This is a genomic window from Bartonella sp. B1098, from assembly GCF_944896145.1.
Classification (GTDB): Bacteria; Pseudomonadota; Alphaproteobacteria; order Rhizobiales; family Rhizobiaceae; genus Bartonella.
On record NZ_CALYLP010000002.1, the window covers coordinates 57672 to 115342 of the forward strand.

Here is a 57671-nt window from a genome sequence, read left to right on the forward strand (position 1 = left end):
AGCTTTGTCTGCATCTGCAGCCAAAAGAACTTCAGGACGAGAACCGTGACCAACAAAACCTCTCACATCCAATGTATCGCGAATTTTTTCAATTAACCTGGTTTCAATATCAATAACAGTAACATCGTGATTTTCAGCAGCAAGACGCTCTGCTATTCCATAACCAACCTGTCCTGCACCGCAAATAATAACACGCATTGTTTTAAGAAACTCCAAGTGCTTTTAGCTTACGGTGTAAAGCTGAACGCTCCATGCCTATAAATTCAGCAGTACGCGATATGTTTCCACCCAAACGCCCAATCTGCGCCACTAAATATCTCTTTTCAAACAATTCTCGTGCTTCACGCAATGGTAAATCCATTATACTTTCATCAGAATCCATTTGAAGACGTGGCAAAGGATCACTCACTTCACTAGGAAGAAAATCCACTGTTATAGGACCATCACCATCCCGCACAAGAATAAGAAGACGCTCAATATTATTGCGTAATTGCCGTACATTACCCGGCCAAGCATGTGTTTGCAAAATAGCGATCACATCATCACTGATTTCACGTGGCTTAATTCCAACCTGCTGTGATATTGTTTTTACAAAATAATGCACAAGTTCTGGAATATCTTCACGACGGGCTGAAAGAGGTGGAACAGTGATAGGAACAACAGAAAGGCGGTGGAAAAGATCTTCTCTAAAGCGCCCGTCAGAAATGAGATTTTCAAGATTTTGCGCTGTTGAAGAAATGATACGAACATCCACCTTAACACGTTTTGTACCACCAACTCTCTCAAATGTCTGCCCCGTTAACACCCGTAGAATCTTACCTTGAGTTTCACGCGGCATATCAGCAATTTCATCAAGATAGAGTATCCCACCATGGGCTTCCTCTAAAGCACCGATCTTGCGCTCTCTTCCCTCCATTTCGCTGCCAAACAACTCTATTTCCATTCTGTCCGGCGTAATCGTTGCTGCATTTATTGTAACAAATGGCCCATTCGAACGTGTTGAGAGCGCATGAATCGTTCGGGCAACTGTCTCTTTTCCCGCCCCTGAAGGACCTGTTATCATGATGCGACTATTGGTTGGCGCTACTTTTTCTATGATGTGACGCAAATTTCTTATAACGGTTGATTTTCCCAGCAGCTCCAATGTCTCATTTGAACGTTTTCGCAATTCTGAAAGCTCACGTTTTAAATTTGAGTTTTCAAGTGTTCTTTCTGCAACCAATACAAGTCTATCAGCTTTAAAAGGTTTTTCAATGAAATCATAGGCCCCACGCTTTATAGCTGAAACAGCAGTCTCAATATTACCATGACCAGAGATCATAACCACCGGAAGAGCTGGATATTGTGTTTTAATTTCATCAAGCAGTGCTAAACCATCAAGGCGACTCCCCTGTAACCAAATATCTAAAAAAATGAGCTTTGGAATACGTTCACTAATTTGAGCTAAGGCTTCATCAGAGTTACAAGCAATACGCGTTTCATAACCTTCATCATCTAAAATACCAGCAACAAGCTCACGAATATCTGCTTCATCATCAACAATCAAGATATCTGATACCATACTATTCCCCTATCTTATGATTTATGGCTTGTATAATACTACCCTGCTTCCCCCCATCTGAGGGAAATATCAAACGGATCATCGCACCACGACCTTCATAAAAACTCTCCGGTGCATCATGGAGCTCCATAGAGCCTCCGTGATCTTCAATAACTTTCCGCACAATGGCTAGGCCTAGTCCTGTTCCTTTCTCCCGTGTTGTTATATAGGGTTCTAATAACTTTTGTCTTTGCTCTTTAGGAAGTCCTTTCCCGTTATCAACAACATCCACAACCACCCATTCTTCTTGACGATAAGAACGGACAAGAATATGACCGTGAATATTTTCCTCTCGCATAATCGAATCGATGGATTCGCTCGCATTTTTGATAACGTTGCAAAAAGCCTGGACAATAAGACGATTATCAAATGCACCTATAAGGGGGAGATTTCCTAAGTCTTGCTCAAATTGAATATCATGTCGCGTCACTTCTATCAAGAAACATGCTTCACGCAATAATTCACGTATATCTAAAACATGCATTTGTGGTTTTGGCATACGTGCAAAAGAAGAAAACTCATCAACCATACGCCCAATATCTCCAACTTGGCGAATGATTGTGTCAATACACCGCTCAAAAACCTCTCTATCTTGTATAATAACTTTGTTATAACGTTTACGAATACGTTCAGCCGATAACTGAATAGGTGTGAGGGGATTTTTAATTTCGTGCGCAATCCGCCGCGCAATATCCGCCCATGCCGCTGTCCGTTGCGCTGCAACGAGGTCTGTAATATCATCAATTGTTAGCACCCAAGATTGTCCCTGTCCATCATCTTCTTCCATCGTAACTTGGACATTACAGACGCGCTCCTTTCCTGCAACGTTTAAAGTGACCTGCTCACGATGATTTTTACGGCCCAATGAACGCGCAAACTGAAAAACATGCCAAATTTCAGCACTTAAAGATAAAAGACTTTGTCCAACAACCTGTTCAAAGCGAATATCAAACATCGTTTCAATAGACCGATTGACAATTGTAATATCACCATTATCATCGATCCCTGCGACTCCCGCTGTTACACCCGATAACACAGCTTCAGAAAAACGCCGTCTCTCGTCAATTTGATCACGCACTGCAATCAACTCATTGCGCCGACTTTTCAATTCACTGACCATGTAATTAAAAGTTTTGGATAATTGCCCAATATCTCCATCTTTTGCTCGTACTGGTACAAAAATTTCCATATTTCCAGATGCAACATCATCAGCCGCACTAATGAGAAGACGAATAGGCCGAACTAATCGATCAGCAACAGCAATAGCTGCCCAAATGGCTGATAAGAATAAACTAAAAAAAAGACATAAATAAAGCATACCAAATGCAATTTGTGTCAGCAGGCGGTTTTCATTTAAATCACGATAACGATCTGTGTTAACTTCTGTTAAACGCAAAGCCGATAAAACACCTTTATCAACGTCACGCACCAAATATAAAAATGTGTTTGGAATATTGTTAAATTTTAAAATAATACCAAAATAATCATGAACGCCTGGTTGAAAAGAAAAAGGTCTCGCACTGGTTGCACGCTCAATAAGATTGGACGGAGGAATTGGGAGTTTATCCTCATCACCAAGAGCACTCGATACAAAAATAGTTCCGCTAGAACTTAACAAAAATGCACCACGCAAATTGCGTCCTAGAGCATGACGCGTTAATTGCATCCGATATTCAGCGGGATTACGCTCTAAAAGTTTTTTGTTATCAAGAGCAAATGCCATCGCGTAGGATAAATTTTTTAAATTTTGAAGCATTTCATCTGCATAAGCATTTGCTAAATCAATAGAAGAACCTACAATTTGCCGCGTTGTTGTATCAAACCATCGATCAAGCCCTAAATTTAGTGCTGGACCTGACACAAGGGCGACAGCAACAGCTGGCATGGTTGCAACAAGTGCAAACAATGAAATAAGGCGCACATGAAGACGCGAACCTGCACGCCTTGAACGCCAAGCACGAATGATGGGAATCATCTCATAAAAAACGATGACAACAAGCCCTAAAACCCAAAAACTATTAATCCCTATAAGAATAAGGGTTACTGTTCTACTCGGAACAACAGGAGTCAATCCAATAAGAATAATAAACGAAACAGAGGCTGTAAGTAAAGCCAATACAATAATTGCAATCCCTAAAAAGATATACACCTTACTTAAACGATACAACTCATCGTTATAAGTATTTTTATCGATGTCTTGAAGATTCGTCACAGATGTTACATCCACCATAAGCTGAAAGACCCTTATCCCATCATTCTCATATAACCTTTTATGACAAAAATTGACAATAGTAATACTCTATTTAAAATAGAGCAAATATAGTCAATAAGAAAGGACTTCTGCATTTTGCAAAATATCTTTAAAATAAACTGCGTTCGACGATACTTTACTTTACAAAGGAAATGAGATGCGATTAACAAGACAAACAAATTATGCTCTTCGAATGCTCATGTATTGTGCAGATAATCAGGGATCACTCTGTCGTGTTCAAGAAATTGCTAAAACATATGCCGTTTCAGAACTTTTTTTATTTAAAATCCTTCAACCGCTTGTTCAAGCAGGTTTTATACAAACAGTGCGTGGACGCAATGGTGGTGTTAAATTGGCTAAACCCGCAGCAGAGATTTCTGTTGCTGATGTTTTAAAAGTAACAGAAGATAACTTTTCTCTCGCAGAATGTTTTGATACTGTAGAACCCAATTGTCCATTGATCGATTTTTGTGGTTTAAATATCGCACTTCAAAAAGCATTAAATGCTTTTTTTGAGGTGTTATCCGTGGTATCCCTTGCTGATCTAAAACGATCATCTTTTCAAAATCATTTAAAAATGAATGAATCATAAACTAAAGTTATAACATAAGGAGATTTCAGTATTTCTATTGCAGCAATCATATTAGCCGCTGGACGTGGTGAAAGAGCAGGATCTCCCCATGAAATTCCAAAACAATATCGGCTTCTAGGACAAAAGCCGATCATTTATCATACCGTCCATTGTTTTTCGCAGCATCCAGCGATCACAACAATTATTCTCGTTATTCATCCAGAAGACCATCAAATCTGTGAACAAGCACTCGCCGAATTTAAAGAACGTCTCATTATCGTTGAAGGAGGCAATACACGTCAAATCTCTACCTTACATGGACTTCAGGCACTTAAAAAATTCAATCCCCAATATGTGCATATTCATGATGGTGCACGTCCCTTTATCGAAAAGAAGCTTCTTGATAACATTCATAATACTATCACGCCTCAAGAAGGTGTTCTTCCTGTTCTCCCCATTTCTGATACCCTTAAACGCGTCAATCATCAGCATGTTTTAGAAACAATTCCCCGTATCCATCTTTATAGTGCACAAACACCACAGTGTTTTCCCTTTGAACATATCTTAGCGGCCCATAAACAAGCAAAAAAAGTTTGTAAAGAAGACTTCACTGATGATTGTGCAATTGCCGAATGGTTTGGGATTCCTATGCTTACTGTTCTAGGTGATCCTCATAATATAAAAATTACATGGCACAAGGATTTTGATACTGCTCATTTATATCTCCAGAAAAAAATGCAAATGTTTCCTGATATCCGTACTGGCAATGGTTATGATGTTCATTCTTTCGAAAAAGGAGATTGTCTTATATTATGTGGTATAAAAATTCCTTTTCATAAAAAATTAAATGGACATTCCGATGCAGATGTTGCTCTTCATGCATTAACAGATGCTCTTCTTGCAACTCAAGGTGCAGGAGATATCGGTACACATTTTCCTCCCTCTGATCCTCAATGGAAAAATGTATCATCAGAAACCTTTCTTCGTCATGCTCTTGATATTGTTACACAAGCGGGTGGTCGTATTGCTAATGTGGATATCACCTTGATCGCTGAAGAACCTAAAATTGGTCCCTATCGTCAAACAATGATGGAAAATCTTATGCGCATTCTCACAATTTCATCCGATCGAATTTCCATCAAAGCAACAACGAACGAAAAGCTTGGATTTATTGGTCGTGGTGAAGGCATTGCGGCTTTGGCAACAGCAAGTATTATTTATCCAGGAGAAATTCTCAAATGACATATTTTTGCGAAAAACAAGCGTGTGAAGTTCTTAATACCTGTCGCCAAAAGGGGTTACTTTTAACAACTGTAGAATCTTGTACAGGAGGGCTCATTGCTGCAAGCCTTACAAATATTGCAGGATCATCAGATGTTCTCGATTGTGGATTTGTTGTCTATTCAAATGAATCCAAAACACGCCTTGTTAGCGTGTGTGCTAAACTTATAGAAACCTATGGTGCCGTTTCAAAAGAAGTTGCTCTTGCAATGGCTGAGGGCGGATTAAAACACTCACAAGCTGACATTGCGGTTTCTGTAACAGGAATTGCAGGTCCAGGAGGTGCAAGTCTGAACAAACCTGTAGGACTTGTGCATTTTGCCGTTGCTTACAAAAATCATTCCCCCCTGTACAAAGAAATGCACTTTGGTCATCTTGATCGTAAGGCTATCCGCCATGCAACTGTTGAAAATGCTTTTCAAATGATTCTGGAACGACTTCACTGAATTTCCACACCAATTTCAAAACTCTCTATTCTACATTGGAGTCCATAATCATCCATATCTTGTCTAATAATATTGTGACGCTCTGTTTAAAAGATGTGCCCCTAAAAAAGAAAAAATTATAAAAATGGACATCGATTTTCATCTTTACGCCTTCATAAGCAGCAATGGGTATTGTTAAAAAATAACGGTATAGATTATGTGACCGCAGAACCATAAATCTGATGGGCACGCTTCTCAAAAGCATCGGTAAATTTACGAAATGCAATATCAAACATGGAGCCCATCAAACGTCCGAGTATTTTACTTTTAAATTCATAATCAATAAAAAACTCTACATTACATGCATTGGTATTTTCAATATTATGAAAAAACCAACGATTTTCAAGATATTTAAATGGACCATCAATATAGTTAACCTCTATCAAACCTTTCTTTGGCTGAAGAAAAACTTGGGTCGTAAACGTTTCTCGAATAACCTTATAGCCAACAGTCATATCTGCAAGAAGCAATGTCTTTTCCTCACATTCTTTGCGAGAACGTATTATTAAAGCCTCACACATGGGTAAAAACTCAGGATAACGTTCAATATCTGACACAAGATCAAACATTTCACGAGCACTATGGGCAACTTGCCGATGAGTTGAAAAAGTTGGCATCATTATCTCTGTAAGGCAAATTTTTCATCACGCGCTTTTTGCAAAATAGCAAAATCATCTCCTGCATGATGAGATGAACGCGTCAGAGGATTGGAAGCCATATGTAAAAAACCTTTTACTTTACCAATTTTGGCAAAAGATTCAAACTCTTCAGGAGGCACAAAACGAATAACGGGATGATGTTTTCGCGTAGGCTGTAAATATTGTCCAATTGTCATAAAGTCCACATCAGCAGAGCGTAAATCATCCATCAATTGCAGAATTTCATTTCGTTCCTCCCCAAGGCCAACCATAATTCCCGATTTTGTAAAAATTGTTGGATCAAGTTCTTTAACACGTTGTAATAGACGAATTGAATGAAAATAACGTGCTCCTGGACGAACCTTTAAATATTTAGAAGGAACTGTTTCTAAGTTATGATTAAAAACATCAGGCTTAGCAGCAACAATAATTTCCAAAGCACCATCCTTATGACGAAAATCAGGTGTAAGAACTTCAATTGTTGTTTTAGGCGCTTTTCGACGAATCGCATAAATAACTTTTGCAAAATGCTCAGCGCCACCATCCGCAAGATCATCGCGATCAACCGATGTAATGACGACATGCTTTAATTCCATCCGTGCAACAGCATCAGCAACACGTTCTGGCTCATTATCATCAACAGCAAGCGGAATGCCTGTTGCAACGTTACAAAAAGCACACGCACGCGTACATATCTCCCCTAAAATCATAAAGCTGGCATGCCGTTGGCTCCAACATTCGCCGATATTAGGACAACCTGCTTCTTCACAGACAGTCACTAATTTATGGGTGCGTACAATACCATGTGTTTCCTTATAGATCGGTGATGTTGGCGCTTTTACACGAATCCAATCTGGCTTTTTCTGAACGCTTGTATCCGGACGATGGGCCTTTTCAGGATGACGCAAACGTCTATTCGTAACTCTATCAACAACCGTAACCATTTAAGCCTTTGCCTTATAAATACGAAGGAGTAATGAAAAATATAAAATCTTTCACACAAACCAAATCATCAAGCGTTTAAAACTTTACCATAAGCATCCAGTACACTTTCTTTCATCATTTCCGATAAGGTCGGATGTGGAAAGACAGTATGCATCAATTCTTCCTCTGTTGTTTCAAGATTCATAGCAATAACAAAACCCTGTATCAATTCTGTTACCTCAGCCCCTACCATATGGGCGCCAAGAAGCTGTCCTGTTTTTTTATTAAAAACCGTTTTTACTAACCCCTGATCTTCACCCAAAGAAATTGCCTTGCCATTTGCGGAAAAAGAATAACGGCCAATACGTATATCATACCCCGCTTCTTTTGCTTCTGCTTCTGAAAGCCCTACAGACGCAACTTGCGGTGTGCAATAGGTGCACCCTGGAATTTTTTTCTTATCAAGCGGATGAACACTCTTTAAACTAGCAAGATGTTCAATACATATCACGCCTTCTTCTTCTGCTTTATGAGCTAACATAGGAGGACCTGCCACATCACCGATAGCATAAATACCTGCAACTCCTGTCCAACTCCACTCATCAGTTACAATACACCCACGATCCGTTTTTATACCCAACACTTCTAAGCCAAGATTCTCAATATTACCCTGTACCCCAACAGCGGAAATCACTCGGTCAACAGTCATTGTTTCTGTTTTTCCCTGAACATCAATATGTATTGTCACAGAATTGGAAGCTTTTTCAACCTTTGTTACTTTTGCTTGGCAAAGAATACGTAAACCTTTTTTTTCTAACTGTTTACGAGCAAATGTTGAAATTTCAATATCTTCAGCGGGCATGATGTGAGACATCATTTCAACAACAGTGACCTCAGCCCCCATATCACGATAAAAGGAAGCAAATTCAATACCAATAGCCCCAGATCCTATAACCAAAAGCGACTTCGGTATTTCTGTCGGTATCATAGCTTCAAAATAAGTCCAAATGAGCTTTCCATCTGGCTCAATACCAGGAAGGACACGAGGACGTGCACCCGTTGCAATAATGATATGCTTTGCTTGATAAGTCCCCTTCCCTAATGTTCCTTTAGGAATTGGATTTTGCGGTTGCATAACCGGTTTGGAGGATGAAGAAACTATAATTTCCGCAGGTTGGTTTGCCTTCGCTTCTTTCGTAAGCTTTGCTTCACCCCAAATAATGTCAATCTTGTTTTTTTTCATTAAAAAACCAACACCAGCATTTAAACGGGCTGAAACGCCGCGTGAACGTGTCACAACATCTTTGATGTTTGCTTCAATTGAACCATTAATTTTGAGTCCATACTCTTTCGCATGTTCAGCAAAATGTTTCATTTCCGCCGAACGTAAAAGGGCCTTTGTTGGAATACACCCCCAATTTAAACAAATCCCTCCCAAGTGTTCACGCTCAACAATTGCAGTCTTAAAGCCACACTGCGCGGCACGAATTGCGGTTACATATCCGCCTGGACCTGATCCAATTACAATTACATCATAAAGATTTGTCACAGTCATTCCTCCATGGACATATATATATAAAATGGATATGCACTTTTAAACTTAAGATTGAAAATCAACATCATAAAATCGGCTTATGTTTTTTATTCTACGCTTCACATCAATGCTTTACCCAAACCAGAAACAGCAATAGCATTGATCTTCAAACTTTTTAAATTTGCTTCCACTCTCTTAACATACCCTTTCATAATTTACGTAAAGAGCGGTCATTCAAACCAACATTGCTAATGGATTTTCAATTATCTTCTTAAAGGTCCGCGCAAGCTCTGCCGCTAAAGCACCATCGACAGCGCGATGATCAACAGAAAGTGTAACCGACATAACTGTCGCAACGGCTAATGCACCATTTTTAACAACAGCGCGTTGCTCTCCTGCACCAATCGCAAAAATCGTCGCATGGGGTGGATTAAGGATAGCAGAAAAACTTTTCACACCATACATCCCCATATTTGATACAGCTGTTGTTCCCCCCTGATATTCTTCCATTTTTAACTTGCGCTCACGCGCACGCTTTGCAAAATCCTTCATCTCTTTGGAAATAAGCGATAATGGTTTTTCTTCTGCATGGCGAATAATCGGCGTAATTAACCCATTGGGAACAGAAACAGCAACCCCAACATCACAATGTTTATGATGAAGCATTCCGCCTTCAAGCCAAGAGACATTCGCATCAGGAACCGCTTTCAAAGAAAGTGCAACCGCTTTGATCACCATATCATTAACAGAAAGCTTATAAGTAGGCTTAGCTTCTTCCAGTGTCTTAACCATTGGTGCTGCAGCATTCAATTGTGTCCGCAACGCTAATAGCGCATCAAGTTCACAATCTACGGTCACATAGAAATGTGGAACTTTTTGCTTTGATTCCACCAAACGTGTAGCGATCGTTTTACGCATATTATCATGGGGTGTGAAGAGATATTCATTCTCTTTGAAGAGTTGCAATACCTGTTTGTCAGAATCACCTACTGCAATCAGCTCGCCGATTGATGACGGATAAGAAGCTTGAGAGATATCCCCGCTCATAGCTTTTTCTACATCGCGCTTGATAATACGTCCATGGGGACCACTTCCAGAAATAAGGGATAAGTCAAGACCTGCCTGAGAAGCTAACCGCCGCGCTAAGGGAGAGGCAAAAAGACGAGCCCCCTCTTTATCTTGCTGTATTAATTGCTGAGCGAATGATTCATGAGACATTTTTATCCCCTTTGTGTCCGTCTGCTTCAGAGAACCTGCTTGTTTTTCGCCCTTTAGTTCTTGTCTTATAGAAGAAGAAGTCTCTTCTGCAACTTTTGCAGCTTCAGCTAAATCTTCACCCTCTTCTGCTAAAACAACAATCAAAGAATTCACTTTAACACCTTGTGTTCCGGCAGGAACAACAATTTTAGCAACTGTCCCCTCATCAACGGCCTCGACTTCCATCGTCGCTTTATCCGTCTCAATTTCAGCAATAACATCCCCAGAGGAAACCTTATCGCCTTCCTTAATATTCCATTTTGTTAAATTTCCCTCTTCCATCGTAGGGGAAAGCGCTGGCATTGTAATTTTAATGGGCATTGTACTTTCCTCCGTTATGCTCTGTATGTCACAGCCTTAACGGCCTCAATAATTTCAGCAGTATCAGGCAAAGCCAACTTCTCAAGATTAGCCGCATAAGGCATTGGAACATCTTTGCCAGAAATCGTTGCAATTGGTGCATCAAGATAGTCAAAAGCCTGTTGCATAACACGCGTTGCTATTTCAGTTCCTACAGATGACTGAGGGAAACCCTCTTCAATTGTTACCAAACGACCTGTTTTTTTAACGGAAGAAAGAATTGTCGGAAGATCCATTGGACGAATGGTTCGTAAATCAATTAATTCAACGTCAATACCAAGTTTTTCAATTTCTGGTAATGCTTGAACAGCGTAATACATACCAATCCCACAAGCAACAATCGTCACATCTTGTCCAGACTTATGAAGTCGTGCCCGCCCAATAGGCAAAATAAAATCATCAAGTTGAGGGACCTCAAATTGATGCCCGTACAAAATTTCATTTTCAAGGAAAATAACAGGGTTATCATCACGAATAGCCGCTTTTAGCAAACCTTTTGCATCTGCAGCACTATAAGGCATGACAACTTTCAAACCTGGGATATGACTATACCATGCAGCATAGCATTGAGAATGTTGAGCACCAACACGAGCAGCTGCACCATTGGGACCACGGAAAACCATAGGAGCCGTCATTTGTCCACCAGACATATAACGTGTTTTTGCTGCTGAGTTAATAATTTGATCCATTGCCTGCATGGCAAAATTAAATGTCATAAACTCGACAATGGGACGTAACCCTCCAAAAGCAGCACCAACAGCCAACCCAGCAAAACCGTGTTCTGTAATTGGGGTATCAATAACGCGCCGTTCCCCGAATTCTTCCAACAACCCTTGGCTAACCTTATAGGCTCCTTGATATTGCGCAACTTCTTCCCCCATGAGAAAAACCTTTTCATCACGCCGCATTTCTTCAGCTAAAGCCTGATTAAGCGCTTCACGAACTGTCATTGTCACCATTTCTGTTCCCGCTGGAATATCAAAATCAGGAGGCGGTGCAAAAGTAAGAGATTGCGGAACTGATGAAGGAAGAGAAGGACAGGACACTTCAGTTTTTTGTGCTGTATTAGTAGGATGCGAAATATCTTCAGCACGCTCACCTTCTTCTAACAAAACTGCAATAACACTATTAACCTTTACACCTTCAGAACCTTCAGACACAAAAATTTTACCAAGCGTACCTTCATCAACAGCCTCTACTTCCATTGTCGCCTTATCTGTTTCAATTTCAGCAATAACATCGCCAGAGCTAACCTTATCACCTTCTTTCTTGAGCCATTTAGACAGCTTACCTTCTTCCATGGTTGGTGAAAGCGTCGGCATCAAAATATCAATAGACATATTTGCTTCCCTCGCATCAAACTAAAATATCCGTATAGAGCTCAGAAGCATCTGGCTCTTGATCACTTTGTGCAAAATCTGCCGCATCAGCAACAATGGCACGAACTTCTTTTTCAATAGACTTTAAATCGTCTTCGTTCGCCCAATTTTGTTTAAGAATCCGACTTTTTACTTGATCAATCGGATCGTATTCCTCTTTTATTTTTTGGACTTCTTCTTTAGAGCGATATTTTGCTGGATCAGACATAGAATGACCACGATAACGATAGGTCTGTATATCAAGAATGATCGGCCCTTTACCCGAACGAGTCCAAGAAATTGCTTCATCAGCAGCCCCTTTTACGGATCGAACATCCATACCGTCAACAACAATACCTGGAATTTCAAAAGAAAGACCACGACGAGAAAAATCAGTTTCTGCAGATGCACGTGAAACGGATGTTCCCATAGCATACTGATTGTTTTCAATAATATAAACAACGGGCAACTTCCAAAGTGAAGCCATATTAAAACTTTCGTAAACCTGCCCCTGATTTGCAGCGCCATCACCAAAATAAACCAATGTCACATTATCTTTACCAAGATATTGATTCGAAAATGCCAAGCCTGAACCTATGGGAACCTGCGCGCCAACAATACCATGTCCACCATAAAAGTTCTTTTCTTTAGAGAACATATGCATCGAGCCACCTTTGCCTTTGGAAAATCCCCCCTGGCGTCCTGTTAATTCTGCCATAACGCCCCGCGGACTCATCCCAACGGCTAACATATGGCCATGATCACGGTAAGACGTAATAACCTGATCACCTTCTTTTGTTGCCTTTAATGTTCCAATAACAACAGCTTCCTGTCCAATGTAAAGATGACAAAATCCTCCAATAAGCCCCATACCATAAAGTTGCCCTGCTTTTTCTTCAAAACGGCGAATTAAAAGCATTTCACGATAGGCATCTATTTCTTCCTCTTTTGTAAAATTTGCTATTGGTGCTTTCTTTATGGTGCTTGATAATGCAGTGCGCGCCACCGACGCAGAATTTTTTTTAAATCGTTCTGCCATATTAAACTCCCTTTTATGATTATTTAGGAATAACCTTTACGAACAAAAGTTACAAGCCTTATCAATCGGCTTAAACAATATCATCGCTGATTGTCGTTTAAATTAAGCGGTTTTTTATTTGCCTTTGGTATCATTTCAAGGCATTAAGATTGTCAATTCATTTGGCTTAGAAAAGTTTAAATTCTTTCGGACAGACTCATCCAACATATCCTTTTCAATATGTCCATTACGTAAAAGAGAAATACGTTTTTCAATGAATTCCCGCTCAGCTTCTATTTTATGAAGCTCCTTTTCTAATTCGCTAATATACTGATTAACTTCACTGCGTGAATACAATCCATACTCACCATGATAAATATGGTAACTGAAATAACTTAAAACACCCACCGTCATAAGAGGTAGTACAAAGCGTACTTTGATTGATCGACGTTTCTGCTTTGTCCACATAAAATAGCACAGCCTCTACAGCAAAAATTTCTGAATATGTTGCCTAACTATGCACGATTCTGATTAACACCTCATTACTTAATCTACACGCGCAAAAAATTTGTTATCACCAATTTATCCCTCCTCTTAATACAATCAAAGTGAGCTGAATGACTCACTTTATTATGACAGTTTATATTACAAATTGGATATTCACTAATTTGTGATTTTACACCCATCTTTGTCCCTAAAATTTCCTGTTAAAATGACTATAAAATCAATCAATACTCAAGGTATAGTTATCAAAAGAGCTCCAAAACCCATAGTCAACGTAGTTATAAGAAGCATTGCAAGCCACGTTCCCAATTTATCTGCTACGAAGCGATGAGACCCAAATGCACCAAAACAAAAACACAAAATTGCCAAAGCCAACCTTGATTGTTCTAATGTTTTGCGATTTGAAAGAGGGAGAACAGATTTAACAACATTACCTTCATATACAAAACCAACGATATCCCCTACCTTTGGTGTTTTTTCCCTAACCAATCCCAACGTTGATTTACATCGTTGTTTTACCCATATAAAATAGCACAGTCTTTTGCAATACTTTTACTTAACTGTGCATATTTTTCTTAATATCTCACATTAAAGAAATAGAGTACAATAATTTGGCATGATGAACTTAATATGTTTATAAAAATAAAAAGCGACCTCAACTATCTGCTCTTTATTATAAAAAATTTACAGATCTGTAATTTGATTCCCATTTTTATCCGTAAATTTTCCAGCAAGAATGAGTATGAAATCAACAATTGCCCAAATACCAGTAATCATCAATCCAACAACCGATAAAGATAAAAAAAGCATTAAAACACCCGTCCGAACTCTTCCCACCATAAAACGATGGACACCAAAAATACCTGCACACCAACAAAGGAGTGCAAACATTACCCTTGAGTTCTCTGTACCTGATCTCAACAATGGAAAAACAGAACTGACTACACCTCCTTCACAGACAAAATCAACGGTATCACCAATCCTCGGTGTTTTCTTTCCCAACCAATCCCAAGTCGCAAACTGATAACGCCTACCATCATCACCCGAAACGAGATACGTTCCTTGATCTTGACTAATAATTATACCTCTCATCTTAATCCCTATAAATTTAAATGCCTATAAAATAATTGCTTTATACCTTTGATAAGACCTCTCAATTTCATAATCTAAATGATCTTATACTTTCATATTTCGTGCTCACAACAATCAACGATATACATCACCAGCATAACGCGCTTGGCCCCCTAGCATTTCTTCAATACGAATAAGTTGATTGTATTTTGCTAATCTATCCGAACGTGCAAGAGAGCCTGTTTTAATTTGTCCACAATTCGTTGCAACCGCAAGATCGGCAATGAAAGAATCCTCTGTTTCGCCTGAGCGATGAGATATAATGGCACGATAACCCGCTTTATGTGCTGTTTCTACAGCATCAAGTGTTTCACTCAATGTCCCAATTTGATTAACTTTTATGAGAATAGAATTGCCTACCCCCATCTTGATCCCCTCACGCAAACGCTCTGAATGAGTAACAAATAAATCATCGCCCACAAGCTGACATTTTTCTCCAATTGTATCAGTAAGAAGCTTCCAACCTTCCCAATCATCCTCTGCCATTCCATCTTCAATGGTAACAATAGGATAACTTTTCACAAGGTGCGCCAAATAATCGGCTTGTTCTTGGATGTCACGACATTTTCCCTCACCTTTATAAAAATATGAACCATTTTTATAAAACTCAGTAGAAGCACAGTCTAAACCAATGGCAATTTGCGCACCTGGTTTATAGCCACATGTTATGATGGATTCCATAATAAAATCAATTGCTTGGTCTGCACTTTTAAACTGAGGTGCAAAACCACCTTCATCACCAACATTGGTATTATATCCCGCATCTTTTAAACGCTTTTTCAACGTATGGAAAATTTCAGCACCATAACGGATGGCCTCTCTCACGGTAGGGGCTCCTACCGGAATAATCATAAATTCTTGAAAATCAATCAAGTTATCAGCATGAACCCCACCATTAATAATATTCATCATAGGTGTTGGAAGAATATGCGCTTGCGGTCCACCAATATAACGATACAAGGGTAAATTCAATGAGTTTGCGGCGGCTCTTGCAACAGCCAATGAAACACCAAGAAGTGCATTAGCACCAAGACGGGCTTTGTTTGGCGTTCCATCCAAAGTAATCATTGCTTGATCAATAGCGATTTGGTCTCTTGCATCCCGCCCACCAAGTTCTTCAAGAATTTCGCCATTGACTGCAGCAACCGCTTTTTCAACACCTTTCCCTTGATATCGCGGACCACCATCACGAAGCTCTACAGCCTCATGTGCCCCTGTTGAAGCTCCTGAAGGAACCAGCGCGCGACCAAAAGCGCCATTTTCCAAATGAACATCAACTTCTACCGTTGGATTACCACGGCTATCAAGAACTTCACGTCCAAGGATATCGACAATGATCGTCATCTATGTTTCCTTATCCAATAAATAAAAGTCGCGATTCATCTCTAATGTCCTATTCATGAAATATTTTTTCTCTTCTTAATTCAACTTCTTTGACAAATGATCAAATTTCATTAGAGTCTCAAGCAATCTTTGTAAATCATCAATTTTAACCATATTGGGACCATCAGAAGGTGCATGATCTGGATCTTGATGTGTTTCTAAAAAAATACCGGCAACCCCAACAGCAACAGCTGCACGCGCTAAAACTTCAACAAATTGACGCTGTCCTCCAGATGACGCCCCCTGCCCTCCAGGTTCCTGAACGGAATGCGTTGCATCAAAAATAACAGGTGCCCCAAATGAACGTAAAATAGGCAACGAACGCATATCCGAAATAAGTCGGTTATAGCCAAACGATGTGCCGCGCTCGCAAAGCATAACATTTGGATTACCACTGTAAACAACCTTTTTTAAAACATTCTCCATATCCCACGGCGCTAAAAACTGCCCTTTTTTAATATTAATAACACACCCTGTTTTGGCGGCAGCAATCAAAAGATCTGTTTGACGACATAAAAAAGCAGGTATTTGTAAAATATCAACCGTAGAAGAAACCATTGTACATTGCTCTTCGGTATGCACATCAGTCAATATGGGACAATCAAACTCTTTTTTTAAATCAGAGAAAATGACCATTGCTTTTTCAAGACCAATGCCCCGTGCTGCACTCAAAGAGGTGCGGTTGGCTTTATCATAACTTGATTTATAAACAAATCCGATACCAAGCTGATCGGCAATTGTTTTAATACGACCAGCCATTTCAAAAGCATGATCGCGACTTTCCATCTGACACGGCCCTGCAATTAATGAAAGGGGAATTTCATTTGAAAAAATAACATTTCCAACTTTTACACGCGCATTTGGTTTTGTCATTTTATCCCTCAAAAGCAAAGTAACCAAATTTATACCTTAAACCAATCGACTTTGTTCTACAGCAGCTTCAATAAAAGAAGAAAAAAGCGGATGTGGATCAAAAGGGCGTGATTTTAGTTCTGGATGATATTGAACACCAATGAACCATGGATGATCTGCATATTCTATCGTTTCCGGCAAAATGCCATCGGGAGACATACCAGAAAAAATCAAACCACACTGTTCTAACTTATCTTTATAATCAATATTGACCTCATAACGATGACGATGTCGTTCAACAATCTTTGTCATCCCATAAATTTGAGCAATATGACTTTCTTCTTTTAATTCAGCAACAAAAGCACCAAGGCGCATGGATCCACCGAGATCACCATTTCTTGTTCGTTTTTCAAGAATATCGCCTTTGACCCATTCGGTCATTAAACCTACAATTGGATTTTCTGTTTCGCAAAACTCACTTGATGATGCATTCTCAATCTGTGCAATATTGCGTGCAACTTCTATACAAGCCAATTGCATGCCAAAACAAATCCCTAAAAATGGAACTTTACGCTCTCGTGCAAATTGAATTGCTCGAATCTTCCCTTCTGCCCCTCGAGCACCAAAAGCCCCAGGAACCAAAATTCCATGCGCTTTTTGTAAAGTTGAAACGGAATCTTCTTTTTCAAGAAGTTGCGAATCAATCCACTCAATATTAACTTTCACTTTATTCGCTAAACCACCATGCGCAATCGCTTCGATAAGAGACTTATAAGCATCCTTTAAGCCCGTATATTTTCCTACAACAGCAATCGTAACTTCTCCTTCAGGGTGGTGAATGCGATGTGTAATATCTTCCCACCGATCCATCTGAGGAGGGGGGACCGAATCGATTCCAAAAGCGCAAAGAACTTCAGAGTCTAAACCCTCTTTATGATAAGCCATGGGAACATCATAAATTGTTGGCATATCTAATGCTTGAATGACCGCTTTGGCGCGAACATTGCAAAAAAGTGATAATTTGCACCGCTCTGTTTCTGGAATAGACCGATCTGCACGCACAAGCAAAATATCAGGAGAAATACCAATTGATTGCAATTCTTTGACAGAATGCTGTGTTGGTTTGGTTTTTAATTCACCTGCCGATGGAATATATGGCATTAATGTAAGATGGACATAAACAACATTTTGTCGGGAGAGTTCATTACCAAGCTGACGAATCGCTTCGAGAAAAGGCATGGCTTCAATATCACCAACTGTCCCACCTATTTCACACAAAACAAAATCAAATTCTTCATTTCCCGTTGTAATGAACCGCTTAATTTCATCTGTAACATGCGGAATAACTTGAACTGTTGCCCCTAAATAATCACCTCGCCGCTCTCGTTCAATGATATTGCGATAAATACGCCCTGTTGTAATATTATCTTGGCTATTTGCAGAACGCCCCGTAAAGCGCTCATAATGACCAAGATCAAGATCCGTTTCCGCACCATCATCGGTCACGAATACCTCACCATGTTGATAAGGCGACATCGTCCCTGGATCAACATTTAAATAGGGATCAAGTTTGCGAAGGCGTACACGATAGCCACGAGCCTGTAATAACGCTGCTAACGCTGCCGCTGCAATGCCTTTTCCAAGGGAAGAAACCACACCACCAGTAATAAAAACATAACGTGCCATGGGCTTATGGTGATAAGCAATTTATAATGATTTTTCCAGCAAAAAATGCAAAAAGGAACAGTTTTTCTTCTAAAATAAAAAAGGTGAAAAAATCACCTTTTTAAAAGTCTATATCTTCTTTAAAAACTATTCTGTACTGTTATCCGGAACGGTCTCTTCAAGAACTGGTGGAACTGGGGTTTCCACTTCAGAATTTTTGAGCGATTTTTGTTCCTGCGGAGAATCCGAAGTGCCTCCTAGCTGTTCAAGAATAGAAGGGGAAGACTTATCATCTGATGACGGGACTGATTCTGAGCTTTTATTGGTAGAATTCTGCTCTGAATTAACCGGTATACGCTTTAAAATATCAGAACTCGAATTTGATATACTTCCCACAATAGTAAGTCCAATGGACACAACAAAAAAACAACAGGCTAAAATAGCTGTCAACCGTGTTAAAGGATTTCGAGATCCACGGGTTTTCATCAGCCCCGAGCTATTACTCACACCGAGCCCACCGCCTTCTGAAGGTTGGATTAAGATAACCCCAACCAAAGTAATTACAATCAATAAATGAATAACAATAAGTACTGTTTGCATAAACCCTGCTTCTTCCAATAACTCTTTTATAGCTATTTACACATAAATAACACACAATCCAAGGGGGAACTCAAATTTCTCTGCTATAATTTACGACAAACATCGCAAATCGTTAAAAAATCAATGGCTTTTAAGCTAGCTCCACCGATCAAAGCCCCATTAACATGAGGAATGCTTAAAAGCTCAAAAGCATTGGATGACTTTACGGATCCACCATAAAGCAAACGTATCTTATTGCCTTCATCACCAAAACGAGTGCGCATCTCATCACGAATAAAATGATGCACTTTTGCAATATCTTCTGAAGTTGCTGTATTGCCAGTACCTATCGCCCAAACAGGTTCATAAGCGATAATGGTATTCTCTGCTGTTGTATCATCTGGTAAAGATCCTTCAAGCTGCTGCGTAAGGACATTTAGGACTTCATTATTGTTGCGCTCCTCCAATGTTTCACCAATACACACAAGCGTCACAAGACCTGCGCGCCACGCTGCTTGCACTTTAGCACAAACAATTGAATCATTTTCCTGATACACTGTACGACGTTCCGAATGCCCAAGAATAACATGACTTGCTCCGGCTTCTTTAAGCATAAAAGCTGAAATATCTCCCGTATAAGGACCATGATCATCAAAGTGACAATCTTGTCCCCCTAAAAGGAGATTTGCACCATCCAGCGTATCAGAAGCACGCGATAAAAGCGTTGCTGGAAGACAAATAAGCGCTTCAAATAGATGACCAAAATCAGAGCTAATGCCTGTAGCAATAGCACGTAACTCTCCAAGCGATTCTCTCGTTCCATTCATTTTCCAATTTCCAGCAAGAAAAGGCCGAATATTTGGAGACATATTTTTACCTCAAGAGCTCTTATAACACTTTATTTATCTTTAGTATCAAATTATAAAACGAAAGCAAGTCTTTAAAAGCTTGCATCTTTCGTCTCTTTATTGCAAATTTCATGACTGCTTTGATAATAACTTATATTAAAAATGGAATTGAACAATGCTTGACGTCATAAGAAGTGCTACAAATTCTTGGATTTCCAGAGTTTTTCTTGCTATTTTACTCTTATGCTTCATTCTTTTATGGGGGATACCACAGTTACACACAAAAAGCGAAAGAGATCTTATAACTTCTGGCAAGTCCATCGTAACGATCGATGATTATCGTCTTGCACTTGCCGATCAAAGCGCACGTTTAGCACAAGCGGCTCATCTTGGACGAATGTTTACACCAAATGAAATGCAGCAATACCAAATTCCTGCTTTTGTGTTTAATCAATTGCAACAAAATGTACTGCTTGATGAACAAGTCCGTAAAATGAAAATAAGTCTTTCAAAAGATACAATCGCCCATACGATTGGTTCTGATAAGATGTTCCAGATAAATGGTACATTTGATAAAAATTTATTTTATAACTATCTTCAGCATTTACGTATTAGTGAAAGTGCTTTTCTTAATTATTATACCAAACAAGAAAAGCGTAACCAACTTATTGCAGCTTTACTCTCTGATATGAAAGCACCCGATCTCTTTTATAAAGCACTTGCTCTTTATCAAGGAGAAATGCGGAATGCTGATTATCTCGTTATTGATCTAAAAGGAAAGCAAACAATTGCTGATCCTGATCACGAAACACTACAAAAATGGTTTGAAACGCATCAAAGTGAATTTCGCGCTCCGGAATACCGTATTGTCTCTTTACTATCGATGGAACTTAATGATTTCGTAAAACCCAATGATATCTCAATAGATGAGGCAAAAGCCTATTATACCCAAAATGCGTCACGTTTTGTAACGCCTGAAACGCGAATATTCGAAGAACTGCGCTTCCCCACCCGCGAAGAAGCCGATAAGGCGGCAAAAAAAATAGCCGATGGATTGCGTTTTGATGAACTGGTAAAAACTGAAAAAAAGACTCTTAAGGACATAAAAAAAGGGCCTCTTGCAGAAAATGAACTTCCTCCTCATCTCGCATCTGAAATTTTTGAACTCAAACAAGGGCAAGTCAGTTCTGTAATAAATGACTTACAGGGACCTGTTCTCATTCGCGTCACACATATTGAACCTGCAAGCTCACTTCCTTTTGAAAAGGTAGAAGAAAATATTCGTCAAACACTTGCTAAAAATCGTGCTGCTGATGAGATCCGGGGAAATTATGTAGCCATTGAAAATGCTCGTTTTGAAGGCGCTTCTTTTAAAGAGCTTGCGGACCAGTACAAATTAACTCTGCGCACAATTACCCTTGATAGAACAGGCAAAACGCTTGAAGGTACAGTCCTCACGGATTTGCCTCAAAAAGATACTTTACTAAATGCTATCTATCAATCAAATGAAGGCGTCGATCTTGATCCTCTCTCTTTTCAAAATGGTGAATATCTCTGGTATAAAGTCGATAAAATTATTCCTGCCCGTGATAAAACACTAGAAGAAGCTAAGATAGATGTTCTTTCTCAATGGAAAAATGAAGAGATCCAACGCCTTCTTGATGAAAAAGCCCAAAATGCTCTCAAACAGCTTATGGAAGGAAAAAGTTTTGTTGCCCTTGCTCAGACACTTGGTGTTACAAAACAAACAACGCCCCTTCTCCGGCGTCAAGATCCCTCTGAAGTTCTTGGTGTTGAAGGGATTAAAACATTATTTTCTGGTCCCCAAGGTCATTATGGCATCATAAAAGGTCCGGTTACAACAAACCGTATCGTTTATCAAATAAAATCTGTAACGATGCCTAAAGATATCACGCCTCATACTCTTTCACCTGAGGTTCGGGTCAATATAGATATGATGATAAGAGAAGATCTTAAGCTAGAAATCCTACAAATTGCCAATCAAGAACATCCTTCGGAAATTAATAGCAAAAATTATAATCAGATCTTTAATACTCTCCAATAAAAAGGGTTAAGAACGGCATTACAATTAACGCTCTCGCAAGTCAGTGCATTTATGGATTTGCGAGAAAATAGGTGATGGATATGTAGTGTCTGTTTTTTTTTCAACACATTTAGAAATATTATCTATCCAAAGGTTGTAAGGGTTGTCGCTAATTCAGCTATAAATGTCATGCTTCTTGTCATTACATTTACAGCTTGTCATATTGCTACTCTTAATATTTGTTCATAAGGAACCTATTGCTTCTTCCTTAAATGATTTGCATTGACACACCCAACTTATGATATGGAAAAAACTCTTTTAAAATTCATTCGAAACATGATCTAAAATAAAGAATTCTTCTTTTCCTAAAGGATCTCATTCAATATGAGAAAAAAACGAACTCTCATGATAAATCAAGATTTTTATATAGCATAACAGTCATCAATTATGGCTTCATCATTTTAACTTTTCAAAAATGAGCGTTTTTTTAATGCTTGGAAGTTAAAATAACTTTTCTCATAAAAAATTATCTTTCATTTGCAAATAAGACCCGACCAATACCTTCAGAATACTCAATATCAAAAAGTTCTTAATCAAACAAAGCAATGGATTAAGCTTTATCTCATATTTTTTCTTCTCGGTTTCTCACATATCCGATACACTAAATAAAACAATTTAGTGATGAGAAAACACGGCATATTTTACAGATAGTAAAATTTCTTATTCTTTTGCGTTCATAGAAAGAACTATATCAACGTTTTTTATAACAAGGAAATGGTTTGGTATTATAGTACCTCTTTTTATCTTCAATATGAAAAAATCAGCTTAATTCTAACGTCGTCATATTCTTTTATAATATCTTTGGAAAATTACTGCTTATTGCTGCTCTTGTTATCAACCAATAGCGATGTATCAATGGCAAAGTTGCACTTTCTTGAAAAATAGCAGCTCCCAGCTGTAGAGCCTTTTGAAGAGAAGCCGGTATAATAACCAATGGAAGAAAAGCTGGTTTAAGAGCTCTAGGTATAGCACGAGAAGACGCGTAAAATTTGCTATAATGATCACGTGATAATGCGACCATAGCTTCTACAATACGGTTCTTTTGTTGATCACTGAGACGATGAGAATCCAAATCCTTCCTATTCACCCCTACAGCCTGCAGCATATCAGTAGGTAAATAATAACAATATCGTGATTGCATGAAGGATAAAAGGCGCAATACACCGCTTAATCCTTGAGCAATTCCTCCATGTTTATAGGTATCTGTAAAATCTTGTGCGGCATCAGGATCTAATATCTGACAAGAAAGCTGTAAAATTATACTTGCTGTTTCACCACAATAATGCTCAAGATCATGAAGGGTTTCTAGTGGGTTGTGGTAAAGGTCTAAAACTTGTGCATCACAATATCGTAAAAAAGCTGTTTTAGGTAAATTAAAAAGAGTCATTGCTGTCAATAAATCACTTAAAATCGGATTACTGCCACTCGTTTGCATTTCACCATGTGCGATAGAATCATACCACCAGCGTAATCGTATTTCGCCGATGAGTGGATCATGAACACTTTCACGAATACGAGAAATCTCAGCATTAAATGCGTAGAGAGCAGCCAATGCTTTGCGCTTTTTTTTAGGTGCAAATAAAACCGATATATAGCGATCACGATCTATGGTACGTAAAATATCAAGACAATAAGGAAGAGAACCTATCATTCTATGAACCTATTAATGTCCCTTTTTTAGCCATTCAATTAATATCCTCTTTTTATTTATATTAAAAAATGAGAGATAAGGAAATACAGCTCAGAGAATAAGATTTTTAAATGTGTCTTTTAATGCATGATAAATGAAGATTTCTTTTCTGAAAGGAAATTTTTTAAAATTAAAAATTAAATCAATCATTTTTTTGATAAAATTTATCTTATAAGTTGAAACTTTCATTTATCGTAAAAGCAGCTAAAAATGAACCGTAACATGTGTAATGAAACTTATGACAACAGACAACGCAAAACTCTTGTTAACTGAATAGATGACAATGCACTTTTATAGAAAATGCACTGATTATAAAAACTTCATCAAATGATCGACCTCTTCTCTTTTCTAAGAAGCAAAGATTTCTCTCCGCACCAGTCTGGCAAAAATCCAATTATTTTTGATAAGTTGCTATTGCTGATAACGAATTAGTTGATAATAATACTTTATCGTTTTGCCTGTTGAATTAGAAATCCTAAGATCATATCATCCTCTCATTTCAAACCTATTCCCTTTCACGTGACACACAGAATGGATGTGTAGATATTTTTTTGAAAAATCCCTCTTATAAATCGCCTCAACTGCCAGAGGCTTATCACTTATGTGATATACTAGGCCCTATAAGCTAAGACCTGCTCTGAATACTTGCTGCTGTATTAAAAATACACTTAATGTATGAAGTTATGTATATTTTACGTTCCTTATATCACCGCCTTAAACGACTGTATTTTGAAACACAGCACAATAATCACACGCATCTTTTATGCTAGACTAAGGTATTTATTTTATTAAACAATGCTTTACTCTACCGCAAATAATAATGCCGCAACAGCACGATCTTCAGCCAATAAAACATTAAATGTACGCACCGCTGCTCCTGTACTCATTGTATCTGATGAAATACGCTTTTCCCATAAAAGACCCCGTAACTCTTCGGGTAATCGTAATAATTCAGTTCCAGTCCCTATTAATAAAACTTCGATCTGAGACGCTTCTTCTAAAACACGAGATAGATCCCCTTGAGTGGGAAGAGGCCCTGCCATATCAATGCCATAAATTCCTGATGGGACACAAATAATAGAACCTCTATGTGACATATCAGCAAAACGAAATCCACCATTTCCATAAGCATCAATAGGTGCACGACTCGGAAAATGTGCTTCACGAATTTGAATGGCATCAGACATGAATAAGTACCTTTTATTTTTTAAAACCCTCTTATCTTTTACTTCTCACCATAAAAGTTAACGGCAATACAAATAGTGATATGTTAACCCTAGCCCTTCAGAATATTGAGGTAAAAACTTTTACTATAAAACCTTGATCTTGCCATACAAAAAATATCTGAAAAGTAAGTAATAACCGTGATTAAACGCTATACTGATCTACCTTTTTAAATTTTTTCCAGCTTAGTTGACTCAAAAGTAAGAAGATTCTCTCTATAGAAATAAGGATATTATTTAAAAGACAGAAAACTTTTCCGTAATATCCATAAACAAAGCAATTATTTTAAAATAAAGACATCACTTTCTATAGTGATGATAAAAACCATCTTTCCTAATGAAATTGTCTTTTATTTCGACATTTTTTATAAAAACGCTTTTAAAAATGGTATAAATTACATTTGTACTTTAAGATACATTTTCCTTATTTTCCTTTGATATCACTTTTTTCTCTTTAACATTTTCTTTCAAAGTCGTTTTAGATTTAGGCTTTTGCGGTGTTTTTGCTTTAGCTTTAAGCTTTGATTTTTTTTCTGCAATCGGCTCACCTTTAACGCGTACATCAGCTAATGTTGATCGAATAACACGAATATTTATACTTTCACCAATTTCAACCTCTAACTCACCACTCTCGTCGTGAACCTTTGTAACCTTGCCGATAATACCACCACCCGTTATAATTGTATCACCGCGACGTACTGCATTAAGCATTTCCTGTCGCTTTTTCATTTGGGCGCGCTGTGGACGAATGATAAAAAAATACATAATTGCAAAAATTAAAATGAGCGGGACAGCACTAACAAATGAAATTCCACTGGAAACATCGCCTGCACCTTGAGCATAAGCGTTCACAATAAACATTTTTATCTCCTATAGTTAAACTCCAGGTATTTCCCACTCTCTTAAAATAAAACTCCGATTCAGAAAAAAATCCTAAAGAATGTATCATAAAAAGTGAAGACACGATAATGTAATCTCAGCTTTATAAAAATGCAATAAATCCTGAAGAGACAGAATACAATAAGAAAAATCTTTAAAAAACAGATTTATTTTTCTCTCTTATAATCCTACACTAGAAGCCTTTTCTCTTACTCAATAAATGAGATAAAACAATTTTTCTAATGGAAAAACTTTAATTTAGAGAGATAATTCATTATTTTTTAATGTCGAATGATAGAGCTCAGTACCAAAAAACGCTCTCATTTCAAACCCTTTGAATTCATCAAAACAATTTTCTTGCCCATCACGCCTGTGAAATGAACATAAAGATAAAAAACCTTTATGATAAAAAGTCAAATATTTCTTCTCAAGCTCCTCAAATGCAAGCATATTGCGAATGCTCGGTGCTGACAAATCGTGTGATGCTCTTTGTCCTATATCTTCATAAATACAAAGATTATAATCTCTAACGCCTCAAACAAACTGCTCTTCTAAACCAATGGCTTTTTGCTACCACATGACGTTAGACATGAGCCAATACCTTTCGATGATCGAACGTCATGGTAAAGTCTATGAAACACGTCAACACTTCATCAAATGAGATCGGCTTTGAAAAAAGAAGTAACATAACAGATTGATTATTCGACTCCTCAAACATTGCTTAGTGTCTTGAATCATCTCCAAGAACAAATTGAACAGAAATATCATGTTATTGCAGAATTAGCACCGAAAGTAAAAGCTTTAGAAAATTTAAAAGGTTCTTATGAGTGCTATTGATTTAAGAAAATAAATTGTTTTCATGAAATTTCTATAAATTATAAGATTATTTAAATTTAATGTCATCAATCCCTTAGTTTTCTAAATATTTAAGAGGATCAACTGGTAACGAATTTTTACGCATCTCAAAATAAACACGTGGCGTTTTAACATTTCCTGAAACACCCGACTTCGCAATCTCATCACCGCGTCTTATTCTTTGGCCTTTGTTAACAACAAGCTGACTATTACATCCATAAATAGTGATAATATTATTTTCATGTCGAATCATAACAACATTACCCAGCTCTTTTAATCCATCTCCCGCGTAAATAACGACACCATTTTCCGCCGCCTTTACCGATGATCCTTCAGGTACAGCAATGTCTATTCCTCGATTCATTATGGTTCCTTTTTTTTGACCAAACTGGCTTAATAAACGCCCTCGTACCGGCCAACGCATCTTAGAAATCCCTGTGGCTTGCGGCGTCTTAATATTATCTGTACGTGTAACGGTACTTGATAAATCAGATTCATGGTTCAATTGCATCATCTGTTTAGAAGAATTTTTTTCAAAATTTGATCTGTTCACCTGTGTAGAAGGTGGCGTTGTTACAGGAGCTTTATATATAGGTGAAGCCTTCTTATGCTTTGTAGAAGACGTCATTTGAGATTGGAATGAAGATTCTGCTTTTGACGTTGCCCAATCGTTATAACTGGGCACTTTTGAAGTTGCTAATGCACGTCTGCTTGGAAGCACAAGAACCTGACCAATATAAATGGAATTGCTGTTTATACCATTTGCTGATTTTAATGCCTCAACACTAACCCCTACTTGTCGTGCAATACTGAGTAGTGTATCTCCACTCTGGACAATATAAGAGTTCTGCCGAAAAATAGGAGAGCTATCCATTTGTGAACGGGAAAGTGTTCCAAGGTTACGTGGAGGAGCCCCCATAACATGACCATTAGAAGGAGTTCCCCTATCTTGCTGTGGAGAATTATCATCAATCCACGAATCATCACTTGGTTCTACAGGGGGCAATTCAGTGCTTTGTATCATTTCCCCGCCGTACGATAGCATTCCCGGATCTGTAGATATAGAGTTCGCTATATTTGATTGAGATGATACCCTTTGATGAGAGACAATATTGGAAAAACGTTGTGAACCAGAACTACAACCAGCAACAATCGTTACCACCGCTAAAAAAGTTATTCTCTGAAAATTATGCCGGGAAATATTATCCAAAGCTTTTAAACACATCGTTTTGCTCACTCATCAATACTCAACTTACTCCATTAAAGCTTTTTTAAATTACCGAAGGGTTAAAATGTGATGCTTTATTCATAAATATCTTTAATTAAGATCAAAATGAATTTAATGAAAAATAAAAAAGCGAAATAATTTGCGCTATTTCTTAAACTTTAAAAATTAAAGTCTCTCCGCAATACCTTTAATAAAAGGTTGATAACGCACTTGAAACAGTTCTAGAGACTCAAATCGACACCCAATTTTTGTATAGCGCGTCACCGTTTGTACCCCTTCATCAGGTCCTATCGCCTGAATGAGAATTCCATTTTCAGCTAAAAGTTCTAAAAATTCCTTGGGTTCATCAGAACGTGATGGCCAAATAAGAATGCGATCAAATGATCCCAAACTTGCCACATTATGACTTCCATCACTCTGCCGTATAACAATATTTTCAATATCCAAACTTTGGAATTTTTGGCGTGCTAAATCAACAAGCGTTTTATAACGATCAACCGTTGTCACACGATCACTCAAACATGCCATAAGAGCAGTACAAAAGCCAGAGCCTGTACCAATTTCTAAGACACGATGCTTTTTTTTCAATGATAGTGCTGAAAGAATCAAGAGCTGTTCTTCCAAACGTTCCATATATTCCCCACACTCTATAGGAATAACTTTATTATCATAAGCACTATTAAACCACGGAGCAGAAACAAATTGTTGACGTGGAATTTTCTCTAATGCCGAAAAAAATCGCACGTCATCAATGCCTTTGCTACGTATTTTCAGGACAAGAGCAGCCAACTCCTCACGAAATTGCAAAATACCCTTTTGCTCCATAGTATTATTCACTCTCTAATGGAGATGTATTTTTATTGTCCCTACAAACTACTTCTTTTAAAATGGCAAAACCTTGCGTTTGCATAGCATTCCCTCTTTGCAATAAATGCATATTGTTTCTCCTTTCCCCAAATTAAGCAGTAATACAACGCATGCCTCCCATATAGGGTTGTAAAACATCTGGAACAACAATTGACCCATCAGCCTGTTGATAATTTTCAAGCACAGCAATAAGACAACGGCCAACAGCCGTACCAGAACCATTAAGGCTATGAACAAAATGCAGTTTCTTATCGCCTTCTTTACGATAGCGAGCGTTCATACGTCGACCTTGAAAGTCCCCACAAACGGAACAACTAGAAATTTCACGATAACATTCTTGGCCAGGAAGCCAAACCTCGATGTCATAAGTTTTACGTGCTGCAAACCCCATATCCCCCGTAGAAAGAACCACTGTGCGAAAAGGCAAACCGAGTCGTTTTAAGATATCTTCTGCACATTCCGTCATACGTTCCAATTCAATAAGAGACTGCTCTTCACTGGTAATCGAAACCATTTCTACCTTCCAAAATTGGTGCTGACGCAACATACCGCGTGTATCACGACCAGCCGCTCCCGCTTCTGAACGAAAACAAGGAGATAAAGAAGAAAATCGCAGTGGCAAATCTGATATTTCAAGAATTTCATCGTTGACCAAGTTCGTTAATGGCACCTCTGCTGTAGAAATAAGCCATCGGCCATCTGTTGTTTGAAACAGATCTTCAGCAAACTTCGGCAATTGGGCAGCTCCATAAACAATCTCATCACGAACGAGAAGAGGCACAGAAACTTCTGTATAACCATGCTCATTAACGTGCACATCAAGCATAAATTGTCCCAATGCTCGTTCTAGCCGCGCTAACGCCCCTGAAAGCACTGTAAAACGTGTTCCAGATAAACGACTAGCTCGCTCAAAATTCATCTGCTTGAGATCTTGACCAAGATCAAAATGCTCCTTTGGTGTAAAATTGAAGGTTGGAGGTGTTCCAAAATGTCGAATGACAACGTTATCACTTTCATCTTTACCTTCTGGAACATCATCCAATGGAATATTGGGAAGTGCTGAAAGAATTTTTTCAAGACTTTCCGTCAGCTGTTTTTCTTCCGCTGTTGCAGAAGAAAGAAAGACTTTAAGCTCTTCAACTTCAGCTCTAAGCCGTTCAGCCATTTGCTGATCAGATGTAGCTAAAGCTTGTCCTATTTCCTTTGAAATCGCATTGCGACGTTCCTGTGCTAATTGTACCTTAGCAACATGGGATCGGCGCGCAAGATCAAGTTGTATTAACCTTTCGGCTTGTGGCTCAAGGCCTCTCCTTACGAGCGCTTTATCTAATTCTTCAGGACTTTCGCGAATCCACTTAATATCAAGCATTAAAATTCCTCATTTATATTGTTTTTATTCTATATCGGTTTTATTCATTTCTCATCGCATAAAAATATACACTTTTCTTAAGTGGATTTTCTTCTCTTTTCTATACTGTAAGCAATTAAAATTGAGATCTCATAAAGCGCTATCGTTGGTAAAGCTACTGCAAACATCGTAAAAAAATCCGACGGCGTTATCATTGCCGCAACAATAAAAGAGAGGAGAATAGCCCATTTTCGTTTAGAAACCAAATCATGAAACGTTAAAAGTCTAACTTTTGTTAACAGACTAATGACAAGAGGTAATTGAAAAATCAAACCAAAAATGAGGATAAACGACGTCATAAAGCCCAAATAATCAGAAATACGTACGACAAACTCTATCTTTAATTGAGCATCTGGAAGAAATTGTTGAGAAAGGCTAAACCATAGTATTATTGGTGCCAATAGAGCATAAACAAACGCTCCTCCAATACAAAATAATATAGGACCACCAATGAGAAAAGGCAAAAAAGCCCTGCGCTCATTTTTATAAAGCCCTGGTGCAATAAAACTATAGAACTGAAAAGCCGTATAGGGAAACGATAAAATAATTCCCCCAAAAGCAGCAAGTTTCATCTTTGTTAAAAAAGTTTCCCATACCTGTGTTGATTGCAAACGAATACTCTCAGGATTCCCTCCTGCTATTTTCATTGCCCATTGATACGGCCATAGTAAAAAATTTAAGATATAATCTTTAACAAGAAAACACATCATAAAAGCGATCATAAATGCAACCAAGGCTAAAATAATTCGCTGACGAAGTTCAATTAAATGTTCTAAAAGTGGCGCCATATTGGCATCAACTTCATCTTTTTTTACATTCATGACACATCTTTTTTATCTTTAGAAGCAACAGAAATGCTTTCAGAATGATGAGAAGCACGAGAGACTGTCCTATCTTTTTTGATTGCCTTTTTATCACATGCTACAAGTTCTTTATCTTTTTCTGATTTATGGTGTATTGTCTTAACACCCAAATTATCGTGAGTCCCCTCTAATGTATTTTGAATGGAATCAAAAGTTTCTGCCAACTTCTGCCTTGAATCGTTCATATCCGAACATATTTTTTGCAAATCATCGCTCTCAATTTGTTTTATTACATCATCAAACTGGTAACGAAGTTCATTTGCTGTTGAATACATATAAGCCCTTACCTTTGCGATTGTCTTGAGTATTTTAGGTAAATCTTTCGGTCCAACAACAATGATGAGAACAAGTAAGATCACGATAAGCTCTGGTCCATCAATCCCAAACATCGCTTATACTCAACTTCCTCATAAAAAAATAACGCACAATGATGATAACGTTTTTGTTATTTGACACGCTGTTTTTTAGCAACAGATGCCTTGCCTCCTTTAGAATGAGAGGAAGCCTTTCTGCGTGTTGCTACATGTTTTACCGATAACGGCTGAGATGGTTGAGATTCTCCATTAATTATTTGGGAAGAAGTAGCCATTTCAACGTTATCCTCAATGCCTCCCTCTTCTTCCTTCATATTCTTTTTAAAGGCTTTAATTCCCTTAGCAACATCGCCCATTAATTCAGAAATTTTACCGCGTCCGAAAAGCACAAAAATAAGCAATAAAATTACAATTAAATGTGTTGGTGAAAAAATATTACCCATTACTCTCTACTTTATGCTTTTTATCTCACTTATTCATGCTTCCTTTGAAGAATGTATCAAATATTGTATCCTATTTATATATTTTTTTCTCAACATAAAAGCAATCACATGCTTTTTAATGGAAGAAGAATGATCGTCGTCAATTAATTAGCCAAATTTTTAAAAGATGCAACCTCATATTTTTCTAAATATTAAGTGTAATACTGTAATATAGCCTCACTTAAAATGTGTATGAAATAACATTTATACGCGTGATCATATCTGAGAATATGTTTTATTAACGCGTAAAATAATACATTAATTTATAAGAATCATTCATTTGCACATTACAAGAAAGGTTAGCATAGAGAGATAAACACTCTTAAATACTCTTCTAGACCAGCTTATGTGTCAAGAATCTAGAAAATAAGTCGTATAGGGATATGACGATACTCGCTTTCATCTTGATTCAATAAAGAGCTTCCATTGAAATGTTTGCCCTCTTCTTGTCCAACTTTCATAGAAAAGATTTAAAATCCCAATGAAATAAATGCTCCCGTGACATTCATATTTTATGTGTATCATTTTTTCATGAGGGTCTTATTTGATTGCTACAAGAAAATTTTTTATGGATATCAATTCTATTATTCTATGCTAATAACCTGATACAGTTATCCATATGATAGAGTTTCTTCCATGAATTATCGGCATATTTACCATGCTGGCAATTTTGCTGATGTTTTTAAACACATTATTGTCATGCGCATTGTAGAGTACCTCAAACGCAAAGAAAAAGCTTTTCGCGTTATAGATACGCATGCTGGTATCGGTATTTATGACCTCTCTTCTTTAGAAGCCTATAAAACAGGAGAGTGGCGCGAAGGTGTACAACGAATTTTTTCAACGCCGATCCCAGAAGATTTAAGAGAACTTCTTTATCCATGGTGTGATATCATTGATACCCTCAATAAAGGAGAAAAAGAAATTGTATTTTATCCTGGATCTCCTGTTCTTATTCGTCAATTATTACGGAAACAAGATCGCCTCACCGCAATAGAATTGCACAATGAAGATTATCATATTTTAGCAAAAAATTTTGCTGGCGATTATCAAACAAAAGTTCTGCATTTGGATGGTTGGCTTTCCTTAAATGCTCATTTACCACCAAAAGAAAAACGCGGATTTATCCTTGTGGACCCTCCCTTTGAAAAAACTGGAGAATTTTCCCGCCTTATTGAGGGATTAATGAAAGCCTATCGCCGTTTTTCTGGAGGGATCTACGCTTTATGGTATCCTGTTAAACATGACAAAGAAATTGAAAGTTTTCTTGATGCGCTTTACAAAACAGGGATTCCTAAAATTTTACAGCTTGAAATGCGTATCCGAAAAAAATCAAATTCACCGACAATGAATGGAAGTGGAATGATCATTATCAACTCCCCCTACCTTTTGGAAAACGAAATTAAAAAACTCAGTCCCTTTCTTATCAATCGTCTTGGACAAGATGAAAATGCTCAAATAACGCACAAGTGGCTTCAAAAAGAACATTTAAATTAGACTTTGCTCTTACGTTTTCCCTAAAAAATACCCTTTTGTAAGATACAAAGGTGACAAGCCTCTATTATTTTTTAGATAATATCAACATATAATATAATAATGGTAAGCTTATAACGATTTCGTGAATTATAGAACAATAAAGCTATTGCACCAACCTCTGCCTTATATAAAAAGCAAGTCGGTACCTTCATACATTCTTCAGCCCTCAATGTTGCAACAGCCCTTGGAACTTGAGACGGTTCACAAGAGGAATTTTCAGTCTTTTCTTGTACAGTTTCACTCCACTCGGCTTTCCCCACTTTTAACGTGCAAGAGACATGGTTTTTAATATGGTATAGATTTGAAATGAGAGAATCATACGCTTTTCAGGCATTTAATTCAATGTCAACATTGATAAATTATCTTTATCAATCAATATATTGCTTCTTTATTATTTTTTTAGAAAATGTCTCCTCTTATCATTATGGATTTCCTCTTCTAATCATTTTTAATGAAACAATTGGCGCGTTCATAAAGCTATCTTAAATAAACAACTCTCATATTTTTTATGAAAGATAAGTACTCTAAAATTACACTTTTATGCTATAATATGTTATTGATGGACAAAAATTATTAAAGACATAGATAATCGTTATTAAATAAAAAAGAATATTTCATACGTTAAACAAAAAGCATTTCTTGATAAACGGAATGATCCTAAAAAATAATACAAATTGTCCGCAAAATGAACGAGAAAAGCTTTCTTTTCTCTCTAACCTTACATGGAACAATGCCAATCAAAGCAATGAGAAAAATCAATTCCAAGGTGTTAAATTCATACAAGAATTTGTTAAACACCTTCCGCATAAGCCAGGAGTTTACAGAATGATTGGTGAAAATGGTGATATTCTCTACGTTGGCAAAGCTCGTAATCTTAAAAAACGTGTTTCAAACTATGCACGTGAAAAAGGACACAATAATCGTATTACCCGTATGATTCGTGCAACATATCATATGGAATTTATCGTTACCCATACAGAAACAGAAGCACTCCTTTTAGAAGCCAATCTCATCAAAAGATTGCATCCACATTTTAATGTATTACTCCGTGATGATAAAAGCTTCCCTTATATCATGATTACAAATGATCATCGAGCACCTGCACTTTACAAACATCGTGGTGCCCGAACACAAAAAGCTCATTATTTTGGGCCTTTTGCTTCTGCTGGTGCAGTGACACAAACACTTCATGTTTTGCAACGCGCTTTTTTATTACGAACCTGTACCGATGCAATTTTTGAAAACCGTACGCGCCCCTGTTTGCTTTATCAAATTAAACGATGTTCTGCACCTTGTACCCATGAAATTAATGACAGTGATTATAAAGAACTGGTGAGAGACGCAAAAGCGTTTCTTTCGGGAAAAGATCAATCTGTTAAAAATGATATGGTTCAAGCTATGCATAAAGCTGCAGAAAATCTTGATTTTGAACAAGCTGCTTCTTATCGTGATCGCTTATCAGCCCTTTCTCACATACAAAGCCATCAAGGTATTAACCCTCAAACGATAAAAGAAGCGGATGTCTTTGCAATTGCTCAAAAGGAAGGAATGACTTGTATTCAAGTGTTCTTTTTTCGCATGGGGCAAAATTGGGGAAACCGAGCCTATTTTCCTAAAGCAGATTCCTCTTTTTCCCGTACTGAAATTTTAGTGAGTTTTCTTGCCCAATTTTACGATGACAAACCCCTTCCCAAAAGCATCCTTTTGTCTGAAGAAATTGAAGAAAAAACACTTCTTACAGAAGCATTGAGTCTCAAAGCAAATCACAAAGTGTCTCTCTCTTTACCCAAGCAAGGTGAACGAAAAACACTTGTTAATCACGCCTATCTCAATGCTCATGAAGCACTTGAACATAAGCTTGCTGAAACAGCTACCCATACAAAATTACTTCAGGGGCTTGCTGAAACATTCCAACTGCCTTTTCCTCCACGCCGTATAGAAGTCTATGACAATTCTCACATTATGGGAACAAATTCTGTAGGTGCTATGATTGTTGCTGGCCAAATGGGATTTGTTAAAAATCAATATCGCAAATTCAACATTCGCTCAACAGATATCACGCCTGGCGATGATTTTGGCATGATGAAAGAAGTGATTAAACGAAGATTTTCACGCCTTATCAAAGAGCATGATTTGCCCAATAAAAATCATGACATAAAAGATCAAGAGGGTGATCTTTTTCCTGTTTGGCCTGATCTTATCTTAATCGATGGTGGTGAAGGACAAATCAACAGTGTGTATACAATACTTGCTGAATTACAATTGAATAACCTGATCACCGTTGTTGGAATTGCCAAAGGTGTTGACCGTCATGCAGGACGTGAACGATTTTTTATAAAAGGTATTCCTCCTTTTACACTTCCCCCCCGTGATCCTATTCTCTATTTTTTGCAACGTCTGCGTGATGAAGCACACCGTTTTGCCATTGGCGCGCATAGAATAAAACGAAAAAAAACAACATTTAAAAATCCACTTGATGAAATCGAAAATATCGGTCCGTCAAGAAAACGTGCATTGCTTCATCATTTTGGAAGTGCCAAGGCTGTTGCTGGTGCCTCCCTTGAAGACTTGAAAAAAGTGACAGGAATCTCTCTTGCAATCGCACAAAAAATTCATAACCATTTTCATGAAAAATAGGCTTGTTTCACAACCTTAGCCTTGTTACTTTCGGAAAATATGTTCTTCTTCACAAGAATTGAAAATGACTCTATGAAAAATCATACTTTTTCTTTTCCAAATCTTTTAACTTATGCACGAATTGTTGCAGTCCCAATGGTTGTTGCGTGCTTTTTTGTAGAAGGACGCCTACAATCAAGTGATATCGCACGCTGGATTGCCGTTTCCATTTTTATCATTGCATCTATTACTGATTTTCTTGATGGTTATCTTGCCCGTATTTGGGAACAAACATCCAATATTGGTCGCATGTTAGATCCAATTGCCGATAAACTTCTCGTCTCTGCGTGCTTGCTCTTGCTTGCCGCAGACAGTACCATCGCTGGATGGACTTTATGGGCAGCCATTATCATTCTTTGCCGAGAAATTCTTGTATCAGGATTACGTGAATATTTAGCTGAATTAAAAGTGAGCGTTCCGGTCTCTCGTCTTGCAAAGTGGAAAACTTTTGTCCAAATGATCGCTATTATCTTTCTTTTAGCAGGACCAGCGGGTAATAAAGTTTTCCCTTACACAGTGGAATTTGGCATTACTATGCTGTGGATTGCCGCCCTTCTTACATTGTGGACAGGGTGGGATTATTTTCGCGCAGGTTTAAAACATGTCATCTCATAAAATTGTCTCTTGATTTATAATGATAATCTATCTTTATACACCTTAAACAAGAAAAAATATCCATAAATCTACTTATTTCAAATCTATTGATGATCAATCAATTTAAACATTCCTTTTGCCCATCACAAACAAAGTTGGTGTCCAGATAAAAGACATTCAAGAAAAGAATTAATAGGTTTTATCTCCCCACAAAAACAGTTGCAATATTAAAAATAAAAAAAAACGATACAGCTACATATCTATCAAAGAGATCTATAATCTTGTAAGCAAAAATCCAAAACATAGTGTTCTGGGTTTTTGCTTCTTATTTACGCTTTTATTAACCAACAATTTCTCTCTCAGAAAACCAAAAAGTGATTTCTGTTTTTGCAGTTTCAGCACTATCGGATCCATGGACAGAGTTTTCACCAATCGACAAAGCATGAACCTTGCGAATTGTCCCTTCTTCTGCGTCACTAGGATTTGTAGCCCCCATCACTTCACGGTTTTTAGCTATTGCATTTTCTCCTTCCAAAACCTGTACAATTGTTGGACCAGAAGACATAAATTCAACCAATTCGCTAAAAAAAGGGCGTTCTTTATGAACAGCATAAAAACTTTCAGCCTCACGCTTGCTCATCCACACACGTTTAGAGGCAATAACACGCAAGCCTGCATCCTCAAGCATTTTGGTAATTGCGCCTGTCAAATTACGACGTGTTGCATCTGGTTTAATCATCGAAAAAGTACGCTCTAAAGCCATTTACTCACCTTTATTTCATTGATAACATTCTCTGACTGTTTCTATAGCGAGCAGACAGTCCTTTGCCAAGTGACCTTGCAAAAATCTACACAAATTCTCAAAAACATAGAATGGAGTGTAAAAAAAACTTCAATAAAATAGATACATCTATAATTGCCCCTCCCACCATAAGATACACACCGGGCTCTCAGTAAATGTTGAACTCCTTATTGTATTCCTAAATGCTTCCCATCAAAATTATCATTTAAGCGATAAACACTATAAGAAAAAACCAACACGTAAAAATAAATACCTTTTATGAAAACCTTCTTCTTAAAAAAAAGACGGATCTAGACACTTCAGGTCTAAGTTTGAAAATTCTCTCATTCACTAAGACCAATCAAAAACTACCGTTATAATTAGAAACTATAGCGTACCCCTAAAATACCCTGAAGAGACTGTTTTGTTTTACGCCCTTTAACATAATGAGCCTCACCATATAACTTTAACTTCTCACTCACAAAACTGCTCAAACCTATTCCTAATTTACCCGCATTGCCTGATAAATCGCTCGTAAATGCATGGCGTTCATTAATCACCGTTTGATTCTCATCTTTATTCTCACGCAACCATGCTGCTGTAATATACGCCTGTGAGGAAGAAGCCATGCCAGAACCAAATTCATACCCTAAAGATAAACCAACCTCACTGCGCAATGAAGTAAAGGGACGTATATCACCGGTCATGTCATTCGATAACTTGATTTCTTTTCCTTCAACGTGCAACCAAGTAAATTGTCCATAAGGCTGTAACCAACTACTCTTGGACGTCTGAAGTCGATAACCTGCTTCAAAGGAGGACCCAACCGTCCTTTGCCTATAACTGCCTTCAATCCCTAAACCATTCGTGGAAACCGCCTTCAGCGTATTTTGATAATAATTATATTTTAAAAGAGCATCGAGATACCATCCACTATGATCCAGATAAGTGACGTAAGCTCCAATACCATAACTATTGATACCGCTGGTACCTCCCCGAGCATGCGCAACGCGTGCGTGGTCATAACTGCCAAAACCACCTATATAAAACTCTCCATTTTCCCACTCACTTAAGCCATTGATCCCTAAAACGATCCCTGTCTGATCAAGCTTAAAATCTATATGCTCTGTCGCAATGCTTTCTTTCGATTTAATCGCATAGCTCCATAAAGCTGTATTCTTTTTACTGTGATCTAGAATTCCTCTTCCCGCACGCACGCTTTGCATTTCATTGTGAAACACCATCGCGGGAGCGACAGACATGGACAATACCGCATCTGTAGAAGGTGTGGTTAAAAACTGAGAACCTGAAAGCGTCTCCCCCAATTGTGTAGAAGATTGTTTCTGATTGCTTGGACGCAAAATCATTTGATCCGCTAAATATTGAGACGATTCTGAAACAGCCATCTGTTGCTTTTCAGCAGAAAGAAGATGAGAACCTGATGGAGGAGGGACCACACGCGTCTGACTTTCTTGAGAAGAAGAGACTGAAACACTAGAAACATTCTGTGTTCCTCTTACATGACGTGGAGGCCGTGGCTTAGTTTGCTGTTTTTTAGCAGGATTCTGAGGTCTTTTCCCTTCAGAAGAGGCAGATTGATCAGACAATGCAAGAGGAATCTTAATTTTCTTTTTCACACACTCTACTTCCGTATTCGAACGTTCCGCACCTTCAGAGACTCTACTTAAATACCAAGTTGTAGAATAACCGCTAGAGGTAGCACATCTACCTCTCTTCTCCAAGCGATACTGGTAGGCTCCTCCATCAACAGCTGTGATATCATGCCCCGAAAGATCTGCCAGAGTAAAATTAGCTCCTCCATCTTGGCTTCTATCGGTAATTAACGGAATCTCCGTGACCAAACTATTCCTTTGAGAGAGAGAACCTGTAATTTCACGACCAGAATCGATAACGCTTATTTTGTGATTGCCTGCGCCTTCACCGATCGTCAAATAATCACTCGCATCCAACGTAGTACTAATATTGAATCGAAAATGTAAATCCCCTGAAAGCCTCTCAACATGAAGTGAAATATGTCGAGGATCATATGGAATAGAGGTAAAAATAACAGTTCCTCCGTCCCCCCCTAAATCTTCAATTTCAATCTGAGGTTTTTCTCCTATATTCCGTTCACCAACCTTTAATATTGTTTCCTCAGCTCTTCCTTCTATAGGAATCTTTTTCTTAAGAATATGGTTTGTCCTATCACCAGCAAACAAATAAAGTTCTCCTTTATTATTAACCCTTACTTCCCCAACGACTTTTTGAATGCCAGAATGAAACCAGGATCTAGCAAAATCCGTAATTGTTAAAGTATCAACAAATCCTCCAGAATATACAACTTGAGTAGCCCGCTCCTTCAAAGTGGTAGCATAAGAGGCTCCATGCGTTAAGACGTGCTGCCTGCCATTCCCAGAGACCTTTGTAGCCATTGCTCTACCCCCCTCTTTTCTTTCTCCCGCATAAAGATTTTGTTCTCCGTTATTTCCCACTTTTGTATTCCAAGCCCACGCCCCATCATATATATTCTGCTGCCCTATTGCTCCATCTCCACCAATAACTGTGGCGTCATATGCACTGCTTCGTCTCAACACACTTGTGAGATCAATACCTTTTTCTTCGTGAATAAACTGCTGACCTCCAATAACTTCAGCATCTATTGCATTTCCCCCACGCGTAACTATTTGCATCCCTCCTTTTTTAATAATGGATCTCACGGAAGTTGCTCCATTTTCAACAATCTCAACACCACCCTCTTCAATTTTTATATTAGTACTAGGAAGCACATTTGTAATCAGTGCTGAACCTTTTGATACAGTCCCTCCACTTCTCACTTGGGTTTCTCTTTTTAGCTCTCTATTCCCGCTCTCAACTGCACTTGCAGATTGCACAAGACAACTACTGATCATCAATACTGAAAAACTTAACTTGTATTTATACTGCATTATCCACACTCCACTCTCAATTATTTAGAAAAATACCCCGTGGCTACGTAAGCAGCGAATTTTAGATTGTATCATAATGTGTTTTATTTATGTCTAAATACAATTTTTTAGTGTATTTTTTAATTTAAACAATTTTTAGTTGTATCTATAAGCCACTAAAAAACGCTAATTGAAGGCAGAAAAACTGAATAAAATTCAAATTGTTTATTTGAATTCAAGGAATAATTTGCGTATTTGAGATTATGGATGAAAAAAATGCCCATGCCCTTTAATGGGATCACATCCCTTATGTAAAACAGAGCGCCCTTGGATTGCACATTCACAGGTTTGTTTTAAAGAAACATCTCTCAATATACCCAAGCCCATTTTCCCAACGTCGATAATGAATAGTATAATAAATCCATTAAAGACCTCCATCTTTACGCTTATGGTGAAGAAATCCCACATCATCACACATTTTCCCAGCCCTAAAATGTTGCACATTCCTTGGCACTTGAGGCGGTTTATAAGAGGCAAGTCCTTTCTTGAACAATTTCACTCCATACAACTCTTCTCCGCTTGTGACGTGCGAGAAAGTGATTTTGATTGATTCAAAATGGAGCAGATTTGGAATAAGAAAATCCCACGATATTCAGAACTCTCATTCAATATACAAAACAATGAATAAATTAATACCTTGCCTTTAAAGAGAATATAAAGGTATCCTTACTGTTTGAAAAGGTCTCTATACTCTCAAAAAGACGTAGTGAAGCGTTATCTGTTTAAGGTTGTAGTTAATCAGCCATATAAAGGTGTATTTAGAAACTATAGCGTAATCCTAAAATACCTTGAAGAGCATTTTTAATCTTATGTCCTTTTAGATAATATGCTTCCGCATAAAGTGTTAGGTTATCATTGACCGAACTGTTTAAACCAATTCCCAATTTACCCGCACTACCCGATAAGTCTGTGATAAATTTATGCTGGTTATTAATTGTCGCATAATTATCCTTTATATTCTCACGCAACCAGGCAGCCATTATATAAGCTGTTAATGAAGTTTGTGAATTCACAAAGAATTCATGTCCTGCCGTTAACCCAACTTCACTACGAAATGAAATCAAGGGGCTTAGATCACCGATCATTCCATTCGAAAGTTTTATTTTTTTACCTTCAACTTGGAGACCTGTTAGCTTGATATAAGGTTGCATCCAAGCATTTTGCGCTGGTTCAAAATAATAACCAATCTCAAATGATCCACCTATCGCCCACTGATTATAATGACTTTGAATCGCCAAACCACTTGTTGAGATGGCTTTCAAATTATCTCTATAATAACTATATTTCAAAACACTATCTATATACCATCCGCGATGATCAAAATAAGTGGCGTAAGTTCCAATGCTATAAGAGCTCAGATCACTTCTACCACCCCGTACATGAGAAACACGTGCTTGATCATAACTACCAAAACCACCAATATATAACCCTCCATGCCTTAATTTATTCAACTGATCAACACCAAAAACTAAACCTGTTTGTCCAAGCTTAAAGTATGTATGGCCTGTCGCAATGCGTTCTCTGCCCTTAATAGCATAAGTCCATGGCTCGATATCTTTCCTATTTCTATTCCAAATTTTTCTACTATTCCGGACAATTTGCAACTCATTGTTAAAAATAAGTCCAGGAACTACGGATAACGTTAATACTGCATCCGTAGAAGGTGTCGTTGATGTTCCACCAGGAATGAATGAACTTGTAGGATCAGGAATAGAAGTTTCCGGTCTACTGAGACAGTCTGCAGATAAAAACCAAACCTTTCCATTTTCATCCTTTCTTTCTTTCAAGCCATACATATAAGTACCACCATCGATGGCATTAATGTTTTCACCCTTAAGATCTATCAGCGTAAAATGCGCTCCACCACTTTGATCTGTAATTAAATCACGTTTATTTGAAAAAGGATCCGTGATTTCAACGCCAGAATCAGCAACACTTATCGTATGATTCCCTGCGCCTTTCTCAACGAAGAGATAATCTCCACGGTCTTGGGCAATTGTGGTATTGAATGCGAAATGTAAACTTCCTGAAAGATTATTCACATGAAGCTGAGAATAATAGGGATCAGAACCCGTAAATGCAAAAATAACACTCCCCTCACCACTTAATTTTTGTATCAAAGAGCTTTTTCCATCAGATTCATCCGCAAGTGAATACAGTTTTGTCTCTTTTCCATTTAAAACAATATCTTCTATTGTGGTACGATGTTGTTCATTCCCAGCATAAAGATGAAGCTGCCCAGAATGATTTACTTGTGTCTTACCTTCTAATATCGCTCCAGCATGTACCCATGATTTTGTTTCATCATTCATTGTTAGATTTTTTAAAGATCCATCCGTATATATTTCCTGAATAGCGCTCTCATTTAAAGTGACTCCAATAGCCTGACCGCCTTTTAAGATACGCTGTTTACCACCAGCAAAAACTTCTGTATCAAATGCAAAACCACCATTTTTTGCACCTTCAGACTTTTTTCCAACCTCTTGGATGCCCCCTCGCATAACTTTTGTATTCCAAACTTTACCCCCGTCATATACTTTTTGTTGAGCTAATGTTTCCTCTTGACCATAAATAACTGTATGAGAAGCGCTACTCTCTTTAATTTTTCCTCCAATATACGCCTCCCCGAAAACAAGCTGCTTCCCGCCATAAATTTTAGTATCCTCTACTTTCCCTCCATTTCCAACACTTTGCAGTCCTCCTTCTTTAACCACAGCATTTTTCGAAAAGCCTTGTTTTCCCTTTAAAGCCTGAACATTTTCAATTCCACCATGTTCAATTTTACTATTCTCACTGAAACCTCCTGCATACACATAAAGCTCCGCACCATTCTTTACCGTATTATCGATAGATAGCCCTGGACTATCAATCTCACCATCATTTGAAATGTATGCTTTTCCCTCATTATCAAGGACATAATTTTCGAGCAGTGCCCCATCTTTAATGGAGATAAGCTCAGGTTTTCTAAGAAACGTAGTCTTTTGTTCTTGTCTATTATCTCCAACATTGTCATGACGATTGCCATCAAACTCCTGCTGGCTCGCAAATATTCTAGCACCCTTAACAAGAGTAAAATCGCTAGGCCTTTTTAAAAAGCCTAACTTATTGTCCCTTCTTACTATGAAATCATTCGATGCTCCAAGGATGCATCTTCCTGTTTTCATCTCTTCATTGTATTGATCCTGAAATACTTGATTATTTTCGTAACTTGAGGATTGACAAAAAAGCGGCATCTTCCCCTCATTTGCAACAGCTGTCTGTACAAAACAGCTGCTCAAAATGAGTACCCAAACATTGCGTTTCCATTTATATTGTGTAGCCATACCCTTCCCCCCTCTTCATGCCTGCATAGACACCAAACGTAACTAGCTCTACAAAATATATTTTCAACCTTAGATTGTAACAATTCTTCTGAGCAGCCTCATCACTTTACTCAAAGAACTGTTTTTTACAGTTTCTTCAATGCGTTTTTGACCAAAAATATAAGGAAATTCCTACATTCCTTCAAAGTTTTTTCATCAAAGAAAAAAGTAACACATCATAAACTATAATATAAAAGAGAGTGTACAATCTGTCATGAAAAGCGAGTCTGTAGGCTCTTAAAAGTTATTTACGCTTTATTAAAAACTTTCAAAAATAATTATAGATTTGAAAGATAATTAAAAACTACCGTTATAATTAGAAACTATAGCGTACCCCTAAAATGCCCTGAAGAGACTGTTTTGTTTTACGCCCTTTAACATAATGAGCTTCACCATATAACTTTAACTTCTCACTCACAAAACTGCTCAAACCTATTCCTAATTTACCCGCATTGCCTGATAAATCGCTCGTAAATGCATGGCGTTCATTAATCACCGTTTGATTCTCATCTTTATTCTCACGCAACCATGCTGCTGTAATATACGCCTGTGAGGAAGAAGCCATGCCAGAACCAAATTCATACCCTAAAGATAAACCAACCTCACTGCGCAATGAAGTAAAGGGACGTATATCACCGGTCATGTCATTCGATAACTTGATTTCTTTTCCTTCAACGTGCAACCAAGTAAATTGTCCATAAGGCTGTAACCAACTACTCTTGGACGTCTGAAGTCGATAACCTGCTTCAAAGGAGGACCCAACCGTCCTTTGCCTATAACTGCCTTCAATCCCTAAACCATTCGTGGAAACCGCCTTCAGCGTATTTTGATAATAATTATATTTTAAAAGAGCATCGAGATACCATCCACTATGATCCAGATAAGTGACGTAAGCTCCAATACCATAACTATTGATACCGCTGGTACCTCCCCGAGCATGCGCAACGCGTGCGTGGTCATAACTGCCAAAACCACCTATATAAAACTCTCCATTTTCCCACTCACTTAAGCCATTGATCCCTAAAACGATCCCTGTCTGATCAAGCTTAAAATCTATATGCTCTGTCGCAATGCTTTCTTTCGATTTAATCGCATAGCTCCATAAAGCTGTATTCTTTTTACTGTGATCTAGAATTCCTCTTCCCGCACGCACGCTTTGCATTTCATTGTGAAACACCATCGCGGGAGCGACAGACATGGACAATACCGCATCTGTAGAAGGTGTGGTTAAAAACTGAGAACCTGAAAGCGTCTCCCCCAATTGTGTAGAAGATTGTTTCTGATTGCTTGGACGCAAAATCATTTGATCCGCTAAATATTGAGACGATTCTGAAACAGCCATCTGTTGCTTTTCAGCAGAAAGAAGATGAGAACCTGATGGAGGTGCTCCTTTAATCATTTGACTTCCCAGATTTGAAACAATTGAAGAAACAGAAGTTGGAGATTTTTGACTCACGTTGTGGCGGTTTTCTCTTTGACGAGGTAATTTAATCGCATGCTCTTGTGTATTTGTAAGCGTTGAAAGAAAAGGAACTAGTTGATTTTGACTTAAATGCCGTGCAGATCTGCTTCTACGCTGTGGCAAACTATTAAGAAATGAAAAATTATCAATAAAGACTGCAGATAAATACCAAACTTTTTCACCCCCATCCTTCCCAATTTTTTGTTTCAAACCATACATATAGGTTCCACCATCAACCATTCCAATTTTTGCACCAGAAAAACTTTGTAGAGTAAAAGAAGCGCCTCCACTTTGATCCAAAATTAAATCAAGTTCTGTTGAAGAAGGATCAACAATTTCAATACCAGAATCAACCACACTTATTATGTGAGAGCCATGACCATTTTTGATAAAAAGATAATCCCCTTCTCCTTCTGCAAGGCTAACATTAAAATCGAAATGGAGACTCCCCGAAAGGTCATCAACAGAAAGCTTGGAGTAATGTAAATTAGATTCTGTAGAAGTAAAAACAATATTTCCTACACCGCTCAGCTTCCTAATATACGTTTCTGTGTTTTCATATCCATTAGAAATAGAGTATAATTTAGCATTTTCTCCCTCTAAATTGATATCGTCTACTGTCGTCAGATAATTTTTTTCAGTATAAAAACGATCATTTCCAGCATAAAGATGGAGTTGTCCCAAATCCTGAACCGTTATTTCTCCTCCTAACATCGCACCAGCAAAAACCCATGAATTGGCTCCCTCTTTAATTATTAGATTTTTTACAATGCCCCCAGCATGAACTTCTTGAGCAGCATGGCGGTGTAAAGTCACTGTATTTGCTTCACCCCCTGCTAATACCCTTTGTACACCACCTGCAAAAACCTCAGTATTTATAGCTAAACCACCGGTTTTTTCTGCAAAGTTATCATCATCAGGAAACCATTTAGCAAGAGTTTGTATTCCTCCACTCATCACTTTTGTTCTCACTGCCATTCCATCATCATACACATTCTGCTGTCCGGGTATGTCCCCTTGACCATAAATTATCGTATCATAAGCACTGCTCCCAACAATCCCACCATTCACGTATCCATCTCCCCAAATCAGCTGATCACCACCGTAGATTGTAATCTGCAATGCTGTTCCTCCTCCTTCTACCTTTTGTTGCCCGCCCTGGTAAATAATCGTAGACTCTGAGATTCCCTGTTCCCCTACAATCTCAGAACCACCATTTTCAATTGTTGTATTCTTAACAAAACCACCTCCCTCAACATAAAGCCTTCCAGATCCCCCAATTGTAGCGTTAATGGATTGCTTAAAAGCACCTTGCTCTCCATCATCAGAGATATAAAATACCCTGTCATCATCAAGCAAAAAGCTTTGTAAAATGCCACCCTCCTCACGAATACTGAAATTAATGACATCAGAATATGGATCAAAATTAATATTAACATCTTGCGACGACGTTATATTTTCTTCTGTTTCAGGAAGCTTATCTATAGGCGATTCGGCATGAGGTGTGTGGATTACAGGAGTAGAAGTTGTTTCCAACGGCGCCAAGAACCAAGTCTTTCCACCGTTATGATCTTTCGTCTTTAGATTATACAGGTAGGCACCACCATCAATCATACTAGTCTTTTCACCAGAAAAATCTGTCAGAGTAAAATGCGCATTTCCGCTTTGTTCATGAATTAAATCAAGTTCAAGAACTAAATTCTGATTTAGGAGAGAAGAATCGGCAATTTCAATACCAGAATCAATCACGCTTATGGTGTAATCTCCTTTCCCCTTTTTGATAAAGAGATAATCACCGCGCTGCTCTGCAAAATTGGTATTCAATCTAAAATGTAAATTCCCTGAAAGATTACCGACCTCAAGTTTAGAGTAATGTGGATTAAATACGGTAGACATAAAAATAACACTGCCATCACCACTTAAGTTCTCAATTAAAGAACTTTCATTGTCCATATCAGAAGCAATAGCGTACAATCTTGTATCTCTGCCATTTAAAATAATTGTTTCAACTTCAGTGCGAGATTGCTCAGGGCCAGCATAAAGATAAATTCGTCCAGAATCATGAATCATGGTGCTTCCTTCTAATGTTGCACCAGGATGTAACCATGATTGTGCTTGATCCTTAATGATTAAATCTTTTACATAGCCCCCTAAATCTATTTTCTGAAAAGCACTCCCTTGTAAAAGAACGCCAAGGGCTATGCCCCCCACTAAAACGTGTTGCTCTCCACCAGAAGAAACCACTGTATTAAATGCAAAACTGCTATAATTGTTGAGATCCTCTTCCACATAAAGATTTTGTACCCCTCCTTCCATGATCTTTGTACGAAAAACCTCTCCATCATCATACACATTCTGATATCCTCTCACCCCATTTTCACCAGAAATGACGCTGTCATAGGCGCTGCTCCTTACCATCACCCCTTGAATATTAGATTTTCCTGAAACAAACTGCTCACCACCATAAATTTTAGCCCCTTCTGCTTTTCCCCCCTCTTCAATCCTTTGTTGTCCACCTTTATGAACAGCACTATCCTGAGAAAGACCCTGTGTTTTAATAAGCTCAATCCCGCCTCTTTGAAGTGTCGTATACAAGCTAAAACCACCGCTATAAACGGAGAGCTCTCCACCATCTTTAACGGTATTACTAATTGAAGTTTCTCCATTGCTCTCAATTTTCTCACTGCTCATGTCAAAGCTAGGATCCGCAATCGTAACAATCATTTCCTTTTCAATAGTCAATTCTGTGAGATCACGCGATAATGAAGCCATAGCAGATGGTTGCAAGCTAAAATCAGAAAATAAAGAATTCGTCTCATCAAGAGCATAATTCGCATCTAAATACCAAATTTTACCGGTGCCTTTATTATTTCTATGTTTCAAACGATACCTATAGGTTCCAGCATCAATCGTTTCGATTTTTTCACCAAAAGTATTTGTCAGAGTAAAATGAGCGTTTCCACTACGATCAGAAATTAATTTAAGCTTTTTGTGAAAAGAATTTGTCATTTCACGCCCAGAATCCGTCACACCGATTGTGTGATGACCTGAAGCACTTTTTTTAATGACAATATAATCACTAAGGTGCTTGGCAAAATCAACATTGAAATCGAAATGTAAAGAACCTGAAAACTCCCCGATATTAAGCTCAGAGTAATGCTTATGAGCTCCTAAAGAGGTAAAAACAACTCTCCCATTTCCTTTTAAGTTCTGGATATTAACCTGAGGTTTTGTGCTGTTATCTTCAGAAGCAATAATGTAGAGTTTGGTATCTTCCCCATTTAAATTAAGATTTTCTACTTCCGTAATGGCTTCACCATTCCCAGCATAAAGATAGAGGCTGCCAAAATCATAAACATTTGTGCCCTTATCTAATATTGCCCCCGCAAAAACCCATGACCTTGCTTGATGATTAATTGTTAGAGTATCCGCATATCCAGAATTATATATCTTCTGAGTCGCTCTATCGTATAAAGTAACTTCACTCGCATTCCCTCCCGCAAAAATATTCTGCATCCCATTTTTAAAAAGTTCGGTACTCAGTGCAAAAGCCCCCTCATTGATTGTAAAATCCTCATCTTCTGTATCGGCTGTATCAGCATCTTCTGAAAAGCTGTTATTAAAATTTTCTTGACCATCAAGATTCTGGACGCCTCCTTTCCTAACCCTTGTGTCAACAGCCATCCCCCCACTATAGACACTTTGTATTCCTGGCATTCCATCTGCAGCATAAATTTCAGTACCATAAGCACTACTTTCCTTGTCTTTAAGCTCCAAGCCATCTCCAAGGATCCCCTGACCAAAAATAATCTGCTCACCTCCATGGATTTTAGTCCCTTCAGCATTTGCACCACTTTCAACAATTTGTTGTCCCCCTTTTTTAACCGTAGCGTATTCTGAAGTACTTAGATTTTGGACAAACTCAATCCCACCATGCTCTATTGTCGTATCCCGACTAACACTTGCTGCATCAATGTAGAGTTTTACACCCTCCTGAACCGTATTGTTAATGGAATAACCTGCATTCTTATAGTTAAAGCTATTTACTTTTTCACCAGAAGATTCAGAGTCACGGTTGGTAATATAAATCGTAGCACCATCGCTTATGACTGAATTTGTGAGAACTTCAAAGAACAGGTTGTCTGCCCCCTTCCTTTCTGCTTCTGAAGACTTCCTTCCTTCTATCATCTTTTCATGCACTATGATTTTTGCCCCCTCTTTTTTCTCTTTTAATCCCCTCACTTTTGAGAACAATTCTCTTGTCTCTTCTAGATGTTCATTGATGCCTACTGGCGTTAATAGCTTTTCTTTTAATGTTTCTACGCCATCTGCATTCGCAATCTTGATAAAAAAACTACTGGTCATTAACGCATAAAAACTTAATTTCATTTTGCGTTGCATTACCCACATTCCATCATTCCAAATTTAAATCCCCCATTTAGAAAAAAGTGCATAGACCAAAACAACATTCTGTAATGGCTCAACCTCCTATTTTTTAAGATAATAAAGCATTCGATGATTAAGCTCTGGCAGTCAAATATACACCATGTGTCTTTAAAATGTATGCACAACTAAAAGATTTAATTTTTAATACATACTCTTAAAAAGTGTTATAATTATATTCATAAAAAAATTTTTAATATTTTTGAAACACTAATCTACGAAAAAGATTGATCCTCAATAGATAAAAATGGTTAAATTTTAAAGGAAACAGCACTGTGAATGAGGGGGAAGCTTTTATGTCCCCATATTTTCATTTCTACAGCATTTAAAATAGTTTCTCTATTCACTTCAATTTTGATAATCCCAAAAACACTTATTGATATTCATCAGTCCATCATCGTTGTTCGAATATATTAGAAACATCATAATATCGACTCGACACTGATTTGAAATTTTTATAATTATAGTTGATTAATTCATATTTGATTTGTCATATACTGAAAGGGACATTCTATTCATGCCTATAAACTTAGAAATGCAAGGTACAAGCAACAGAAATTCCCCTCGTCGCATTTTGTTTGCAAGCCTTATTGGCCCAACAATTGAATTCTTTGATTTCTATGTCTTTGCCACCGCCGCAGCGCTCATATTTCCTCATGTATTTTTTCCAACACAAAATGATCAGATTGCCATTTTACAATCTTTTCTGATCTTTGGCGCGGCTTTTTTTTCTCGGCCCTTTGGATCGATCATCTTTGGACATTTTGGAGATAAAATTGGAAGAAAAGCAACACTTATCGCCTCTCTTCTCACAATGGGGCTTTCAACAGTCATTATTGGTTTTCTTCCCACATATGAAACCGCTGGGTGGTTTGCCCCTTTCCTCTTAACCTTGTGCCGTATTGGACAAGGAATGGGATTAGGAGGAGAATGGGGAGGAGCTGTTTTGCTCGCAACAGAAAATGCCCCTCCAGAAAAGCGAGGCTGGTATGCAATGTTTCCTCAATTGGGCGTTCCTATCGGTTTGTTTTTATCCATTGCTGTTTATTTAGGTCTGTTATACTTCCTTGATCATGATGCACTTGTCGCTTGGGGATGGCGCATCCCTTTCATTGCTTCAATTATTTTTATGATTATAGGATTATGGGTTCGTCTTTCAATCAATGAGACTGTTCAATTCAAAAAAAATCTTGAAAGTAAAGAACGTGTCAAAGTTCCTATCATTGATGTCTTTTTAAAATGTCCACGAATCTTATTTCTTGGAATATTTTCTGGTATGGGAACATTTGTTTTGTTTTACTTGGTTACTGCATATTTGTTAAGCTATTCAACAAATCATTTGCAGTTGTCATATTATCAAGCTCTCCAAGTTGAAATTATCGGTGCTATTTTCTGTGGAATTTTTACGGTCATTACTGGAAGACTTGCTGATCGTATTAGACGGAGAACTTTGATGATTTGGATTACAATCATCACCGGTATCTATTCTTTCGCAATTCCTTATTTCTTAAATTCTGGAGTTATAGGAGTCCTTGCAATGTCTGTCATTGGTTTGTCTATCATGGGAATGATATACAGTCCTCTTGGTGCTGTTTTGGCTTCACCATACCCAACAGCCATTCGATACACAGGCTCTTCTATTACTTTCAACTTATCTGGTATCGTAGGAGCTTCTCTCGCACCTTATATTGCGGAATATTTAGTGCAACATTTTGATACGTCTTACATCGGCTATTATTTGCTTTTTGCTTCTTTTGTTTCACTAATTTGCTTTGTCGGATTTACAGATGATGAAATATCCAACTAAAATGTAATAACGAAGAATAAAATAAGGACTGGCAGAAAAAATGCTGCCAGTCTCATTTTTAAAGACATGGGTTGTGGTATATGCCACCACAATATTCCCGCAAACAAGGCACTCAAAAAGAAAAATAAAAAATCCGCAATATTGCTCATATCAGCAACAGCAAACATTCCTGATAGGATATGCGTTGTCCCTAACCACGAAACGCAAAAAAAAGCCAACATTACAGCCCATAAAACAAGCAAAATTCGATCAATAATCATCATCATGCCGTTTCATTTTTTTAATTATAGGCCATATCTTTAGCATACCTAAAAGAAAAATCACAACAAAGACCCAACGCCCTCCCCCTGATCCTTCCGCAATAAAAAGTGCTGGATTTATAATTCCTACCAACCCTATAAAAACCAGAATAAAAGATACGAGACGCATTAGAGCTGTTTTTCCCAACGACGATCTTCAGTCTGTTGCCAATACGTTAAATTATGATTTTCCATTTTATATTTTTTCCACTGTGCTCGAGCAAGATTCAACTGCTCATCATTTCTGCCATCAAATAACACAACAAGACGTTGATAAACATCAATATCCGAACAAACAGCTCCCTCTATGAGAAAACGAATCTTTGAATCATTGGGATTTTCTTGTCCTGTAGTCAGAAATACAGGCTGAAAATTTGAATATTGATCACACTCTGTTCCATGTCCAATAAATGATTCATCAGCATAAACCCATAAATGCATATCTATAGAATCACGTTGTTCTTTACTCACACATTGTATGGTTACCTTACCAAAACGAGCCAATGCCCGCTCCACAAGCGTTGGCAAAATATCTTTTAGCGTTGACTGCGTCAAATGATAGAATAGAATATCCAACCTCTCAAATCCTCATCACTTTTTACCAATAAAGCTAACATCTTTTTTAGAGAAACTTCTATAGCCCTTATATAAAAGGAAACGGTTCAAGATATAAACCTCTTTTTCGATTGAGATGCATTATCTTTTTGCCTGTATCTTTAAGAGCCCCTTTAAAAGATAAAACTTTTTTATTTTCAACGTTAATAAAAAAGTTTTTCAAGTTATTTTCTAGATTCCTTGTAGACTATCGTAGAAAATAAAATATAATGTGTTGAAAAATTACAGGGAATTTAACGAGCAATTTTATATGGTTTATTTGTTAAAAATGCCCAGTCCCTGAAAAGGTGTTTTTTTAATTTTATTACATTTTAACCGAAAGCGGCAAAAGTATTTGTTATCGAATTAAAGACTGAGGGTGTTCTCCATTTTATGCGTATTATTGAGTTCTACATCCTGAGGCGTGTCTTTGTTTTATTTAGTTCTGTCATGATTGCAGCAGTGGGTGTTAGTTGGACGGTGCAAATTCTTGCACGTATAAACTTTCTCACAACAAGTAAACAGACACTCCTCACAGTCTTGCAGTTTTCACTTTCATTAGTTCCTTCTGTTATTTTTCTTGTCATTCCATTTGCATTAGTAATCGCAGTTACAACCACCCTTTCAGCAATGAATCAAGACTCAGAACTTGCTGTCATCAATGCCTCTGGTTTTCCTAAAAGTACTGTTTTGAAACCTATTCTCCTTCTTGCTATTGTTGCATCATGTATCTCCTTTTCTATTGCTAATTTTGTTGCTCCTCAAGCGCGTCTTCATATGCGACAAATGTTAGCAAATGCCCATTTTGATCTTATTAATCTGTTCATTAGTGAAGGGAGCTTTCAAAAACTTGCCAATAATCTTTACATAGAAATTGGCGAACGAAATCCAAATGGAACACTTGAACGTCTTTTTATTGCCGATCAGCGTGACCCTAAAACTGATCTTTTTTATTATGCAACAAAAGCCTCCATTATAAGTAATCAAAACGGTCGTTTTTTAATCCTCAATAACGGTGAAATAGAAAGGGTCAACCATCAAAATAACAGCGTTTCAATCGTTCAATTTAGCGCATATACCTTTAGCCTAGGGGAGTTTATTCCTAGTGATAAAAAACCTACTCTTTATCCAAAAGATCGGTCTCTTTCTTATTTACAAAACCCTGACCCAAAAGATCCCTACTATCAACGAAAACCGCTCCAATATAAAGCTGAGTTTCACCGCCGACTAACGCAATGGCTCTATCCAATCGTTTTTTCACTTATTGCATTAGCAGCGGCAGGAAATGTATGCTCTCATCGACAAGCACGTCATTTAGCAAATTTCTTAGCGATTGCTTTTTCTTTTCTGGTCTATTGGATAGGGTATTTTTTCGCCGAAAAAGCAAAGAACGATCTTGCATATATTCCTCTCCTTTATATTACGCCTATAGGAACAAGTATATTCGTTTTTTTTATGCTTTTAACGAATCATAAAATTGGACTCCCTGCAAAATTTAATGAGGTACTTCAAATCATTTTTCAAAAAGTAGTGAACAAATTTGAACATAAAAAACCTCAAGATTCTCCGGATAAAATATCATGATTGGACGGACACTTGGACGCTATTTTTTTATACGTTACCTTAAAATAACGTGTTATTTTTTGGGGGGCATTTTGGTCCTTGCTCTTTTAATCGATTTTACAGAAAATTCTGGGAGGCTACCTTCCCTTCCATATTATACAGTAAAAGATGCATTTCTCCTCTCTGTTTTACGTATCCCTTTTATTATGCAACAACTTATCCCTTTTATTGCACTCTTTTCTGCAATGACAACACTTATCTCGCTTAACAAAAAGCTTGAACTTGTGGTTACTCGCTCTATCGGTGTTTCTGCATGGCAATTTCTTATGCCTGCTTGTTTTGGAGCTTTTCTTTTAGGGTTATTTTCAATTTTTCTCATTAATCCACTTGCTGCATGGGGATTTTCTCAAGCAGAAAAAATGATGATTGAGTGGCGCAATAATAATGTCCTAACATCTCTTCATAATACACGTATCCACTGGTTAACACAGCGTACAGATTTAGGCAGAACAACCATTGGCGCTAAATTGATTACCGATCAAGGACTTTCTCTTCTTGATGCAACCTTTGTACAATACAAAGATGACGCAACCGTCAAAAATTGGATTAACACCCCAAAAGCAACCTTGACCAATGGCGCTTGGTTCTTAACAAATGGCACAATCTATAAAATAGGACATCCTCCTGAAAAATTTACCGAGTTGAAAATAAAAACCAATCTAAAACCTGAATTTTTAACGGAACGTTTAGTGAATCCCGTAACTATTCCATTTTACCAATTGCCTAAAAAAATTATGATCGCACGTTCATTTGGCTATTCTGCGAATAATTTTGATATGTATTTGCAATCTTTGATTGCCTTACCGGCATTACTTGTGGCAATGACTCTCATTGCAGCAACTGTATCTTTAAATTTTACCCGTTTTGGGCAATCTAGAACGTTGATTCTTGGTGGCGTAATCGCTGGATTTATGCTTTATGTTATTTCTGTACTCGTTCAGGCTTTTGGTAATGCCGGATATATTCCACCAATTATTGCCGCTTGGACACCTGTTGTTATTGCATTATTCTTGGGAATCTCTTTTTTACTTCATAAAGAGGATGGCTAAGTGAAAGCATTAACGCGTAAGAAAATCATTTTAACAAAATTAAGTGCTCTCGCTTTTAGAAGTGTTATGGCGGTTATTTTAGGGGGAACATTGCCTTATTGTGCATACGCGCAAAGTCCTATGTCTCCTCCTCAAAGTCGCATTCAAAACTCGGAGCGCCCTCTTTTGCTCTCTGCGGATGAACTCATCTACAATCGTGATGAAAACACTGTTTCTGCACAAGGGAATGTCCAAGTTGAATATGACGGCAATAAAGTTGTGGCTCAAAAAATCATTTACAACCAAAAAACAGGGCGGCTTATTGCACAAGGAAACGTTGAAATTACTCAAAAAGATGGGAATAAAATTTATTCTAATCAAATTGATATGACCAAAGATCTTGGCAAGGGGTTTGTAAACGCTTTGCGTATTGATACAGCCAACAATGTGCACTTTGCCGCTCAAAATGCTATACGCCAAAACAATCAGGTAACAATCTTTGAAAATGCAACCTATACAGCCTGTGAACCTTGCTCTTATAAACCAGATAGAGAGGTTCTATGGAAAATTAAAGCCAGAAAGATTATATGGAATAATAGCGTTAAAAAAATTCGGTTTGAAAATAGCAGTTTTGAAGTTTTTGGTGTCCCAATTATAAAATTTCCAAATTTTGAGCTCTATGATCCAACTGTCAGGCGTGCTAGCGGTCTACTTACGCCTCATTTTTTCTATACTGATTATCTCGGTATGGGGATAAAGAATTCTTATTTCTGGAATCTCGCTCCCCATTATGATTTTACGCTTTCTTCTACGATTTATACTCAACAAGGGCTTTTAACCGAAGGGGAATGGCGTCAGCGTTTTAAAATGGGCCGTTATAACATTCGCTTTGCTCATATATATCAAATGAAACCGCATAGATTTGACAGGAATACGATTGATGCACAGCATAAAAACCGTTATATGCTGGCGACAAAGGGGGACTTTCGTATTAATTCACACTGGACTTATGGATGGGATATTCTTGCACAATCCGATCGGCATTTTAGTCGTGCCTACAAGCTTGAAAACTATAGCAATCCTACACAACTTTCTCAGATCTATCTGAATGGTCTTGCAGGAAAAAACTATTTTGACATGCGTTTTTATCATTTTAAAATTCAAGATTCGATATTGAACGATCCCCATTATGAACGTCACTCTCAACAAGTATGGGTTCTACCACGTATAGATTATTCTTTTACACCAGATGAACCCATTTATAATGGAGAGCTTACCTTCCATAGCAATATACAATCAATTTACCGTCGTCATGCCGACTTCAGTTCACCCGACTGGAACAAAAATCCTCTCAACACTGTACGACTTTCTGGTATGGCTGGAAATAGTTTGCGTTTAACAAATGAGCTTGAGTGGAAAAAGCGCTTTAACATGCACAATGGCCTCATATTAACCCCCCTTCTCTCTCTACGGGCTGATATCCTTACAATCAATGGACAAGAAAATTATGCTGATTCTAGAGAAAACAATGCCTTATCCGCAATTCGCGGCTCAAAAATTCGTGGCATAGCAACAGCAGGATTGGAAGCACGTTATCCCTTCCTTATTACAGCTGCTCATTCTACACATATTATAGAACCAACCGCACAAATTTTTATACGCAACAATGAACAATATATCGGACAACTTCCGAATGAAGATGCACAAAGCTTTGTCTTTGATGCAACCACTCTTTTTCAACGAAATAAATTTTCTGGTTATGATCGTGTAGAAGGTGGGACAAGAGCCAATATAGGTCTAAGATATTCTGGAAACTTTAATGACAATTGGTCTCTTTATAGTCTTATTGGACAATCCTTTCATCTGGCAGGAAAGAATTCTTTTGCAGAAAAGGACTTTGTTAACGCCGGTATTCATTCTAGCTTAGAAGCAAAACGTTCAGACTATGTTGCAATGTTTGGTGCGACCCATAAAAACGGTTTTTCCTTAGAAACGCGCGGACGCTTTGACAAAAAAACAGGAAAAGTCCGCCGTGGTGAAATTGAAGCATCACAAATGTGGAAAAATTTTTGGGCCTCTGTACAATATGCTTATATCGCAAGCCAACCGAATTACGAATATCCACAAGAGCGCCAAGAAATTTCTTTTCAAACAGGCTTAAAACTGGCAGACTATTGGTCCATTAATAGCAACGCCGGTTATGATCTCGTATCTGGCATATTTATAAAACGAGGAATTAGCTTGAATTATGCCGATGAATGTTTCGGGGTAACATTCGGTTATCAACAGGTAATGAATCCGGGAAGAAAAACACCTTTGCAGAACTTTAA

44 protein-coding genes and 1 pseudogene (2 of these 45 cut by a window edge) are annotated in these 57671 nt (G+C 37.8%); 12 read left to right on the top strand and 33 right to left on the bottom strand.

Annotated features, from left to right (window positions below):
- The 3 genes in view from trkA to NNJ85_RS00290 are tightly spaced (at most 4 nt apart) and all read right to left on the bottom strand, a layout consistent with a single transcriptional unit that may run on beyond the window.
- On the bottom strand, positions 1-198 hold the 5' end (the start) of the coding sequence (gene trkA, locus NNJ85_RS00280) for a Trk system potassium transporter TrkA (protein WP_254472652.1). Its footprint begins 1179 nt before the window's first position; only the first 198 of its 1377 coding nucleotides appear in the window; its start codon is at positions 196-198; the stop codon falls past the left edge of the window.
- Positions 199-202: 4 nt separating this feature from the next.
- Entirely contained in the window at positions 203-1561 is a 1359-nt protein-coding gene (locus NNJ85_RS00285) for a sigma-54 dependent transcriptional regulator (protein WP_254472653.1), read from the bottom strand.
- Between the two features lies 1 nt (position 1562).
- Positions 1563-3827 (bottom strand): PAS domain-containing sensor histidine kinase, encoded by a 2265-nt coding sequence (locus NNJ85_RS00290; protein ID WP_254473852.1) that lies wholly within the window; start codon positions 3825-3827, stop codon positions 1563-1565.
- Positions 3828-4008: 181 nt separating this feature from the next.
- On the opposite strand from NNJ85_RS00290, the gene rirA reads away from it, so the two are divergent.
- The 3 genes from rirA to NNJ85_RS00305 are packed head-to-tail and all read left to right on the top strand — an operon-like array spanning position 4009 to position 6149.
- Positions 4009-4443: an iron-responsive transcriptional regulator RirA gene (gene rirA / locus NNJ85_RS00295; RefSeq protein WP_254472655.1), complete on the top strand. Its 435-nt coding sequence runs from the start codon at positions 4009-4011 to the stop codon at positions 4441-4443.
- A gap of 30 nt (positions 4444-4473) precedes the next feature.
- Complete coding sequence (locus NNJ85_RS00300) at positions 4474-5664, top strand: bifunctional 2-C-methyl-D-erythritol 4-phosphate cytidylyltransferase/2-C-methyl-D-erythritol 2,4-cyclodiphosphate synthase (protein WP_256480972.1); 1191 nt, start codon at positions 4474-4476, stop codon at positions 5662-5664.
- A complete protein-coding gene (locus NNJ85_RS00305) occupies positions 5661-6149 on the top strand; it encodes a CinA family protein (RefSeq protein ID WP_254472657.1) in 489 nt (162 codons plus the stop codon). The genes NNJ85_RS00300 and NNJ85_RS00305 overlap by 4 nt, the downstream gene beginning before the upstream one ends.
- A 194-nt stretch (positions 6150-6343) precedes the next feature.
- Here the strand turns inward: NNJ85_RS00305 and NNJ85_RS00310 are convergent, their stop codons facing one another.
- The 14 genes from NNJ85_RS00310 to tpiA all read right to left on the bottom strand — a co-directional run bounded on the left by NNJ85_RS00310 (position 6344) and on the right by tpiA (position 20260).
- Positions 6344-6805, bottom strand: a complete 462-nt coding sequence (locus NNJ85_RS00310) for a type II toxin-antitoxin system RatA family toxin (RefSeq protein ID WP_254473856.1) — start codon at positions 6803-6805, stop codon at positions 6344-6346.
- Positions 6806-6807: 2 nt separating this feature from the next.
- Positions 6808-7770, bottom strand: a complete 963-nt coding sequence (gene lipA, locus NNJ85_RS00315) for a lipoyl synthase (RefSeq protein WP_254472659.1) — start codon at positions 7768-7770, stop codon at positions 6808-6810.
- Positions 7771-7838: 68 nt separating this feature from the next.
- Positions 7839-9299: a dihydrolipoyl dehydrogenase gene (gene lpdA, locus NNJ85_RS00320; protein ID WP_254472660.1), complete on the bottom strand. Its 1461-nt coding sequence runs from the start codon at positions 9297-9299 to the stop codon at positions 7839-7841.
- A gap of 219 nt (positions 9300-9518) precedes the next feature.
- A complete protein-coding gene (locus NNJ85_RS00325) occupies positions 9519-10862 on the bottom strand; it encodes a pyruvate dehydrogenase complex dihydrolipoamide acetyltransferase (protein ID WP_254472661.1) in 1344 nt (447 codons plus the stop codon).
- 14 nt (positions 10863-10876) lie between these two features.
- The gene (locus NNJ85_RS00330) at positions 10877-12241 is read right to left on the bottom strand and encodes a pyruvate dehydrogenase complex E1 component subunit beta (protein ID WP_254472662.1); all 1365 of its coding nucleotides are present in this window, start codon (positions 12239-12241) and stop codon (positions 10877-10879) included.
- A gap of 16 nt (positions 12242-12257) precedes the next feature.
- Entirely contained in the window at positions 12258-13298 is a 1041-nt protein-coding gene (gene pdhA / locus NNJ85_RS00335; RefSeq protein WP_254472663.1) for a pyruvate dehydrogenase (acetyl-transferring) E1 component subunit alpha, read from the bottom strand.
- A gap of 135 nt (positions 13299-13433) precedes the next feature.
- The gene (locus tag NNJ85_RS00340; RefSeq protein ID WP_254472664.1) at positions 13434-13745 is read right to left on the bottom strand and encodes a septum formation initiator family protein; all 312 of its coding nucleotides are present in this window, start codon (positions 13743-13745) and stop codon (positions 13434-13436) included.
- A gap of 267 nt (positions 13746-14012) precedes the next feature.
- The gene (locus NNJ85_RS00345; RefSeq protein ID WP_254472665.1) at positions 14013-14270 is read right to left on the bottom strand and encodes an NINE protein; all 258 of its coding nucleotides are present in this window, start codon (positions 14268-14270) and stop codon (positions 14013-14015) included.
- A 195-nt stretch (positions 14271-14465) separates the two neighbouring features.
- On the bottom strand, positions 14466-14873 hold the full coding sequence (locus tag NNJ85_RS00350; protein ID WP_254472667.1) for a TM2 domain-containing protein: 408 nt from the start codon (positions 14871-14873) through the stop codon (positions 14466-14468).
- A gap of 114 nt (positions 14874-14987) precedes the next feature.
- Entirely contained in the window at positions 14988-16256 is a 1269-nt protein-coding gene (gene eno, locus NNJ85_RS00355) for a phosphopyruvate hydratase (RefSeq protein WP_254472669.1), read from the bottom strand.
- A gap of 75 nt (positions 16257-16331) precedes the next feature.
- Complete coding sequence (gene kdsA, locus NNJ85_RS00360; protein ID WP_254472671.1) at positions 16332-17168, bottom strand: 3-deoxy-8-phosphooctulonate synthase; 837 nt, start codon at positions 17166-17168, stop codon at positions 16332-16334.
- A 36-nt stretch (positions 17169-17204) separates the two neighbouring features.
- Complete coding sequence (locus tag NNJ85_RS00365) at positions 17205-18833, bottom strand: CTP synthase (protein WP_254472672.1); 1629 nt, start codon at positions 18831-18833, stop codon at positions 17205-17207.
- A 126-nt stretch (positions 18834-18959) separates the two neighbouring features.
- Positions 18960-19412, bottom strand: coding sequence for a preprotein translocase subunit SecG (gene secG, locus NNJ85_RS00370; protein ID WP_254472673.1), 453 nt, complete (start codon positions 19410-19412; stop codon positions 18960-18962).
- A gap of 83 nt (positions 19413-19495) precedes the next feature.
- Complete coding sequence (tpiA, locus tag NNJ85_RS00375) at positions 19496-20260, bottom strand: triose-phosphate isomerase (RefSeq protein ID WP_254472674.1); 765 nt, start codon at positions 20258-20260, stop codon at positions 19496-19498.
- 154 nt (positions 20261-20414) lie between these two features.
- Between tpiA and NNJ85_RS00380 the strand changes: the two genes are divergently transcribed.
- Positions 20415-22304 (top strand): peptidyl-prolyl cis-trans isomerase, encoded by a 1890-nt coding sequence (locus tag NNJ85_RS00380; protein ID WP_254472675.1) that lies wholly within the window; start codon positions 20415-20417, stop codon positions 22302-22304.
- An 829-nt stretch (positions 22305-23133) separates the two neighbouring features.
- On the opposite strand, the gene NNJ85_RS00385 is transcribed toward NNJ85_RS00380, so the two are convergent.
- The 3 genes from NNJ85_RS00385 to yajC form a co-directional block, all read right to left on the bottom strand.
- Positions 23134-23994: a phytoene/squalene synthase family protein gene (locus tag NNJ85_RS00385; RefSeq protein WP_254472676.1), complete on the bottom strand. Its 861-nt coding sequence runs from the start codon at positions 23992-23994 to the stop codon at positions 23134-23136.
- 839 nt (positions 23995-24833) lie between these two features.
- The gene (locus NNJ85_RS00390) at positions 24834-25220 is read right to left on the bottom strand and encodes an Mth938-like domain-containing protein (RefSeq protein WP_254472677.1); all 387 of its coding nucleotides are present in this window, start codon (positions 25218-25220) and stop codon (positions 24834-24836) included.
- 444 nt (positions 25221-25664) lie between these two features.
- Positions 25665-26117, bottom strand: coding sequence for a preprotein translocase subunit YajC (yajC, locus tag NNJ85_RS00395; protein ID WP_254472679.1), 453 nt, complete (start codon positions 26115-26117; stop codon positions 25665-25667).
- Positions 26118-26706: 589 nt separating this feature from the next.
- Here yajC and NNJ85_RS00400 point away from each other — a divergent pair.
- Positions 26707-26957: pseudogene (locus NNJ85_RS00400) on the top strand (phage antirepressor Ant); the annotation flags it as partial.
- A gap of 88 nt (positions 26958-27045) precedes the next feature.
- Here NNJ85_RS00400 and NNJ85_RS00405 read toward each other — a convergent pair.
- The 6 genes from NNJ85_RS00405 to tatA all read right to left on the bottom strand — a co-directional run bounded on the left by NNJ85_RS00405 (position 27046) and on the right by tatA (position 32113).
- Positions 27046-28215, bottom strand: a complete 1170-nt coding sequence (locus NNJ85_RS00405; protein ID WP_254472680.1) for a M23 family metallopeptidase — start codon at positions 28213-28215, stop codon at positions 27046-27048.
- Positions 28216-28383: 168 nt separating this feature from the next.
- Complete coding sequence (locus tag NNJ85_RS00410; protein WP_254472681.1) at positions 28384-29043, bottom strand: protein-L-isoaspartate(D-aspartate) O-methyltransferase; 660 nt, start codon at positions 29041-29043, stop codon at positions 28384-28386.
- Between the two features lie 133 nt (positions 29044-29176).
- Positions 29177-30454: a serine--tRNA ligase gene (serS, locus tag NNJ85_RS00415; RefSeq protein WP_254472682.1), complete on the bottom strand. Its 1278-nt coding sequence runs from the start codon at positions 30452-30454 to the stop codon at positions 29177-29179.
- Positions 30455-30531: 77 nt separating this feature from the next.
- Positions 30532-31314, bottom strand: a complete 783-nt coding sequence (gene tatC / locus NNJ85_RS00420; protein WP_254472683.1) for a twin-arginine translocase subunit TatC — start codon at positions 31312-31314, stop codon at positions 30532-30534.
- Positions 31311-31745, bottom strand: a complete 435-nt coding sequence (locus NNJ85_RS00425; protein WP_254472684.1) for a twin-arginine translocase subunit TatB — start codon at positions 31743-31745, stop codon at positions 31311-31313. The genes tatC and NNJ85_RS00425 overlap by 4 nt, the downstream gene beginning before the upstream one ends.
- A 56-nt stretch (positions 31746-31801) precedes the next feature.
- Complete coding sequence (gene tatA, locus NNJ85_RS00430; protein WP_254472685.1) at positions 31802-32113, bottom strand: twin-arginine translocase TatA/TatE family subunit; 312 nt, start codon at positions 32111-32113, stop codon at positions 31802-31804.
- Positions 32114-32788: 675 nt separating this feature from the next.
- On the opposite strand from tatA, the gene NNJ85_RS00435 reads away from it, so the two are divergent.
- The 3 genes from NNJ85_RS00435 to pgsA all read left to right on the top strand — a co-directional run bounded on the left by NNJ85_RS00435 (position 32789) and on the right by pgsA (position 36979).
- Positions 32789-33649 carry a 23S rRNA (adenine(2030)-N(6))-methyltransferase RlmJ gene (locus tag NNJ85_RS00435; protein ID WP_254472686.1) on the top strand — a complete coding sequence of 287 codons (861 nt, stop codon included), beginning with the start codon at positions 32789-32791 and terminating at the stop codon, positions 33647-33649.
- Positions 33650-34339: 690 nt separating this feature from the next.
- Positions 34340-36325 (top strand): excinuclease ABC subunit UvrC, encoded by a 1986-nt coding sequence (gene uvrC / locus NNJ85_RS00440; RefSeq protein WP_254472688.1) that lies wholly within the window; start codon positions 34340-34342, stop codon positions 36323-36325.
- Positions 36326-36397: 72 nt separating this feature from the next.
- Complete coding sequence (gene pgsA, locus NNJ85_RS00445) at positions 36398-36979, top strand: CDP-diacylglycerol--glycerol-3-phosphate 3-phosphatidyltransferase (RefSeq protein ID WP_005773717.1); 582 nt, start codon at positions 36398-36400, stop codon at positions 36977-36979.
- A gap of 319 nt (positions 36980-37298) precedes the next feature.
- Here the strand turns inward: pgsA and ndk are convergent, their stop codons facing one another.
- The 4 genes from ndk to bafA (NNJ85_RS00470) form a co-directional block, all read right to left on the bottom strand.
- Complete coding sequence (gene ndk, locus NNJ85_RS00450; RefSeq protein WP_254472689.1) at positions 37299-37721, bottom strand: nucleoside-diphosphate kinase; 423 nt, start codon at positions 37719-37721, stop codon at positions 37299-37301.
- A 398-nt stretch (positions 37722-38119) separates the two neighbouring features.
- Complete coding sequence (gene bafA / locus NNJ85_RS00455) at positions 38120-40684, bottom strand: BafA family autotransporter (protein WP_254472690.1); 2565 nt, start codon at positions 40682-40684, stop codon at positions 38120-38122.
- A 797-nt stretch (positions 40685-41481) separates the two neighbouring features.
- Positions 41482-44046 carry a BafA family autotransporter gene (bafA, locus tag NNJ85_RS00465; protein WP_254472691.1) on the bottom strand — a complete coding sequence of 855 codons (2565 nt, stop codon included), beginning with the start codon at positions 44044-44046 and terminating at the stop codon, positions 41482-41484.
- Positions 44047-44401: 355 nt separating this feature from the next.
- Positions 44402-49948 carry a BafA family autotransporter gene (gene bafA, locus NNJ85_RS00470; protein ID WP_254472692.1) on the bottom strand — a complete coding sequence of 1849 codons (5547 nt, stop codon included), beginning with the start codon at positions 49946-49948 and terminating at the stop codon, positions 44402-44404.
- A gap of 559 nt (positions 49949-50507) precedes the next feature.
- Here bafA (NNJ85_RS00470) and NNJ85_RS00475 point away from each other — a divergent pair.
- Positions 50508-51797, top strand: coding sequence for an MFS transporter (locus tag NNJ85_RS00475; protein WP_254472693.1), 1290 nt, complete (start codon positions 50508-50510; stop codon positions 51795-51797).
- On the opposite strand, the gene NNJ85_RS00480 is transcribed toward NNJ85_RS00475, so the two are convergent.
- Genes NNJ85_RS00480 through NNJ85_RS00490 form a run of 3 tightly spaced genes read right to left on the bottom strand, consistent with a single transcriptional unit; the run spans position 51794 to position 52672 of the window.
- A complete protein-coding gene (locus tag NNJ85_RS00480; RefSeq protein WP_254473858.1) occupies positions 51794-52057 on the bottom strand; it encodes a hypothetical protein in 264 nt (87 codons plus the stop codon). The genes NNJ85_RS00475 and NNJ85_RS00480 overlap by 4 nt on opposite strands.
- A complete protein-coding gene (locus NNJ85_RS00485) occupies positions 52047-52226 on the bottom strand; it encodes a hypothetical protein (RefSeq protein ID WP_254472694.1) in 180 nt (59 codons plus the stop codon). Before NNJ85_RS00485 ends, NNJ85_RS00480 begins: the two co-directional genes overlap by 11 nt.
- Positions 52226-52672, bottom strand: a complete 447-nt coding sequence (locus tag NNJ85_RS00490; RefSeq protein ID WP_254472695.1) for a DNA polymerase III subunit chi — start codon at positions 52670-52672, stop codon at positions 52226-52228. Before NNJ85_RS00490 ends, NNJ85_RS00485 begins: the two co-directional genes overlap by 1 nt.
- 411 nt (positions 52673-53083) lie before the next feature.
- Here NNJ85_RS00490 and lptF point away from each other — a divergent pair, with 411 nt between their 5' ends.
- The 3 genes in view from lptF to NNJ85_RS00505 are tightly spaced (each overlapping or abutting the next) and all read left to right on the top strand, a layout consistent with a single transcriptional unit that may run on beyond the window.
- On the top strand, positions 53084-54274 hold the full coding sequence (gene lptF, locus NNJ85_RS00495; RefSeq protein WP_254472697.1) for an LPS export ABC transporter permease LptF: 1191 nt from the start codon (positions 53084-53086) through the stop codon (positions 54272-54274).
- Positions 54271-55362 (top strand): LPS export ABC transporter permease LptG, encoded by a 1092-nt coding sequence (lptG, locus tag NNJ85_RS00500; protein WP_254472698.1) that lies wholly within the window; start codon positions 54271-54273, stop codon positions 55360-55362. The genes lptF and lptG overlap by 4 nt, the downstream gene beginning before the upstream one ends.
- On the top strand, positions 55363-57671 hold the 5' portion of the coding sequence (locus tag NNJ85_RS00505) for an LPS-assembly protein LptD (protein ID WP_254472699.1). The gene runs 46 nt beyond the window's last position; only the first 2309 of its 2355 coding nucleotides appear in the window; the start codon lies at positions 55363-55365; its stop codon lies off the right edge, out of view.

Coding starts and splice junctions, on each gene's coding strand:
- NNJ85_RS00380 (WP_254472675.1), top strand. CDS start 20,415: ATGCTTGACGTCATAAGAAGTGCTACAAATTCTTGGATTTCCAGAGTT.
- NNJ85_RS00425 (WP_254472684.1), bottom strand. CDS start 31,745: ATGTTTGGGATTGATGGACCAGAGCTTATCGTGATCTTACTTGTTCTC.
- kdsA (WP_254472671.1), bottom strand. CDS start 17,168: ATGACAAAACCAAATGCGCGTGTAAAAGTTGGAAATGTTATTTTTTCA.
- rirA (WP_254472655.1), top strand. CDS start 4,009: ATGCGATTAACAAGACAAACAAATTATGCTCTTCGAATGCTCATGTAT.
- eno (WP_254472669.1), bottom strand. CDS start 16,256: ATGACGATCATTGTCGATATCCTTGGACGTGAAGTTCTTGATAGCCGT.
- uvrC (WP_254472688.1), top strand. CDS start 34,340: ATGATCCTAAAAAATAATACAAATTGTCCGCAAAATGAACGAGAAAAG.
- NNJ85_RS00390 (WP_254472677.1), bottom strand. CDS start 25,220: ATGTCTGATGCCATTCAAATTCGTGAAGCACATTTTCCGAGTCGTGCA.
- bafA (WP_254472692.1), bottom strand. CDS start 49,948: ATGCAACGCAAAATGAAATTAAGTTTTTATGCGTTAATGACCAGTAGT.
- NNJ85_RS00330 (WP_254472662.1), bottom strand. CDS start 12,241: ATGTCTATTGATATTTTGATGCCGACGCTTTCACCAACCATGGAAGAA.
- NNJ85_RS00325 (WP_254472661.1), bottom strand. CDS start 10,862: ATGCCCATTAAAATTACAATGCCAGCGCTTTCCCCTACGATGGAAGAG.
- NNJ85_RS00410 (WP_254472681.1), bottom strand. CDS start 29,043: ATGGAGCAAAAGGGTATTTTGCAATTTCGTGAGGAGTTGGCTGCTCTT.
- NNJ85_RS00340 (WP_254472664.1), bottom strand. CDS start 13,745: ATGTGGACAAAGCAGAAACGTCGATCAATCAAAGTACGCTTTGTACTA.
- lptF (WP_254472697.1), top strand. CDS start 53,084: ATGCGTATTATTGAGTTCTACATCCTGAGGCGTGTCTTTGTTTTATTT.
- NNJ85_RS00285 (WP_254472653.1), bottom strand. CDS start 1,561: ATGGTATCAGATATCTTGATTGTTGATGATGAAGCAGATATTCGTGAG.
- tatC (WP_254472683.1), bottom strand. CDS start 31,314: ATGAATGTAAAAAAAGATGAAGTTGATGCCAATATGGCGCCACTTTTA.
- NNJ85_RS00485 (WP_254472694.1), bottom strand. CDS start 52,226: ATGCGTCTCGTATCTTTTATTCTGGTTTTTATAGGGTTGGTAGGAATT.
- lptG (WP_254472698.1), top strand. CDS start 54,271: ATGATTGGACGGACACTTGGACGCTATTTTTTTATACGTTACCTTAAA.
- NNJ85_RS00305 (WP_254472657.1), top strand. CDS start 5,661: ATGACATATTTTTGCGAAAAACAAGCGTGTGAAGTTCTTAATACCTGT.
- secG (WP_254472673.1), bottom strand. CDS start 19,412: ATGCAAACAGTACTTATTGTTATTCATTTATTGATTGTAATTACTTTG.
- lipA (WP_254472659.1), bottom strand. CDS start 7,770: ATGGTTACGGTTGTTGATAGAGTTACGAATAGACGTTTGCGTCATCCT.
- NNJ85_RS00405 (WP_254472680.1), bottom strand. CDS start 28,215: ATGTGTTTAAAAGCTTTGGATAATATTTCCCGGCATAATTTTCAGAGA.
- tpiA (WP_254472674.1), bottom strand. CDS start 20,260: ATGTCTCCAAATATTCGGCCTTTTCTTGCTGGAAATTGGAAAATGAAT.
- ndk (WP_254472689.1), bottom strand. CDS start 37,721: ATGGCTTTAGAGCGTACTTTTTCGATGATTAAACCAGATGCAACACGT.
- NNJ85_RS00350 (WP_254472667.1), bottom strand. CDS start 14,873: ATGAGAGGTATAATTATTAGTCAAGATCAAGGAACGTATCTCGTTTCG.
- bafA (WP_254472691.1), bottom strand. CDS start 44,046: ATGGCTACACAATATAAATGGAAACGCAATGTTTGGGTACTCATTTTG.
- bafA (WP_254472690.1), bottom strand. CDS start 40,684: ATGCAGTATAAATACAAGTTAAGTTTTTCAGTATTGATGATCAGTAGT.
- NNJ85_RS00385 (WP_254472676.1), bottom strand. CDS start 23,994: ATGATAGGTTCTCTTCCTTATTGTCTTGATATTTTACGTACCATAGAT.
- serS (WP_254472682.1), bottom strand. CDS start 30,454: ATGCTTGATATTAAGTGGATTCGCGAAAGTCCTGAAGAATTAGATAAA.
- NNJ85_RS00365 (WP_254472672.1), bottom strand. CDS start 18,833: ATGGCACGTTATGTTTTTATTACTGGTGGTGTGGTTTCTTCCCTTGGA.
- yajC (WP_254472679.1), bottom strand. CDS start 26,117: ATGTTTATTGTGAACGCTTATGCTCAAGGTGCAGGCGATGTTTCCAGT.
- NNJ85_RS00475 (WP_254472693.1), top strand. CDS start 50,508: ATGCCTATAAACTTAGAAATGCAAGGTACAAGCAACAGAAATTCCCCT.
- tatA (WP_254472685.1), bottom strand. CDS start 32,113: ATGGGTAATATTTTTTCACCAACACATTTAATTGTAATTTTATTGCTT.
- NNJ85_RS00435 (WP_254472686.1), top strand. CDS start 32,789: ATGAATTATCGGCATATTTACCATGCTGGCAATTTTGCTGATGTTTTT.
- NNJ85_RS00310 (WP_254473856.1), bottom strand. CDS start 6,805: ATGCCAACTTTTTCAACTCATCGGCAAGTTGCCCATAGTGCTCGTGAA.
- pgsA (WP_005773717.1), top strand. CDS start 36,398: ATGAAAAATCATACTTTTTCTTTTCCAAATCTTTTAACTTATGCACGA.
- pdhA (WP_254472663.1), bottom strand. CDS start 13,298: ATGGCAGAACGATTTAAAAAAAATTCTGCGTCGGTGGCGCGCACTGCA.
- NNJ85_RS00480 (WP_254473858.1), bottom strand. CDS start 52,057: ATGATTATTGATCGAATTTTGCTTGTTTTATGGGCTGTAATGTTGGCT.